The sequence below is a fragment of the Pseudomonas sp. DrBHI1 genome, from assembly GCF_002205115.1.
Classification (GTDB): Bacteria; Pseudomonadota; Gammaproteobacteria; order Pseudomonadales; family Pseudomonadaceae; genus Aquipseudomonas; species Aquipseudomonas mosselii.
On sequence record NZ_NIBE01000059.1, the window covers coordinates 76917 to 122887 of the forward strand.

41 protein-coding genes and 1 other RNA gene are annotated in these 45971 nt (G+C 65.7%); 24 read left to right on the plus strand and 18 right to left on the minus strand.

All coding sequences use genetic code 11. The features are described from left to right. The 4 genes from CC207_RS12390 to CC207_RS12410 form a co-directional block, all read right to left on the minus strand. The coding region (locus tag CC207_RS12390; protein WP_371916447.1) for an LLM class flavin-dependent oxidoreductase at window positions 1-1148 on the minus strand (1148 nt) is incomplete at its 3' end. After that, on the minus strand, window positions 1148-2329 hold the full coding sequence (locus CC207_RS12395) for an SfnB family sulfur acquisition oxidoreductase (protein ID WP_088852186.1): 1182 nt from the start codon (window positions 2327-2329) through the stop codon (window positions 1148-1150). The genes CC207_RS12395 and CC207_RS12390, both read right to left, overlap by 1 nt. Before the next feature lie 136 nt (window positions 2330-2465). Next, the gene (locus tag CC207_RS12400; RefSeq protein WP_062359884.1) at window positions 2466-3707 is read right to left on the minus strand and encodes an SfnB family sulfur acquisition oxidoreductase; all 1242 of its coding nucleotides are present in this window, start codon (window positions 3705-3707) and stop codon (window positions 2466-2468) included. Window positions 3708-4002: 295 nt separating this feature from the next. Continuing rightward, window positions 4003-4983 (minus strand): NADPH:quinone oxidoreductase family protein, encoded by a 981-nt coding sequence (locus CC207_RS12410; protein WP_069015909.1) that lies wholly within the window; start codon window positions 4981-4983, stop codon window positions 4003-4005. A gap of 157 nt (window positions 4984-5140) precedes the next feature. Here CC207_RS12410 and CC207_RS12415 point away from each other — a divergent pair, with 157 nt between their 5' ends. Continuing rightward, window positions 5141-5542, plus strand: coding sequence for a flagellar basal body-associated protein FliL (locus tag CC207_RS12415; protein WP_028688568.1), 402 nt, complete (start codon window positions 5141-5143; stop codon window positions 5540-5542). On the opposite strand, the gene CC207_RS12420 is transcribed toward CC207_RS12415, so the two are convergent. The 4 genes from CC207_RS12420 to CC207_RS12435 all read right to left on the minus strand — a co-directional run bounded on the left by CC207_RS12420 (window position 5543) and on the right by CC207_RS12435 (window position 10876). Further along, the gene (locus tag CC207_RS12420) at window positions 5543-6652 is read right to left on the minus strand and encodes an ABC transporter permease (protein ID WP_062359883.1); all 1110 of its coding nucleotides are present in this window, start codon (window positions 6650-6652) and stop codon (window positions 5543-5545) included. Window position 6653: 1 nt separating this feature from the next. Continuing rightward, window positions 6654-9377, minus strand: coding sequence for a ribosome-associated ATPase/putative transporter RbbA (gene rbbA / locus CC207_RS12425; RefSeq protein ID WP_088852188.1), 2724 nt, complete (start codon window positions 9375-9377; stop codon window positions 6654-6656). Beyond that, on the minus strand, window positions 9374-10333 hold the full coding sequence (locus CC207_RS12430; RefSeq protein ID WP_088852189.1) for an HlyD family secretion protein: 960 nt from the start codon (window positions 10331-10333) through the stop codon (window positions 9374-9376). The genes rbbA and CC207_RS12430 overlap by 4 nt, the downstream gene beginning before the upstream one ends. A 93-nt stretch (window positions 10334-10426) precedes the next feature. Further along, entirely contained in the window at window positions 10427-10876 is a 450-nt protein-coding gene (locus CC207_RS12435; protein ID WP_028688564.1) for an EVE domain-containing protein, read from the minus strand. Window positions 10877-11052: 176 nt separating this feature from the next. Here CC207_RS12435 and CC207_RS27155 point away from each other — a divergent pair, with 176 nt between their 5' ends. After that, window positions 11053-11208, plus strand: coding sequence for a hypothetical protein (locus tag CC207_RS27155; protein ID WP_011536298.1), 156 nt, complete (start codon window positions 11053-11055; stop codon window positions 11206-11208). Window positions 11209-11224: 16 nt separating this feature from the next. On the opposite strand, the gene CC207_RS12440 is transcribed toward CC207_RS27155, so the two are convergent. The 4 genes from CC207_RS12440 to CC207_RS12455 all read right to left on the minus strand — a co-directional run bounded on the left by CC207_RS12440 (window position 11225) and on the right by CC207_RS12455 (window position 12615). Next, entirely contained in the window at window positions 11225-11833 is a 609-nt protein-coding gene (locus tag CC207_RS12440) for a 5-formyltetrahydrofolate cyclo-ligase (RefSeq protein ID WP_088852190.1), read from the minus strand. A gap of 61 nt (window positions 11834-11894) precedes the next feature. Next, window positions 11895-12074, minus strand: a non-coding RNA gene (gene ssrS / locus CC207_RS12445) — 6S RNA. 17 nt (window positions 12075-12091) lie between these two features. Further along, window positions 12092-12409: a cell division protein ZapA gene (locus CC207_RS12450; protein ID WP_028688562.1), complete on the minus strand. Its 318-nt coding sequence runs from the start codon at window positions 12407-12409 to the stop codon at window positions 12092-12094. Continuing rightward, the gene (locus tag CC207_RS12455; RefSeq protein WP_028688561.1) at window positions 12406-12615 is read right to left on the minus strand and encodes a TIGR02449 family protein; all 210 of its coding nucleotides are present in this window, start codon (window positions 12613-12615) and stop codon (window positions 12406-12408) included. Before CC207_RS12455 ends, CC207_RS12450 begins: the two co-directional genes overlap by 4 nt. A 146-nt stretch (window positions 12616-12761) precedes the next feature. On the opposite strand from CC207_RS12455, the gene CC207_RS12460 reads away from it, so the two are divergent. The 10 genes from CC207_RS12460 to gcvP all read left to right on the plus strand — a co-directional run bounded on the left by CC207_RS12460 (window position 12762) and on the right by gcvP (window position 25118). Next, entirely contained in the window at window positions 12762-13316 is a 555-nt protein-coding gene (locus tag CC207_RS12460) for a YecA family protein (RefSeq protein WP_028688560.1), read from the plus strand. A gap of 21 nt (window positions 13317-13337) precedes the next feature. Next, window positions 13338-14672, plus strand: coding sequence for a Xaa-Pro aminopeptidase (pepP, locus tag CC207_RS12465; protein ID WP_088852191.1), 1335 nt, complete (start codon window positions 13338-13340; stop codon window positions 14670-14672). Further along, window positions 14669-15868 carry a 2-octaprenyl-6-methoxyphenyl hydroxylase gene (gene ubiH, locus CC207_RS12470; protein WP_028688558.1) on the plus strand — a complete coding sequence of 400 codons (1200 nt, stop codon included), beginning with the start codon at window positions 14669-14671 and terminating at the stop codon, window positions 15866-15868. The genes pepP and ubiH overlap by 4 nt, the downstream gene beginning before the upstream one ends. Then, a complete protein-coding gene (locus tag CC207_RS12475; protein ID WP_088852192.1) occupies window positions 15865-16347 on the plus strand; it encodes a DUF4442 domain-containing protein in 483 nt (160 codons plus the stop codon). Before ubiH ends, CC207_RS12475 begins: the two co-directional genes overlap by 4 nt. Window positions 16348-16356: 9 nt before the next feature. Continuing rightward, window positions 16357-17574 carry a 2-octaprenyl-3-methyl-6-methoxy-1,4-benzoquinol hydroxylase gene (locus CC207_RS12480; protein ID WP_175406149.1) on the plus strand — a complete coding sequence of 406 codons (1218 nt, stop codon included), beginning with the start codon at window positions 16357-16359 and terminating at the stop codon, window positions 17572-17574. Between the two features lie 151 nt (window positions 17575-17725). After that, entirely contained in the window at window positions 17726-18727 is a 1002-nt protein-coding gene (locus CC207_RS12485) for an extracellular solute-binding protein (RefSeq protein ID WP_028688555.1), read from the plus strand. Window positions 18728-18843: 116 nt separating this feature from the next. Then, window positions 18844-20466, plus strand: coding sequence for an iron ABC transporter permease (locus CC207_RS12490; RefSeq protein WP_088852193.1), 1623 nt, complete (start codon window positions 18844-18846; stop codon window positions 20464-20466). A 124-nt stretch (window positions 20467-20590) separates the two neighbouring features. After that, window positions 20591-21673: a glycine cleavage system aminomethyltransferase GcvT gene (gene gcvT, locus CC207_RS12495; protein WP_028688553.1), complete on the plus strand. Its 1083-nt coding sequence runs from the start codon at window positions 20591-20593 to the stop codon at window positions 21671-21673. 48 nt (window positions 21674-21721) lie between these two features. Further along, entirely contained in the window at window positions 21722-22105 is a 384-nt protein-coding gene (gene gcvH / locus CC207_RS12500) for a glycine cleavage system protein GcvH (protein ID WP_028688552.1), read from the plus strand. Between the two features lie 139 nt (window positions 22106-22244). Beyond that, window positions 22245-25118 (plus strand): aminomethyl-transferring glycine dehydrogenase, encoded by a 2874-nt coding sequence (gene gcvP / locus CC207_RS12505; protein ID WP_088852194.1) that lies wholly within the window; start codon window positions 22245-22247, stop codon window positions 25116-25118. A gap of 93 nt (window positions 25119-25211) precedes the next feature. Here gcvP and CC207_RS12510 read toward each other — a convergent pair whose 3' ends face one another. The 3 genes from CC207_RS12510 to CC207_RS12520 all read right to left on the minus strand — a co-directional run bounded on the left by CC207_RS12510 (window position 25212) and on the right by CC207_RS12520 (window position 27715). Beyond that, complete coding sequence (locus CC207_RS12510) at window positions 25212-25526, minus strand: DUF2388 domain-containing protein (RefSeq protein WP_028688550.1); 315 nt, start codon at window positions 25524-25526, stop codon at window positions 25212-25214. A 92-nt stretch (window positions 25527-25618) separates the two neighbouring features. Further along, window positions 25619-27301, minus strand: a complete 1683-nt coding sequence (locus tag CC207_RS12515; protein WP_028688549.1) for a GspE/PulE family protein — start codon at window positions 27299-27301, stop codon at window positions 25619-25621. A 99-nt stretch (window positions 27302-27400) separates the two neighbouring features. Next, a complete protein-coding gene (locus CC207_RS12520; protein WP_028688548.1) occupies window positions 27401-27715 on the minus strand; it encodes a hypothetical protein in 315 nt (104 codons plus the stop codon). 126 nt (window positions 27716-27841) lie between these two features. Between CC207_RS12520 and CC207_RS12525 the strand changes: the two genes are divergently transcribed. Further along, on the plus strand, window positions 27842-28312 hold the full coding sequence (locus CC207_RS12525; protein WP_028688547.1) for an Lrp/AsnC family transcriptional regulator: 471 nt from the start codon (window positions 27842-27844) through the stop codon (window positions 28310-28312). A gap of 72 nt (window positions 28313-28384) precedes the next feature. Here CC207_RS12525 and CC207_RS12530 read toward each other — a convergent pair whose 3' ends face one another. Next, window positions 28385-29764 carry an inorganic triphosphatase gene (locus CC207_RS12530; RefSeq protein WP_028688546.1) on the minus strand — a complete coding sequence of 460 codons (1380 nt, stop codon included), beginning with the start codon at window positions 29762-29764 and terminating at the stop codon, window positions 28385-28387. Window positions 29765-29892: 128 nt separating this feature from the next. Between CC207_RS12530 and argE the strand changes: the two genes are divergently transcribed. Beyond that, window positions 29893-31038 (plus strand): acetylornithine deacetylase, encoded by a 1146-nt coding sequence (gene argE, locus CC207_RS12535; protein WP_069015903.1) that lies wholly within the window; start codon window positions 29893-29895, stop codon window positions 31036-31038. A 109-nt stretch (window positions 31039-31147) separates the two neighbouring features. Then, on the plus strand, window positions 31148-32446 hold the full coding sequence (gene argA, locus CC207_RS12540) for an amino-acid N-acetyltransferase (protein WP_028688544.1): 1299 nt from the start codon (window positions 31148-31150) through the stop codon (window positions 32444-32446). Between the two features lie 117 nt (window positions 32447-32563). On the opposite strand, the gene CC207_RS12545 is transcribed toward argA, so the two are convergent. After that, window positions 32564-33940: a glutamine synthetase family protein gene (locus CC207_RS12545; protein ID WP_028688543.1), complete on the minus strand. Its 1377-nt coding sequence runs from the start codon at window positions 33938-33940 to the stop codon at window positions 32564-32566. Window positions 33941-34607: 667 nt separating this feature from the next. Here CC207_RS12545 and CC207_RS12550 point away from each other — a divergent pair. The 7 genes from CC207_RS12550 (at window position 34608) to CC207_RS12580 (ending at window position 42905) form a co-directional block, all read left to right on the plus strand. Next, window positions 34608-35966, plus strand: coding sequence for a glutamine synthetase family protein (locus tag CC207_RS12550; RefSeq protein ID WP_028688542.1), 1359 nt, complete (start codon window positions 34608-34610; stop codon window positions 35964-35966). A 48-nt stretch (window positions 35967-36014) separates the two neighbouring features. Further along, window positions 36015-37376: an aspartate aminotransferase family protein gene (locus CC207_RS12555; protein WP_028688541.1), complete on the plus strand. Its 1362-nt coding sequence runs from the start codon at window positions 36015-36017 to the stop codon at window positions 37374-37376. Window positions 37377-37544: 168 nt separating this feature from the next. Further along, window positions 37545-38642 (plus strand): polyamine ABC transporter substrate-binding protein, encoded by a 1098-nt coding sequence (locus tag CC207_RS12560; protein WP_069015902.1) that lies wholly within the window; start codon window positions 37545-37547, stop codon window positions 38640-38642. Window positions 38643-38803: 161 nt separating this feature from the next. Further along, the gene (locus CC207_RS12565; RefSeq protein ID WP_062359858.1) at window positions 38804-39898 is read left to right on the plus strand and encodes a polyamine ABC transporter substrate-binding protein; all 1095 of its coding nucleotides are present in this window, start codon (window positions 38804-38806) and stop codon (window positions 39896-39898) included. 57 nt (window positions 39899-39955) lie between these two features. Then, a complete protein-coding gene (gene potA, locus CC207_RS12570) occupies window positions 39956-41098 on the plus strand; it encodes a polyamine ABC transporter ATP-binding protein (protein ID WP_062359856.1) in 1143 nt (380 codons plus the stop codon). A 35-nt stretch (window positions 41099-41133) separates the two neighbouring features. After that, window positions 41134-42015 (plus strand): ABC transporter permease subunit, encoded by an 882-nt coding sequence (locus CC207_RS12575; protein WP_175406148.1) that lies wholly within the window; start codon window positions 41134-41136, stop codon window positions 42013-42015. Beyond that, window positions 42012-42905, plus strand: coding sequence for an ABC transporter permease subunit (locus tag CC207_RS12580; RefSeq protein ID WP_028688537.1), 894 nt, complete (start codon window positions 42012-42014; stop codon window positions 42903-42905). The genes CC207_RS12575 and CC207_RS12580 overlap by 4 nt, the downstream gene beginning before the upstream one ends. Before the next feature lie 60 nt (window positions 42906-42965). Here the strand turns inward: CC207_RS12580 and CC207_RS12585 are convergent, their stop codons facing one another. Continuing rightward, a complete protein-coding gene (locus CC207_RS12585) occupies window positions 42966-44132 on the minus strand; it encodes an AAA family ATPase (protein ID WP_062359854.1) in 1167 nt (388 codons plus the stop codon). Window positions 44133-44273: 141 nt separating this feature from the next. Between CC207_RS12585 and CC207_RS12590 the strand changes: the two genes are divergently transcribed. Together CC207_RS12590 and CC207_RS27590 are read left to right on the plus strand one after the other, a co-directional pair. Further along, window positions 44274-45362: an efflux RND transporter periplasmic adaptor subunit gene (locus CC207_RS12590; protein ID WP_088852195.1), complete on the plus strand. Its 1089-nt coding sequence runs from the start codon at window positions 44274-44276 to the stop codon at window positions 45360-45362. Beyond that, on the plus strand, window positions 45359-45971 hold a 613-nt coding region (locus tag CC207_RS27590), incomplete at its 3' end, for an efflux RND transporter periplasmic adaptor subunit (protein WP_371916448.1). The genes CC207_RS12590 and CC207_RS27590, both read left to right, overlap by 4 nt.

Here is a 45971-nt window from a genome sequence, read left to right on the forward strand (position 1 = left end):
TCGATCCAGGCGATCAGTTGCTCGGCCACCTGCTCGGCGTCGCCGACCAGGGTCACGTAGCGACCGCCCAGGGCGTGCTGCTCGAGCAGGCGGCGGCGGGTCCAGGCGCTTTCCTGCAACTGGCGGGTGGCGGACTGGATGGCGTTGCCCTTGGCGAAGCCGATGGGCTCGTCCAGTTCGTAGCGCGAGAAGTCGATACCGGTGGAACTGGCAAAGTGCGCGACCCCGGCCTCGGCGCTGGCGTAGCGCAGGTACTCGGCGTGCTTGGCCTGCGCCTGCGCCTCGGTCGGCGCGACGATCACGGTGATGCCCATGAACACCTTGACCGCCTGCGGATCGCGCCCGGCCGCCTTGGCCGCGGCGCGCATCTTGTCGACCTGGGCGCGGGTGGCGGCCTTGTCCTGGCCGCTGATGAACACGCACTCGGCATGGTTGCCGGCGAAGGCCAGCCCGCGCGGCGAGCTGCCGGCCTGGAACAGCACCGGCGTGCGCTGCGGCGAGGGTTCGCACAGGTGGTAGCCCTCGACCTTGTAGAACTCGCCGTGGTGCTCGACCTTGCGCACCCTGTCAGGGCGGGCATAGACCCGCTGCTCGCGGTCGGCGACCACGGCATCGTCGGCCCAGCTGCCTTCGAGCAGCTTGTACAGCACCTGCAGGTACTCGTCGGCCTGATCGTAGCGGCGGTCGTGCTCGGGTTGCTGCTCCAGGCCCATGGCCCGGGCGGCGCTGTCGAGGTAGCCGGTGACGATGTTCCAGCCGACCCGGCCATTGCTCAGGTGGTCGAGGGTGGAAAGGCGTCGGGCGAACAGGTAGGGCGCCTCGTAGGTCAGGTTGGCGGTGAGGCCGAAGCCCAGGTGCCTGGTCACCGCCGCCATGGCCGAGACCAGCAACAGCGGGTCGTTGACCGGCAGCTGGATCGACTCCTTGAGCGTCACGTCCAGCGACTGGCCATAGACATCGTAGGTGCCGACGATATCGGCAATGAACAGCCCGTCGAACAGTCCCCGCTCCAGCAGGCGAGCCAGGTCGGTCCAGTAGTCGAGGGTCTTGTACTGGGTCGAAGTGTCCCGTGGGTGGGTCCACAAACCGTGATTGATGTGCCCGATGCAGTTCATGTTGAAGGCATTGAGCAGGATCTGCTTCGCCATCAGATGGTCCCCCGGCGCGGCGGCTTCTCGTCGTTGAGGTAGTAGTTGCCGATGGCGTGGTACTTCCAGCGCACCGGGTCATGCAGGGTGTGCACCCGGGCGTTGCGCCAGTGGCGGTCGAGGTTGTGCTCGGCCAGGGTGGCCTGGCTGCCGGCCAGCTCGAACAGCGTGGTGCCGGCGGCCAGGGAGATCTCGGTGCTGATCGCCCGGGCCTCGGCCACGGCGATGGAGGCGGCGGCCAGGGTCTCGGCGTTGCTGTCGGCCTGGGCGATGTCGAGGATTTCGCCGGCGCGCTCGAGCAGCGCCTCGGTGGCGTGAAGGCGGATCGCCAGGTGGCCGAAGCTCTTCAGGGTCAGCGGGTCGTCGCTGGCCTTGTCGAGGCCGGAGTCGATCCATGGTCGGCTGCGGGTGCGCACGAAGTGCAGGGCATCCTCGTAGGCGGCGCGGGCGATGCCGGTGTCGATGGCGGCATGGAGGATCTGCGCCAGCGGGCCGACCGTGGTCGGGCGTTCGAAGGCGCTCTGGAACGGCACCACGTCCTCGGCGCGGACCGCCACGTGGTTGAACACCACCGAGCCGCTGCCGGTGGTGCGCTGGCCGAAGCCGCTCCAGTCGTCGATCACCTCGATGCCCTGGCTGTCGGCGGGCACGAAGGCCAGGTGCGACACATCCTGGTCGTCGATCACCAGGGTCGGGATGCGCTGGGCGTAGATCGCGCCGGTGCAGTAGAACTTGCGGCCGTCGATACGGAAATGGTCGCCATCGCGGCTCAGGCGGGTGGTGCGCTCGTGGGCGTTCTTGGTGCCGAGCTCGGCCAGGGCGTTGCCGAAACGCCGGCCGGCGAGCACTTCGGCGTAGAGACGTCGCTGTTGTTCGGGGCTGCCATTCACCCGCAGCACTTCCAGGGCGTAGAAGTGGTTCTGCGGGATCTGCCCGAGCGAGGCGTCGGCCTGGGCGATGCGGGCGATGACCTTGGCCAGGGTGACATTGGACACCCCGGCGCCGCCGAAGGCCTTGGGCACGCTGATGCCCCAAAGGCCGGACTGCACGAAGCGTTCGAGTTCGGTATGGGGCAGGCGGCGCTCGCGGTCGCGCAGGGCGCTGTCCTGGCGCAGGTGTTGGGCGAGTTCGTCGGCGACGGCCAGGGCCTGGGCGTCGGTGGTGATGATGGATGCAGTCATTTTGCTCTCCGGGCACTTGGAGCCGCTGTGCGGCTCTTTCGCCGGCAAGCCGGCTCCCACAGTGAGCGTTCACTGACGTCCTAGTGGGAGCCGGCTTGCCGGCGAAAGGGCTGCACCGCAGCCCCTGGGCCTTGAATCAGATCCAGGAATGGCGGGCAGGCAGGGTGCCGTTGAGGTGGTAGGCGCCGACGGCGTGGTACTTCCAGCGCACCGGGTCGTGCAGGGTGTGGACCCGGGCGTTGCGCCAATGCCGGTCGAGGTTGAACTCGGCCAGGCTGGCGCGGCTGCCGGCCAGCTCGAACAGCTTCTCGCTGGCCTGCAGCGAGATCTCGGTGGTGAGCACCTTTGCTTCGGCCACGGCAATCGAGGCACGGGCCGCGGCGGCGGCATCGATCACGCCGGCGTTCACTTCGTCGAGCACCTTGGCGGCCTTGCGCAGCAGGGCCTCGGCGGCGTGCAGCTCGAGCTTCAGGCGACCGATGTCGGCGATCACATAGGGGTCGTCGCTGTTGCGTTCGACCTTGGCTTCGATCCACGGCCGGGACTTCTCCCGAACGAACTGGATCGTGTCCTCGATGGCCGCTTCGGCGATGCCGGCGTCGATGGCTGCCTGGATCAGCTGCGAGGCGGCGCCCTGGATGCTGGGCTCCTCACGCAGGCGCCAGTTGTCCACCACCAGGTCGGCGTCCACCGGTACCTGGTCGAGCAGCACGGTACCGCTGGCTGTGGTGCGCTGGCCGAAGCCGGACCAGTCGTCGACGATACGCAGCCCCGGACTGCCGCGACGGACGAACGCCAGGCGCTGGCGGCCATCGTCGTCCAGCGCCTTGACCGCCACCCAATGGGCGTACAAGGCACCGGTGGAATAGAACTTCTCGCCGCTGATGCGATAGCCGTCGCCGTCACGGGTGAGGCGCGCCTTGAGCGTCAGGGTGTCCTTGGTCCCGCGCTCGGGGCCGGCATTGCCGATGCGCCAGCCGTCAAGCACCGAGCGGAAGATCACTGCCTGCTGGGCCTGGGTGGCGGTCAGGCGGACCAGTTGCAGGATGCCGAACTGGTTCTGCGGAATCTGCCCCAGCGCCGGGTCGGCGGCACTGATCAGGCGGAACACTTCGGCGATGGTGGCGAAGGACACCTCGGGGCCGCCGAAGGCCTTGGGCACGCTGATGCTGCCCAGGCCGCTGCGGGTGAACTGTTCGATCTCGGCCCAGGGCAGCTTGCGCTGCTGGTCACGCTTGGCGGCCTGCTGGCGGGCCACCTCGGCCAGCTCACGGGCAGCCTGCAGGGCCTCTTCGTCGTTGCGCAACACCGTGGCCGGCAGCAGCAGCGGCGAGCTGTCGAGATCGCTGTGGAATCGGGTAGTTGGTTGGCTGGACATCAGTACCGCTCCTTGGCTGCACTCAATGCCCTGGCGTTATGCACTGGGGTGATTGTGATCCTGACCATTCCTAACCTCACAAAGTTGAAAGCGTCGCCTCAGCTGATGGCGACAGACGTTTGCTGGTCCGGTGGTCCGGTCGATATACCCTATTCGTTTAGAAAAAGTTTATGAACTACCTTTTAGGAATATGAATAGAAGAACTGCAGGGTCGGCCCTGTCGCCGGCAAGCCGGCTCCCATGACCGCGGCGTAAAACTGTGGGAGCCGGCTTGCAGGCGATGAGACCTGAGCGGTCAGCGCGGGATCATCACCACCAGCTTGCCCACCGCCTGGCGCTGCGCCAGGCGTTCGATCGCCGCGCCACCCTCGGCCAGTGCAAAGGTCTGCGACACCAGCGGCTTCAACTTGCCTTCGGCGTGCCAGGCGAACAGCTGGCGGAAATTGGCGGCGTTGTCTTCCGGCTGGCGCTGGGCGAAGGCGCCCCAGAACACACCGAGCACCGCCGCGCCCTTGAGCAGGGCCAGGTTTACCGGCAGTTGCGGGATCGTGCCGCTGGCAAAGCCCACCACCAGCAACCGCCCGTTCCACGCCAGCCCGCGTACGGCCTGGTCGAACAGCGCGCCGCCGACCGGGTCGTAGATCACATCCACGCCCTGGCCGCCGGTCAGGCGCTTGATCTCGTCCTTGAGGCTGGCCTGGCTGTAGTCGATCAGTTCGTCGGCCCCGGCGGCCTGGGCGATCGCCAGTTTCTCGGCGCTGCTGGCCGCGGCGATCACCCGCGCGCCCAGGGCCTTGCCGATCTCCACCGCCGCCAGCCCCACGCCGCCCGAGGCGCCGAGCACCAGCAGGGTTTCGCCGGCCTTGAGCTGGCCGCGTTGGGTCAGCGCGTGCATCGAGGTACCGTAGGTCATGCCGAACGCGGCGGCGGTGGTGAAGTCCATGCCCGCCGGGATCGGCAGCACGTTGTAGAACGGCACCGCCACCTGCTCGGCGAAGGCGCCCCAGCCGGTCAGGGCCATGACCCGGTCGCCGACCTTGAACGCGCCGGCCTTCTCGCCGACCGCGGCCACCACGCCGGCCGCCTCGCCACCCGGGGCGAACGGCAGCGGCGGCTGGAACTGGTACTTGCCCTCGATGATCAGGGTGTCGGGGAAGTTGACCCCTGCGGCGTGCACGTCGAGGAGGATCTCGTTCTTCTTGGGCGTGGGGCTGGCGACCTCTTCCAGGACCAGGTCCCGCGCCGGGCCCAGGGCTTTGCACAACAAGGCTTTCATCAGGGCTATTCCTTTGCGTGTGGTGGCCGATAAGTGTAGGAGGGCCGTCCCGAGGGTCAACGAGCATGGCCGGCCCTGATGAGCCGGCATAAGCCCGGGCTTGGGTTTGGCCGGCGCGCTGGGTAAGCTGGCGCCAACTGTATTGAGGAGCGAATTCGTGAAAGCGTGGATCTTGATGGTGCTGGCCCTGATGCTGCCAGTGGCGGCGATGGCCGAGGAAAAGGAAGGCGAGCCCAAGGTCGCCTACATCAGCCTCAGCCCGCCCTTCGTCGGCAACTACGCCCTCGACGGCGGCCCCAAGCTGCGCGTGTACAAGGCCGATGTCGCCCTGCGCGTGACCGGCGATGCCGCCGCCGCTGCGGTCAAGCACCACGAGCCACTGATCCGCAACCAGCTGGTGGCGCTGTTCACCCAGCAGGGCGTGGACAACATGAGCAACGTCGAGGCCAAGGAAAAACTGCGCCAGGAAGCCCTGAAGCAGGTGCAGCAGGTGATGGAGTCCGAAGAGGGCAAGCCGATCGTCGAGGACCTGCTGTTCAACAACCTGATCGTGCAGTGATCAGGCGGCGAGGCTGCGGCGAAAGCGCGCCAAAGCCACGCCGAAGAATACCAGGCCGATCGCGGCCAGGGCCGCCACATCCGGCCACACCACGCTCAGCCCGGCGTCGCGGAACAGGATCGCCGCGCCGAGGCTGACGAAGTGGGTCGAGGGCGAGCCCTGCATGACCCACTGCAGCCACTGCGGCATGCTGTCCAGCGGCGTGCTGCCCCCCGACAGCAGCAGCATCGGGATGATAACCGGAATCGCCAGCAGGCCGAACTGCGGCGTCGAGCGCGCCAGGGTGGCGAGGAAGATGCCCAGCGCCGTGCTGGCGAACAGGTACAGCGCGGTCACCCCCAAAAACAGCCCCATCGAGCCCGCCAGCGGCACGCCCAGGGCGCCCTTGACCACCACTTCCAGCGAAATCCAGGTACAGGCCACCACCACCAGGGCGTTGCTGGCGATCTTCGCCAGCATGATTTCCAGCGCCGTCAACGGCAGCACCAGCAGGTGGTCGAGGGTGCCGTGCTCGCGTTCGCGCAGCAACGCGGTGCCGGTGAGGATGATGGCCAGGATGGTGATGTTGTTGACGATCTGGATCACCGCCAGGAACCAGCCGCCTTCGAGGTTGGGGTTGAACAGTGCCTTCGGGTTGAGCAGGGCCGGGCTGCTGGTGCTGCGCCCTGCGTATTCAAGCAGCTCGCGTTCGAAGATCCGGCCGATGTAGCCGGCCCCCATGAAGGCCTGGCTCATGGCCGTGGCATCGACGTTGACCTGCAGCTCTGGTGAGCGCCCGGCCAGCAGGTCGGCCTGGAAGTTCACCGGCACATTGATCACGAAGGTGTATTGCCCGCTGTCCATGGCCTGGTCCAGCCGATTTGCCGGTAGTGCTACGGCGGGCTGGAATTCGGGCGGCTGCAGCGACTCGGCGAGCTTGCGCGAGACGGCGCTGTGATCTTCATCGACCACCGCGACACTGGCGTTGTGCACGCCGATCACGGAGCCGGCGGCGGGCATGTAGATCGCCACGCTGAAGGCGTACAGCAGGAACAGCAGCAACACGCTGTCGTGGCGCAGGCTGGTGAGTTCCTTCAGGCCCAGGCGCAGGGTGTGGGAGAGGCGGCTCATCTCAGGCCTCCTGTTTTTTCAGCATGGCCAGGCTCAGCCCGGTGAAGGCGGCGAAGAAGCCCAGCAGTGCCAGGCACTGCGGCCACAGCTCGCGCAGGCCCAAGGCCTTGGTGAAGGTGCCGACGGCGATGTCGAGGAAGTAGCCGGCCGGGAACAACTGGCCCATCAGCGCCGCCGCGCCGTCCAGCGACGAGCGTGGCACGATCAGGCCGGAGAACTGGATGGTAGGCAGGCTGGTGATGATCATGGTGCCGAGGATCGCCGCGATCTGCGTGCGGGTGAATGCCGAGATCAGCAGGCCCAGGCTGGTGGTCGCCAGCAGGTAGGCCAGGCCGCCGCAGGCCAGGGCCAGCGGGCTGCCCTTGAGCGGCACGCCGAACAGCCAGCGGTTCATCGCCACCAGCAGCGCCAGGTTGACCAGGCTCACCACAAGGTAGGGCGCCTGCTTGCCGAGCAGGAACTCCAAGCGCGTCAGCGGGGTGGCGTAGAAGTTGGTGATCGAACCCAGTTCCTTTTCCCGCACGATGCCCAGTGCGGTGAGCATGGCCGGGATGAAGGCCAGGATCAGCGCCATGACGCCGGGGCCGATGGCGTTCACGCTGACCACGTCCTGGTTGTAGCGAAAGCGTGTCTCCAGGCGTACCGGCTGCTGGCGCGCCACCGGGTGCGGGCCGAGGGCGGCCAGCTGCTCCAGGTTGGCCTGGTGCACGGCCTCGACGTAGTTGCGGCTGGTCTCGGCGCGGAACGGCATGCCGCCATCGAGCCACGCGGCCACCACCGGCTGGCGCCCGGCATGCAGGTCGCGACCAAAGCCCGGCGGGATCTCCAGGGCCAGCTTGATCTCCGAGCGTTGCAGGCGCTGGTGCAACTGGCGGGCATCGCGGATCGGCGCCTGTTCGGCGAAATAGCGCGAGCCCCGGAAGGCCTCGAGGTAGGCGCGGCTCTGCGGGCTCTGGTCCTGGTCGTACACGGCGAAGGCGAGGTTCTCCACATCCAGCGAAATGCCATAGCCGAAGATCACCATCATGAACAACGCCCCTGCCAGGGCGAAGGCCAGACGCACCTTGTCGCGCAGCAGCTCTTTGCCTTCGCGGCTGGCTACGGCCAGCAGGCGACGCAGACTGAAGGCCTGGCGCAGGGCGGGCGCTGGGGCAGCGGCCTGATCCAGCGTGGTGTCGGCTTGTGTCTGGGGGGGCGCCTCCTGGGCCTGTTCGAGACAACGCACGAACGCGTCTTCCAGGGTGTCGCCACCGAACCTGACTTGCAGGGCCCGCGGGGTGTCGCAGGCCAGCACCCGGCCGGCGTGCATCAGCGAGATGCGGTCGCAGCGCAGGGCTTCGTTCATGAAATGGGTGGACAGGAAGATGGTCACGCCCTGCTCGCGGGACAACTCCACCAGCAGGCGCCAGAAGTCGTCGCGGGCCGCCGGGTCGACACCCGAGGTCGGCTCGTCGAGGATCAGCACTTCCGGGCGGTGCAATACCGCCACGGCCAGCGACAGGCGCTGGCGCAGGCCCAGGGGCAGGGCGCCGGACGGCTGGTCGGCGATGGCGCCTAAGTCGAAGCGTTCGATGAGCTCGGCGATGCGCGGCGCGCTGTCGGCCTTGGCCAGGTCGAACAGGCGAGCGTGCAGTTCGAGGTTCTGCCGGGCGCTCAACTCGCCATACAGCGAATAGCTCTGGGACATGAAGCCGACCCGCTTGCGCGTGGCCAGGTCGCCAGCATCCACCGGGCGGCCAAGCAGACTGGCGCGGCCCTCGCTGGCCGGCATCAGGCCGGTGAGCACCTTCATGGTGGTGGTCTTGCCGCAGCCGTTGGAGCCGAGGAAACCGAAGATCTCGCCGCGGCCGATGGCGAAGCTGACCTTGTTCACCGCGGTGAAGTCGCCGAAACGCAGGGTCAGGTCGTGGGCCTCGATGGCAATCGGCCCGCCGTCGGCCTGGCGTGGCGGGATGCGCAAGGGCTCGGGCTGTGGTCGTCCGGCGCCCTGGAAGTGGGTGAAGGCGTCGTCCAGCTTGCCGCTGGGCGTAATCGCCGCCAGTTCGCGGCTGAGGCCGGCGGCCAGCAGGCGGCCAGCGTCGAGCATCAGGCAATGCTCGAACTGCTCGGCCTCCTCCATGTAGGCGGTGGCCACCAGCAGGGTCAGTTGCGGGCGTTGGGCGCGCACCTGCTCGACCAGCTCCCAGAAGCGCCGCCGTGACAGTGGATCGACGCCGGTGGTCGGCTCGTCGAGGATAAGCAGGTCCGGTTCGTGGATCAGCGCGCAGCACAACCCCAGTTTCTGCTTCATGCCGCCCGAGAGCTTGCCGGCCGGGCGTTCGGCGAAGCGCTCCAGGTCGGTGGCGCGCAGCAGGCTGGTCATGCGCTGCTCGCATTCGGCGCGGCCCAGGCCGAACAGAGTGGCGAAGAAACGGATGTTTTCGCGGATCGACAACTCCGGGTACAGGTTGTTGCCCAGGCCCTGGGGCATGAAGGCGACCTTGGGATACAGCGCGGTGCGGTGGCGGCGTTGGCGGATCGAGCCGCCGAGTACCTGCAACTCGCCCTGTTGCAGGCGCTTGACCCCGGCGATCAGCCCGAGCAGGGTCGACTTGCCGGCGCCATCCGGGCCGATCAGGCCGCAGCGGGTCCCGGCCGGCAGGCTGAACGCGAGGCTGTGCAGGGCCTGCAGCTCGCCATAGCGGTGGCTGACCCCTTCGGCCCGCAGGGCGATCGCCGCGTTCATTGCAGGTTGGCCGGCCAGCCCACGTCGGCGGTGCGCACGTACCCGGCGCCGGGCATGCCCGGCTTGGCCTGGGGCACGGCGCTCGGTTCGGTCAGGCGCAGCTTGACCCGGAACACCAGTTTTTGCCGCTCATCGCGGGTCTCGACCTGCTTCGGGGTGAACTGCGCCTTGGCCGCGACGAACGCCACCTTGGCCGGCAGGGCCTTGTCCGGCAGGGCGTCGAGCACGATCCGCGCCTGGTCGCCGACGGTCAACCGGCCGGTGGTGGCGGCGGGCAGGTAGAGGTTCATGTACTGGTCGCTGGGGTCGATCAGCATCAGCACCCGGCCGCCTGCGCCGAGTACTTCGCCGGGCTCTGCCAGGCGCAGTTGGATGATGCCGTCGATGGGCGCGCGCAGGCTGCTGTCGTCGATTTCGCTGGTGAGCTGGGCGACCTGGGCCTCGGCGGCGCCGATGGCGGCCTTGATCGCCGCCAGCTGGGCCCGGGCCGCGACCACGGCCGCGGTGGCGGTGTCGTAGCGGGCCTGCTGCTGGTCGAGCAACTGCTGGCTGGCGAACTTGCGCTGGTAGATCTCGCGAATCCGCTTAAGCTCCTGGCTGGCCAGCAACAGCTCGCTCTGGCGCAACTGCACGCTGGCTTGTGCAGCGGCGTAGTTCTCCCGGGCGCGCAGCACTTCGGCCTCGGCCTGGCTGCGCTGGGCTTCCATCGTGCGGGTGTCGATGCGCGCCAGCAACTGGCCGCGGGTGACCTTGTCGCCTTCGTCGACCAGCACCTCGGCCAGGCGTCCGGGGATCTTGCTGGCGATCTGCACCTCGGTGGACTCGAGGCGCCCGTTGCCCATGCTCAGGCCTTCGGGCAGGCGGTCGTGAAGGGACTTCCAGTAGCCCAGCCCGCCTGCCGCCAGCAACAGCAATACCAAGGCGGAGGCGAAGATTCTGGGGGCTTTTCGATTCATCGGTCTGCATCCTGCGGCTGGCACGCCTTATCCTGGCGCGACGCGCTTCCTTGCGCGTTGATATTGGTCAAACCCCTGACAATAGCCGCACAATCAGCTCAGTGCGAGAATCGCGGCCCATTGCTCGGCGCTCACCGGCATCACCGACAGGCGGCTGCCTTTGTGCACCAGGGGCAGTTCCTCGAGCGCCGCCTGCTGCTTGAGCAGGCCCAGGCCGAGTACCTGGCGGAACGTCCGCACATGCTCGACATCCACTGCGCTCCATGGGTTTTTCTCGGCGCTGGCCTTGGCGTCGTGGTAGTGGCTGCGCGGATCCAGGGCGGTCGGGTCCGGGTAGGCGGCGGTGCTGATTCGGGCGATACCGGCGATACCCGGTTGCGGGCAACTGGAGTGGTAGAAGAAGAACTCGTCGCCTACGCTCATGGCCCGCAGGAAGTTGCGCGCCTGGTAGTTGCGCACCCCGTCCCAGCGGGCGCTGCCCAGGCGTGCCAGGGCTTCGATGGAAAGCTCGTCGGGCTCGGATTTCATCAGCCAGTAGGCCATGGAGGCTGCTCCTGAAAAAGTTTGAAATAACTCGTTGCATGAAACCGACAGTCGGTTGGCGTCAACGTTTGCCTGGCGGCTCATGTTGTCGGAAAATGCGCCGATTTTAAGCTATACGCTCCGGCAGCCATCAAGAAAGCCGCCGAGCCTGGACAGTTGTTCTTGGGGGGCAATCAATGAAACAACGTAAACCGGACCTGCTCTGGATCTTGGCGTTCATCTTCGGGCTGGGCGTGGTCACCACCGGTTACGCGCAAGGTTTGTGGGAACGCAAGCTGGATGCCGCCTATCAGCAGGCGCCTGTCGATCCGGCGCAGCAACAGCACCGCTGATTCCCCTTCGCGCGCCTCACTTGGGCGCCAGGTACCAGCCACGGTCCGAGACCGTGCCTTGCAACGGTACATCCCAGCTCGCCTGGTTGAGTCGCTCCACTTTCTGGCATTCGTGCGCCAGCCCCAGCAGCAGTGGTTTTTTCCACGCCTTGCGCCGGCCCTGGTAGGCCAGGCTGCGGTCATAGAAGCCTCCGCCCATGCCCAGGCGTCCCCCCACCTCGTCGAAACCGACCAGCGGCAGCAGGATCAGGTCCAGCGCCCAGATCGGCCGTTGCCGCTTGCGTTCGATCACCGGCTCCAGGATGCGAAACCGGTTCGGGCGCAGTGCCTCGCCGGCCTCGAAGCGCTGGAACACCATGCGCGTGCGCGGCCAGGCGTGCAGCACCGGCAGGTAGACGCGCTTGCCGCGCTTGTGCGCCTCGCGCAGCAGCAGGCGCGAGTCGATCTCGCCGTCGTTGGGCAGGTACAGGGCGATATGCCGGGCGCGGCGGAACAGCGGATCCTGCGCCAGTTGGCGATACAGGCCTTCGGCGGCCTGGCGTTGCTGGGCGGGTGTGAGGGCGCGGCGAGCGTTGCGCAGGAGACGGCGAAGCTGGGGGCGGGTAAGCGGCGCGGTGTCGGTCATGGCACGGGCGATCCCAGAAGAAACGAAAAGCCCGCCGTTGGAGGCGGGCAGTTCTGAATGCAGGCTCCCCGACAAGACCGCTATCGGTGTAGCCCTTGAACCCGAAAGTTCAAGGTGGAGATTGCAGGGGGCGTTAAGGCTTTCCGTCGGGCGGACATGCACACCTGCCCCAGCGTGCAACCCCCGTGGTTGTGCGTATCGGCTCAGGGACATAACCGACTGGCGCATCCCCCAGGGAGTGGCGCCAGTATACCAATCTCAGTCGTTTTTGCTAACCGGATCGTCGGACAGGGCCTGGTCGACCCGCTCCAGCAGGTCGCGCACCTGCTCGCGGGTGGTGCCACCGCTGGTCACTTCGGGGCGTTCCTGGCGGTGCAGCAGCTCGTGGGTGATATTCAGCGCGGCCATCACGGCGATGCGGTCGGCACCGATCACCTTGCCGCTGCTGCGGATCTCGCGCATCTTGCCGTCCAGGTAACGGGCGGCGCCGACCAGGTTGTTGCGCTCCTCGGGCGGGCAGATGATCGAGTATTCCTTGTCGAGGATCTGGACGGTGACGCTATTGCTTGAACTCATGAGTCTTGCTCCAGGGCCTTGAGGCGCAGGATCATCGATTCGATCTTGCGTTTGGCGATCTCGTTCTTTTCGATCAGGTGGGCGCGCTCCTCGCGCCAGGTTCGTTCCTGAGCTACTAAGAGTGCATTTTGCCGCTTTAGTTGCTCGACCCGTTCGATCAGCAACTCGAACCGGCCCATCAGCGCTTGCAGGTCGTTCTCTTGCATGGATTGCACTCGATTCCTTGACTCGCCTGACGATCATGCCTGCCCCAAGGGCGCGACGGCCAGTGCCGATGGTCTTGGCGCGCCTGCCGGTGCTAGGATACAAGGTCTCCATTCTAGTCATTGCGCCGTCTGGCGCCTAGCTGCCCATGCCCAATACCCAATCGCCCTACATCGCCTTCGCCATGTTGCTTTCGAGCAATGGCCACCCTGTCACTCCCGCCGAGCTGCATGGCCTGCTGATCGGCCGCAGCTGCGCCGGCGCCGGCTTCGATGCCGATGCCTGGCTGGCCGACGCCGCCCAACTGCTCGAGACCGAGCCCGGTGACTCGGTGCGCAACGCCCTGGTCGGCCTGCAAGAGATGGTCAAGGCCGAGCTGACCGGCGAGGACGTCGCCATCGTCCTGCTGCTGCCTTCCGACGACGCCGCGCTGGCCGACCGTGCCACCGCGCTGGGGCAGTGGTGCCAGGGCTTCATCACCGGTTTCGGCCTGAACGCCGGCGGCAAGGACCTGTCCACCGATGCCAAGGAAGTGCTCCAGGACCTGGTGGCCATTTCCCAGGTCCAGGAAGCGCTGGAAGAGTCCGAGGACGGCGAGAGCGACTACATGGAAGTCATGGAGTACCTGCGCGTCGCCCCGCTGCTGCTGTACACGGAGCTGGCCAAGCCGCAAGCGCCCGCGCCAAAGCCATCGCTGCACTGATCTGAACGGGGTCGTTTGCCCATGAGCCACATACCCAAGGCGGAGTACGCCCGTCGGCGCAAGGCGCTGATGGCGCAGATGGTCCCCAACAGTATCGCCATCCTGCCGGCGGCCGCGGTTGCCATCCGCAACCGCGATGTCGAGCATGTCTACCGCCAGGACAGCGATTTCCAGTACCTGAGCGGCTTTCCTGAACCCGAGGCGGTGATCGCCCTGATTCCGGGACGCGAGCATGGCGAGTACGTATTGTTCTGCCGCGAGCGCAATCCCGAACGCGAGCAATGGGACGGCCTGCGCGCCGGCCAGGAAGGCGCGGTGCGCGATTTCGGCGCCGACGACGCCTTCCCCATCATCGATATCGACGAGATCCTGCCGGGCCTGATCGAAGGGCGCGAGCGGGTCTACAGCAACATGGGCAGCAACCCCGAGTTCGACCGCCGGCTGATGGAGTGGATCAACGTGATCCGTTCCAAGGCCCGCCTCGGCGCCCAGCCGCCGAACGAGTTCGTTGCCCTGGATCATCTGCTGCACGACATGCGCCTGTATAAATCGGCGGCGGAAGTGAAGGTCATGCGCGAGGCCGCGGCGATTTCCGCCCGGGCCCACGTACGCGCCATGCAGGCCTGCCGCCCCGGACTGCACGAGTACAGCCTGGAAGCCGAACTGGACTACGAGTTCCGCAAGGGCGGGGCGAAGATGCCGGCCTACGGCTCGATCGTCGCCGCCGGGCGCAATGGCTGCATCCTGCACTACCAGCAGAACGACGCGCCGCTCAAGGACGGCGACCTGGTCCTGATCGACGCCGGTTGCGAGATCGATTGCTACGCCAGCGACATCACCCGCACCTTCCCGGTCAGCGGGCGGTTCTCGCCGGAACAGAAAGCCATCTATGAGCTGGTGCTCGCGGCCCAGGCCGCGGCGTTCGCCGAGATCGCCCCGGGCAAGCACTGGAACCACGCCCACGAGGCGACCGTGCGGGTGATTACCGAAGGGTTGGTGGCGCTGGGGCTGCTCAAGGGCGAGGTGCAGGCATTGATCGACAGCGAGGCCTACCGCGCCTTCTACATGCACCGCGCCGGACACTGGCTGGGCATGGATGTGCACGACGTGGGCGAATACAAGGTCGGTGGCCAGTGGCGCGTGCTCGAGCCGGGCATGGCGCTGACCGTCGAGCCTGGCATTTACATCGCTGCCGACAACCAGGCGGTGGCGAAGAAATGGCGCGGCATCGGGGTAAGGATCGAGGACGACGTGGTGGTGACCAGACAAGGCTGTGAAATCCTGACTTCAGGCGTGCCACGCACGGTCGCCGAGATCGAGGCGCTGATGCGAGACGCCCGCAAGGACGCCGCATGAACCGAGTCAACCTGGCGATCATCGGTGGCGGCCTGGTCGGCGCGAGCCTGGCCCTGACGCTGCAGGGCGCGGCCAAGGCCCGTGGCTGGAAGATCCTGCTGATCGAGCCGTTCGCGCCCGGCGACAGTTTCCAGCCCAGCTATGACGCACGTTCCTCGGCGCTGTCCTACGGCACCCGGCAGATCTACGAGCGCCTGGGGTTGTGGCAGACCATCAGCCGCCGCGCCGAGCCGATCCGACAGATCCAGGTGTCCGACCGCGGCCGCTTCGGCGCCACCCGCCTGGACGCCCTGGAAGAAGGCGTGCCGGCTCTCGGCTACGTGGTGGAGAACGCCTGGCTTGGCCAGTGCCTGTGGCAGGCCATCGACGACGAAGTGATCAGCTGGCGTTGCCCGGCGCAGGTGCAGGCGATGCAGGCTATTGCCGGCGGCTATCGCTTGCAGCTGGATGACGACACGTCGCTGGAATGCGACCTGGCAGTGCTGGCCGACGGTGGTCGTTCGGGCCTGCGCGAGCAACTGGGCATCCATGTGCGCAACACGCCCTATGACCAGAGCGCGCTGATCGCCAACATCACCCCGGGCGAAGCCCACGCCGGCCAGGCGTTCGAGCGCTTCACCGAACAAGGGCCGATGGCCTTGCTGCCGCTGGCGGACAACCGCTGCGCGCTGGTCTGGACCCGCCAGGGGATGGACGCCAGGCGGTTGGCCGAGCTCGACGAGCGCAGCTTCCTGCGCGAGCTGCAGGAGGCCTTCGGTTACCGCCTCGGCGCCTTGCGCCAGGTCGGTGCCCGCCATCTCTATCCGCTGTCGCTGGTCGAGGCCGAGGAGCAGGTACGCCCGCACCTGGTGGTGCTGGGCAACGCCGCCCACAGCCTGCACCCGATCGCCGGCCAGGGCTTCAACCTGTCGCTGCGCGACGTGCAGTCGCTGGCGGACGCCCTGCTGGCCGGCCCGGCGTTGCCGGGCGACCTGGCCACGCTGCAGGCATACCACCAGCGCCAGCGCCTCGACCAGGCCCTGACCATCGGCTTCTCCGACCAGGTCACCCGCCTGTTCGGCAGCAGCCAGCCATTGCTGGCTGCCGGGCGCAACCTCGGCCTGCTCGGCCTGGACCTGCTGCCGCCGGCGAAAAGCTGGTTCGCCCGCCAGGCCATGGGCCTGGGCACGCGCCCCGACCCGCGAGGTCGCCCATGAGCGCGGCGCGCAGGCTCGCACGGCGGGCGCGGATGCTGCGCTGGCTGCTGAACTTCTACCCGCCCTACCTGGGCGCCGGCATCCATATCCAGCAAATCAGCCCGGACATGCGCAGCGTCAAGGTGCGCATGAAGCTGACGCGGTGGAATCGCAACTACGTCGGCACCCAGTTCGGCGGCAGCCTGTACGCGATGGTCGACCCGTTCTACATGCTGCTGCTGATCGAGCAGCTGGGGCGTGACTACATCGTCTGGGACAAGGCCGCCAGCATCGATTTCATCTCGCCGGGCAAGGGCCCGGTGTATGCCGAGTTCCACGTCGACGACGCGCTGCTGGACGAGATCCGCCAGCAGACCGCCAGCGGCAAGAAGTACCTGCCCCGGCTGCAGGTGGAGATCCGTGACGGTGCCGGCGAGCTGGTGGCGCGGGTCGACAAAACCCTATACGTGCGGCTCAAGCCGCAAGCGAGGCAGGCGTAAGGCATGGAAATGCGCGCAGATCTGTTGATTGTCGGTGCCGGTATGGTCGGCAGTGCCCTGGCCTTGGCCTTGCGCCACAGTGGCCTGGAGGTGCTCCTGCTCGACGGCGGGCCGATGACGGTCAAGCCGTTTGACGGCGAGGCACCTTTCGAGCCGCGGGTCAGCGCCCTGTCGGCGGCCAGCCAGCGCATTCTCGAGCGCCTCGGGGCCTGGGACGGCATCGCCCGTCGCCGTGTCTCGCCGTATTCGGACATGCACGTCTGGGACGGTAGCGGCACTGGCGAGATCCATTTCTCCGCGGCCAGCGTGCATGCCGAGGTGCTGGGTCACATCGTCGAGAACCGCGTGGTCCAGGACGGCCTGCTGGAGCGCCTGCACGACAGCGATGTCGGGCTGCTGGCCAACGCCCGCCTGGAGCAGCTGCGCCGCTCCGGCGATGAGTGGCTGCTGACCCTGGCCGATGGCCGCAAGCTGCGCGCGCCGCTGGTGATCGCAGCCGATGGCGCCAACTCGGCGGTACGCCGCCTGGCCGGCTGCGCGACCCGTGAATGGGATTACCTGCACCACGCCATCGTCACCAGCGTGCGCTGCAGCGAGGCGCACCGGGCCACGGCCTGGCAGCGTTTCACCGACGAAGGCCCGCTGGCATTCCTGCCGCTCAGCCGCGATGGTCGCCAGGACTGGTGCTCGATCGTCTGGTCGACCACCCCGGAGCAGGCCGAGCAGGCCATGGCGATGGACGACGCGAGCTTCCGCCAGGCACTGGAACGGGCGTTCGAGGGGCGTCTGGGCGATGTGCTGGAGGCGGATCCGCGGGTCTGCGTGCCGCTGCGCCAGCGCCATGCCAAGCGCTACGTGGAGGAGGGGCTGGCGCTGATCGGCGATGCCGCCCACACCATTCACCCGTTGGCCGGGCAGGGGGTCAACCTGGGCTTTCTCGATGCCGCGGTGCTGGCCGAGGAACTGGTCCGCGCCTGCGAGCGTGGCGAGCGCCTGGCCGATGTGAAGGTGCTGAGCCGTTTCGAGCGGCGACGCATGCCGCACAACCTGGCGTTGATGGCGGCGATGGAAGGCTTCGAGCGGTTGTTCCAGGCCAATCCGCTGCCCTTGCGCTGGCTGCGCAACAGCGGCTTGAAGCTGGTTGAGCAGATGCCCGAGGCCAAGGCGCTGTTCGTGCGCCAGGCGCTGGGGTTGTCCGGAGATCTCCCGGCGCTGGCCAGGGCCTGATATCGCTGGGCCGCTGACATTGTGGGAGCCGGCTTGCCGGCGAAAGGACTGCGCAGCGGCCCTTTGCAACATCCGGTAACGGCTAAGCAGATGAGCAGGAAAATGGGATTCACTACCATTTACACCTCTCAACCCAGCGAGGAGTCCCCCGATGTTGCCCCGCAAGCCCCTAATGGCCGCCCTGGCCCTCACTCTCTTCGGCGGCACCGCCCAGGCGGCCGATGAAGTGGTGGTGTACTCCTCGCGCATCGACGAGCTGATCAAACCGGTGTTCGACGCCTATACCGCCAAGACCGGCGTCAAGATCAAGTTCATCACCGACAAGGAAGCTCCGTTGATGCAGCGCATCAAGGCCGAGGGCGAGAACGGCGTGGCCGACCTGCTGCTCACCGTCGATGCCGGCAACCTCTGGCAGGCCGAACAGATGGGCATCCTGCAGCCGATCAAGTCGGCGGTCATCGACCAGAATATCCCGCCGCAGTACCGTGCCTCGTCCCATGACTGGACTGGCCTGAGCCTGCGCGCGCGGACCATCGCCTACTCCACCGACCGGGTCAAACCGGCGGAGCTGACCACCTACGAGGCTCTGGCCGACAAGCACTGGGAGGGCCGCCTGTGCCTGCGCACGGCGAAGAAGGTCTACAACCAGTCGCTGACCGCCACGCTGATCGAAAACCACGGCGAGGCCGAGACCGAGAAGCTGATCAAGGGCTGGGTCAACAACCTGTCCACCGATGTGTTCTCCGACGACACCGCGGTGCTCCAGGCCATTGCCGCCGGCCAGTGCGACGTGGGCATCGTCAACACCTACTACTACGGGCGCCTGCACAAGGAGAAACCCGACCTGCCGGTGAAGCTGTTCTGGCCCAACCAGGCTGATCGCGGCGTGCACGTCAACCTGTCGGGCATCGGCCTGACCAAGCACGCACCGCATCCGGAAGCGGCGAAGAAACTGGTGGAGTGGATGACCGGCGAAGAGGCGCAGAAGCTGTTCGCCGACATCAACCAGGAGTTCCCGGCCAATTCGAAGGTCAAGCCTTCTGCGGAAGTCGCGGCCTGGGGCAGCTTCAAGGCCGACAGCATTCCGGTGGAAGTCGCCGGCAAGCGCCAGGCCGAAGCCATTCGTTTGATGGACCGGGCTGGCTGGAACTGAGCCTGTCGCCTTATCCTTGAGAACCAATCGCGGGGCAAGCCCGCTCCCACGAACCATGCAGACGTGGGGGCGGGCTTGCCCCGCGATGCTATCGCCCAGTCATCGAGACCTTCGATTTGCCTCACACCCCCCAACGCCGCTGGTACCTGCCGGTCTCCCTGACCGCCGCCCTGGTCCTGCTCCCGCTGAGTGTCTTGCTGCTGTCCTGGCAATCGGTCGATATGCAGATCTGGTCGCACCTGCTCGACACCCAGATGGGCCGCCTACTGTGTAACACCCTCACGCTGGTGGTCGGCGTTGGCGCCGGCGTGACCGTGCTGGGGGTGAGCCTGGCCTGGCTGACCAGCCTCTGTGAATTCCCCGGTCGGCGCTGGCTGGACTGGGCGTTGATGCTGCCGTTCGCGATTCCGGCCTATGTCCTGGCGTTCGTCTTCGTCGGTCTGCTGGACTTCGCAGGCCCCGTGCAGACGGCGCTGCGCGAGGTGTTCGGGCCCATGCGCCTGCCGCGGGTACGTTCCACCGGCGGGGTGATCACAGTATTGGTGCTGGTGTTCTATCCCTACGTTTACCTGCTGGCGCGCACCGCGTTCCTGGCCCAGGGCAAGGGCCTGATGGAGGCCGCGCGGGTGCTCGGGCTGTCGCCGTTGCAGGCGTTCTGGCGGGTGGCCCTGCCCATGGCGCGCCCGGCCATCGGCGCCGGCATCGCCCTGGCACTGATGGAGACCCTGGCCGACTTCGGCGCGGTGGCGGTGTTCAACTTCGACACCTTCACCACCGCCATCTACAAGACCTGGTACGGCTTCTTCAGCCTGTCCAGCGCGGCGCAGCTGGCCAGCCTGCTGCTGCTGGCGGTGATGCTGGTGCTGTATGGCGAGCGCCGTGCCCGGGGCGCCAGCCGCAGTGGCAACGAGCGACCACGGGGTCAGGCGCTGTATCACTTGCGGGGCATCAAGGCCCTGGCCGCCAGCGGCTGGTGCCTGTTGGTGTTCGCCTGCGCCTTCGTCATCCCGATGCTGCAGTTGCTGGCGTGGTTCTGGCAGCGGGGCCGGCATGATCTGGACGAGCGCTACCTCGGCCTGGTCATGCACACCCTGTATCTCGGCGCCATGGCGGCGCTGATCACGGTCAGCGTGGCCATGCTGATGGCCTTCGCCCGGCGCCAGGCACCGACCACGGCCATCCGCGCCGGGGTCGGCCTGGCCAATCTCGGCTATGCCTTGCCGGGTTCGGTGCTGGCGGTTTCGATCATGCTGGCGTTCAGCTACCTGGACAACCAGCTGGTGGTGCCGCTGTCGCAATGGTTGGGCGGGGCGGGCAAGCCATTGTTGCTGGGCAGCCTGTCGGCCCTGCTGCTGGCCTACCTGGTGCGGTTCATCGCCGTGGCCTATGGCCCGCTGGAAAGCAGCCTGGAGCGGATCCGCCCGTCGTTGCCGGAGGCGTCACGCAGCCTCGGGGTCGCCGGGCCGGGATTGTTTTTCAAGGTGTATCTGCCGCTGCTGGTGCCCGGTGCGCTCAGCGCCGCCCTGCTGGTGTTCGTCGACGTGTTGAAGGAGATGCCGGCGACCTTGCTGATGCGCCCGTTCGGCTGGGACACCCTGGCCGTGAGGGTGTTCGAGATGACCAGCGAGGGCGAATGGGCACGGGCCTCGCTGCCGGCCCTGACTCTGGTGCTGGTCGGTCTGCTGCCGGTAATCGGCCTGATCCGTCGCTCGGCCCATCGTCCGGGACACCCGCGCTGAGGGTGTCACGCCGCTTCCTTGCGGCTACAATGCGCGGCATTCGCAGCGACGGGTCCTACAAGAACAGGTGATGCCTGAACATCGCCGACCGCCGCCGCCTCGCCACGCCCGGAAGGAGAAACCCATGGGACAGCGTACGCCTCTGTATGACCTGCACCTGGCGCTCGGCGCCAAGACGGTCGATTTCGGCGGATGGGACATGCCCCTGCATTACGGCTCGCAAGTCGAGGAGCACCACCAGGTGCGCAGCGACTGCGGGGTCTTCGATGTCTCCCATATGACCGTCATCGATATCGAAGGTTGCGCCGCCACGCCCTGGCTGCAACACCTGCTGGCCAATGACGTGACGCGTCTGGAAAGCCCCGGCAAGGCCCTCTACAGCCCTTTGCTCAACGCCGATGGCGGGGTGATCGACGACCTGATCGCCTACCGCACCGAGGACGGCTATCGCCTGGTGGCCAACGCCGCCACCCGCGACAAGGTACTGGCCTGGCTGCAAGCGCAGAGCGAAGGATTCAAGGTTGGCTTCAAAGTTCGCCCCGAACTGGCCATCCTCGCTATCCAGGGCCCCCATGCCCGGGAAAAGGTCGCCGCCCTGCTCAGCGCCTCGCGTGCCGCGCTGATTCGCGAACTGCGCCCCTTCGAAGGCCTCGCCGACGGTGACTGGTTCATCGCCCGCACCGGTTACACCGGCGAGGACGGCCTGGAGATCATCCTTCCCGGCGAGCAGGCCCCGGCGTTCTTTAACGACCTGGTCGGCGCCGGTATCGCCCCGAGCGGCCTGGGCGCGCGTGACACCCTGCGCCTGGAGGCCGGCATGAACCTGTACGGCCAGGACATCGACGAAGCCCATACCCCGCTGACCTCCAACCTGGGCTGGAGCGTCGCCTGGGAGCCGGCAAGCCGCGAGTTCATCGGCCGTGCCGGCCTGCTGGCGGAAATCGAGCAGGGCGTGAAGGAAAAACTGGTCGGCCTGGTGCTCGAGGAGCGCGGAGTACTGCGTGCCCACCAGGTGGTCCGTGTATCCGGGATTGGCGAAGGAGAGATCACCAGTGGTAGTTTCTCGCCTACGCTGAGCAAATCCATTGCCTTGGCCCGCGTGCCCATGGCCACCGGCGACCGTGCCGAAGTGGAGATCCGCGGCAAGTGGTACCCGGTGCGGGTGGTCAAGCCGACCTTCGTGCGCCATGGCAAGATCCTGATCTGAACACTCAAATGGCGGGCCGACCGCTGACCCAATCGAGGAAGACAAGACATGAGCAATATCCCCGCCGACCTGCGTTTTGCCGAAAGCCATGAATGGGCCCGCCTGGAAGCCGATGGCACAGTGACCGTGGGTATCAGCGACCACGCCCAGGAAGCCCTGGGTGACGTGGTGTTCGTCGAGCTGGCCGAAGTCGGCAAGGTGTTCGCTGCTGGCGACGCCGCTGGCGTGGTCGAGTCGGTCAAGGCTGCGTCGGACATCTACGCACCGGTAAGCGGCGAGGTGATCGCGGTCAACGAAGAACTGGCCGATAGCCCGGAGCTGCTCAACGAAGAACCCTACGAGTCGTGGATCTTCAAGCTCAAGCCAAGCAACCCGGCTGAGCTGGGCAAGCTGCTGGATGCCGCTGGTTACGCAGCCCTGATCGGCGAGTGACAGGACTGGCCTCATCGTGGGGGAGGGCTTGCCCCGCGATGAGGCCTGCACGGCCAATGCAATAATCCCCGCACATCCGGCAATCCTTCCTAGACTTGTAAGTCTCCCATGAGAACTGGTCCAGGAAGAGATCGTCGCCATGTCCCAGTCGCCATCCCTGCATCAACTGCAAGAGCCCAACCCCTTCCTGCGCCGCCACCTGGGGCCCGATGCCCAGGAGCAGCAGGCCATGCTCGATGCCCTCGGCGTCGCCAGCCGCAGCGAGCTGATCGAGCAGACGGTGCCGCCGGGCATCCGCTTCAACCGCCCGCTGGACCTGCCGCCGGCTCTCGATGAGCAGGCCGCGCTGGCCAGGCTGGCGGGCCATGCCGCGCAGAACCAGCTGTGGACAAGCCTGATCGGCATGGGCTATCACGCGACCATCACCCCCACCGTCATCCTGCGCAACGTGCTGGAGAATCCCGGCTGGTACACCGCCTACACGCCCTATCAGCCGGAGATCGCCCAGGGGCGCCTGGAGGCGCTGCTGAACTACCAGCAGATGGTCATCGACCTCACCGGCCTGGCCCTGGCCAATGCCTCGTTGCTCGACGAGGCCACCGCCGCCGCCGAGGCCATGGCCATGGCCAGGCGCGTGGCGCGCAGCAAGAGCAACGCCTTCTTCGCCGACGAGCACTGCCACCCGCAGACCCTGTCGGTGCTCAAGACCCGGGCCGAGGGCTTCGGTTTCGAGTTGATCATCGATTCTGTGGATAACCTGGCCAAGCACAAGGTGTTCGGGGCGTTGCTGCAGTACCCGGACACCCATGGCGAGGTGCGCGACCTGCGCCCGCTGATCGACCAGTTGCACGCCCAGCAGGCCCTGGCCTGCGTCGCCGCCGATATCCTCAGCCTGGTGGTGCTCACGCCGCCGGGCGAACTGGGAGCCGACGTGGTGCTCGGCTCGACCCAGCGCTTTGGCGTGCCGATGGGCTACGGTGGGCCGCACGCGGCCTATTTTGCCTGCCGCGACGACTACAAGCGGGCCATGCCCGGGCGCATCATCGGGGTGTCCCGCGATGCCCGCGGCAATACCGCGCTGCGCATGGCCCTGCAGACTCGCGAGCAGCACATTCGCCGGGAGAAGGCCAATTCCAATATCTGCACAGCCCAGGTGCTGCTGGCCAACATCGCCGGCTTCTACGCCGTCTACCACGGCCCCGAGGGCCTGCAGCGCATCGCCCAGCGGGTACACCGGCTGACCTTCATCCTTGCCGCCGGTCTCGAGGCCAAGGGCATCAAGCGCCTCAACCAGCACTTTTTCGACACCCTGACCCTGGATGTCGGCGGTGCCCAGGCGGCGATCATCGAGAGCGCCGAGGCCGCCCGCATCAACCTGCGCATCCTCGGACGCGGGCACCTGGGCGTGAACCTGGACGAAACCTGTAACGAAGCCACGGTGCTCAAGCTGCTGGATATCTTCCTCGGCGTCGACCATGGCCTGGACATCGCCACGCTCGACCAGCAGGCGCTGCCCGAGGGCATCCCTGGGGCGCTGATGCGCCGTACGCCAATCCTCGGGCATCCGGTGTTCAACCTGCACCACAGCGAAACCGAGATGCTGCGCTACCTCAAGCAGCTGGAGAACAAGGACCTGGCGCTGAACCAGTCGATGATTCCGCTGGGCTCGTGCACCATGAAGCTCAATGCCAGCAGCGAGATGATCCCCATCACCTGGCCGGAGTTCGCCCTGCCGCATCCCTTCGCCCCGGCCGCCCAGGTGCAAGGCTACAAGGCGATGATCGACGAGCTGGAAAGCTGGTTGTGCGCGATCACCGGCTTTGACGCCATCTGCATGCAGCCCAACTCCGGTGCCCAGGGCGAATATGCCGGGCTCATGGCCATCACCCGTTACCACCGCAGCCGCCACCAGCCCGGGCGCACCTTGTGCCTGATTCCGTCCTCGGCCCATGGCACCAACCCGGCATCGGCGCAGATGGCCGGCATGGAGGTGGTGATCGTGGAGTGCGACGAAGACGGCAACGTCGATCTCGACGACCTCAAGGCCAAGGCCCGGGCCGCCGGCGAGCGGCTGTCATGCCTGATGGTGACCTACCCCTCCACCCACGGCGTGTACGAGGAGGGGATCCGCGAGATCTGCGAGGTGGTGCACCAGCATGGCGGGCAGGTGTACATGGACGGCGCCAACCTCAATGCCCAGGTCGGGCTGGCGCGACCGGCGGACATCGGTGCCGACGTCTCGCACATGAACCTGCACAAGACCTTCTGCATCCCCCATGGCGGTGGTGGCCCGGGCATGGGGCCGATCGGCATTCGCGCCCACCTCAAGCCGTTCGTCGCCAGCCACCCGGTGGTGCCGGTGCCGGGGTTGGAGCCGACCAACAGCGCGGTGAGCGCGGCGCCCTGGGGCAGTGCCAGCATCCTGCCGATCAGCTGGATGTACATCGCCATGATGGGGCCGCAACTGGCCGATGCCAGCGAGGTGGCGATCCTGTCCGCCAACTACCTGGCCAGCCAACTGCGCGATGCCTTCCCGGTGCTCTACCGTGGGCGCAACCAGCGGGTGGCCCATGAGTGCATCTTCGACCTGCGGCCACTCAAGGCGCTGACCGGCATCACCGAGGAAGATGTGGCCAAGCGCCTGATGGACTACGGCTTCCATGCGCCGACCATGTCGTTCCCAGTGCCGGGCACGCTGATGGTCGAGCCCACCGAGAGCGAGTCGAAAGCCGAACTGGACCGTTTCGTCGAGGCGATGCTGGCGATCAGGGCCGAGATTGCCCAAGTTCAGGAGGGCAACTGGCCGGCCGAGGACAATCCGCTCAAGCATGCGCCGCACACCCTGGCCGACGTGCTCGCGCCCTGGGACCGGCCGTACAGCATCGAGCAGGGCATCGCCCCCAGCGCTCACGCGCGTCAGCACAAGTACTGGCCGGCGGTGAACCGGGTCGACAACGTGTATGGAGACAGGAACCTGTTCTGTGCGTGCGTGCCGGTGGAGGCGTATCGCTAGCGTCTGGCGTGGGAGGGGAAACTGTCTTGCATTGGGGCCGCTGTGCGGCCCATCGCCGGCTTGCCTGCGATGGGCTGCAAAGCAGCCCGGGACTTACTCGGCCACGGCGTTCTTGGCCAGGATCGCGTTGGCCAGTTCCATGTCGCTGGCCTGGACGCCCGGGTTGTCCGCGCGTACCTGGCGAATCGCGGCTTCCAGGAACGGACCGCGGATGGCGCCCTCACTGGCGACGAAGCTGCCGGCGTCGTCCTGGGCGGCGACGATCAGTTTGTGGTCCTTGAAGGTCAGGTAGGTCGAGGCAGTGGTGGCACCGGAGGAGATGATGTTGCGCCAGAACGTGTCGGCCATGGCCGAGCCGAGGGGCAGCGAACAGAGGACGGTGGCTGCGATGGCTGTTTTGAAACGCATGATGAATCACCTCGGTCGATGAGGGCTGTCGGAATGCCGGTTTGATCCGTTTTACCGCGGCCAAGTTCCCGACCACACGGGAGATTTCTTACTTATCCACAGACCCGTAGCACCTCCTCGATGGAGGTCAGCCGTTGCTCGGCCAGGCGGCTTCCGCTGCGGCGCAGGTCGTGCAGGCCATCAGCGATCGCCTGCTGGCGCAGCACTTCCAGGTCGGCGCCTGGGGTGATGCGCTGGCGTAGCGCGCTGTCGACCCGTAGCAGCTCGAACAGCCCGGTGCGGCCATGAAAGCCGCTGCCCCGACAGGTCTGGCAGGCGGGGCGATCGGTGTGTTCCATGCCTTGGCAGGCAGGACACAAGGTGCGCACCAGCCGTTGGGCCATGACCCCCAGCAACGTGGCCCTGATCAGGTAGTCGGCCACCTTCAGCTCCTGCAGGCGGGTGATTGCCGCGCAGGCATCGTCGGTGTGCAAGGTGGACAGTACCAGGTGGCCGGTCAGCGCCGCCTGTACCGCCACTTGGGCGGTTTCCTGGTCGCGGATCTCGCCGATCATGATGATGTCCGGATCCTGCCGCAGCAGAGCGCGCACGCCATCGGCGAAGCCCAGGCCCAGGCCGGGTTGCACCTGTAGCTGGTTGATCGCCGGCTCCAGGCGCTCGATGGGGTCCTCGATGCTGCACAGGTTGACCTGGGGCGTGGCCAGGTGGCGCAGGCTGGCGTAGAGGGTGCTGGTCTTGCCCGAGCCAGTGGGGCCGGTTACCAGCAGGATGCCCTGGCGCCGTTGCAGCAGGGTTTTCCACTGGGCCAGCAAGGGCGCCTCCAGGCCGAGGTGCTCGAGGGTTTCATGGCGTAGCTGCGGATCGAACAGACGCAGCACCAGCTTCTCGCCGAATGGCGTGGGCAGCGTGGACAGGCGCAGCTCGATCTGCACGCCATCCGGCAGGCGGCTTTTCAGGCGACCGTCCTGGGGCCGACGCTTCTCCGCCACGTTCATCCGACCCAGGTGCTTCAGGCGGCTGACCATGGCCAGTGCGACGCCCGCCGGGAAGGCGTAGACAGGGTACAGCAGGCCATCGATGCGCAGGCGCAGGTGGCCCAGTTCGCGGCGCGGTTCCAGGTGGATATCACTGGCACGCTGCTCGATGGCGTACTGCAGCACCCAGTCGACAATGCGCACCACATGCTGATCCTCGGCGCCCGCTTGGGCCTGGCTGGCACCCAGCTCCAGCAGCTGCTCCAGTTCGCCGAGCCCGGGCGCCGGGGGCTGCTGGGCATTGCGCAGTGAACGCGCCAGGCCGAAGAAGGTGGGCGTCAGTTGGCGGATCTGCCGGGGGCTGGCCAGCACACGTTGCACGCGCTTGCCAAGGCCGTGGCACAGGTCGGCCTCCCAGTCACGTCGATAGGGTTGGGCGCTGGCCACGGTCACGCTGCTGTCGTCCAGCGCCACGGCGAGGATGCCGTGACGTTCGGCGAAGGCCGCTGACATCAGGCTGGCAACCTGTGCCAGGTCGACCTGCAGCGGGTCGATGTGCAGGAATGGCTGGCCCACCTGATCGGCCAACCAGTGGCAGAGCGCATGCAGGTCCAGGTGCTGGCCAGGGTGTAACGGATCTGCCAGGGCCAGCGCGGCGATCAGCTCCAGGGGATGCTCGTCAGGGTGTTGCCTGGCCCGCTCGAGCGCCTTGAGCGCATCGCAGGCGGCGATCCGCTGTTCGGCGAGCAAGGCGTCGAGCAGCCGGTTCAGGTCCAGGTCTTGGCTAGCGTTGGCAAACATGGCGAGATCCCTGCCAGGTGATCCATGACGCTGGCAAGGCTAGTCAGAGGACGCAATGGTGGGGTGAATAAAGGGTTTCGGAATCTTGCCAGGGGGCGTTCAGGCCGAGGCGGCCTGCGCCAGGCGTGGCCGGCACTCCAGGCTGACATCGGCCACGCAGACCAGGTTGCGCAGCTTCTGCGCGATGACTTCGGCGCGGTGCCAGCTCAGGCCGCCGATGCCGATTTCCATGTCCAGCAGGTCATCGCACTGGTTGACCTGGACGCTATGTGGTGTGAGGAACTGCAGGGCGAACAGGTTGAGCACCCGGCACAGGCTGTCCGGTTCCGCCTCGGCCTGCAGGCGATAGTGGACGGTGCTGTGGGCGGTGTTGGCGGCCCAGGCATCGATCCTGGGCTGTTCGGCTGAGTGCATGGCGTTTCTCCACGAAAGTGAAGAAATTCTTGCACGTTGGCGGTGGTATTTTTTCGCTATGATTTGAGCGTTTTCTATCTATTGAGAATAGTTTAATTCGCAAAGTTGAATTTTGGAGAATTGATAATGCATGGTGGATTGGATGCCTATGATCGGCGCATCCTCGAGCTGCTGCAGGAGGACGCGTCGCTGTCCAGCGCGCAGATCGCCGAGCGCGTGGGCTTGTCGCAGTCGCCATGCTGGCGGCGCATCCAGCGCTTGAGGGAGGAGGGCGTGATCCGCGCGCAGGTGACCCTGCTGGATCGCAAGAAGGTGGGGCTGAACACGCAGATCTTTGCCGAGGTGAAACTCAATGCGCATGGGCGCTCGAACTTCGCCGAGTTCACCGAGGCGATCCGCGGGTTTCCCGAAGTGCTGGAATGCTACGTGCTGATGGGGGCGGTGGACTTCCTGCTGCGCATCGTTACCTCGGATATCGAGGCTTATGAGCGGTTCTTCTTCGAGAAGCTGTCGAACGTGCCGGGTATCCAGGAAGTGAACTCGATCGTGGCGTTGTCGGAGATCAAGTCGACCACGAGCTTGCCATTGAGACCCTGACGAGTCGATTGCGGGGCAAGTCGCAACGGCGCACCGCCGCTCCCACGAAGTGCAGGAGCGGGCAGCGCGGACTCAGGCCTTGAGCAGGTGTTTCCAGGCGCGGTTCTGCTCAATGGCGCGGGCCTGCTCGATACGGGCTTCGAGCAGTTCTTCCTTGCCTTCTTCCACCAGGGGTTGCTCGGCCAGTTCGTGCAGCTTGTTCAGCTCGCCGTAGAGGCGGTCCTGTTGCGGCAGGTCCAGCACCTGGCGGGCGTGGTGCAGCCAGCTCTGCACGCATTCGATGCGTGGCAGCTGTTCGGCCAGGTCTTCCGGGCGCTGCACGTACAGCGGCAGCTTCAGGGCGCGAGACTCCTCACCCAGCAGGTGCTGCAGCCAGCTGGCCAGCTGCGCCTTGCCCTGGCGCTCGCCACGGCCCTTGCGCTCGGCGGTCCAGGCGCGGGCGCTCAGCCAACGTGCGGTCTCCAGGGAGAACTGGCCCCAGCGCGGGTCTTCCAGTTCTTCGGCGAACTGCTCGGGGGCGGCGCGGCGAATGTCCTCGTCATCGTTGCCGGCCAGCACCAGCGGGCGCCAGTCTTCCAGCAGCGCGTCGAGGCTGGCGCGCAGGGCACGGGTGGTCGGGCGCGGCGCGGCCTGGCCGAGGCTTGCGGTGAGGGCGCGCAGTTCGGCCAGGCAGCGAACCCAGTCCTGCAGCAGGCGCCAGTGGCCATTGTGGCGATACTGCTCGGCCAGGCGCTGGCTGCTGCCCAGCAGTTGCCAGGCGAGGGCGGCGTAGGCGTCGTCCAGCGGCATCTCGGCCTGCAGTTCGGTCACCGGCAGGCCCAACTCGTAGCTGTCCGGATCGAGCAGGCGGTAGCCGCGCTCGGCCTTGCTGATGTCGCAGGGCATCAGTGGCAGGCTGGCGGCCAGCTCGGCGGCCAGCTCCAACAGCGCCTCAGGGGGACCTTCACGCAGTTCCAGCTCCAGCTCGCAGATTTCTTCCTTGCGCTTGCCGGCGATCACGAAACCTTGGTCCAGCGCGGCCTCGATCACCACCTTCGCCTTGCCACGGCCCCAGGCGATCTCGGCGTACTCGCGGGTGAAGTCGGTGGTGAACAGCGGCTTGATGGTCTTCTTGTCCAGCTCGGCCAGTTGCTCGGGCCAGCAGGTGGCGTCGAGCTTCTTCAGGTCGAGCTTGACCTTGTCCAGGTGCCACTCGTGCTCGTTGCGCTCGGACAGGCCGGCGACGCTCTGACCACGGCACTTGAGGGTCTGGATGATGACCTCGCCATCACGGCGAAGGCGCAGGGCGACACGGGCGGCGGACAGGTCGCGCTCGGGGGTGTCGAAGTACTGGTTGAGCAATTCGCGGGTCTGCCAGCCGGACTTGTTGCGCTTCTTCAGCAGGGGGTGCTCGCGCAGGGCGGCAAGGGTCTCGCGGCTGGCGCGGAGTTTGAGTTCGGTTTCTTTGTGCATCGCGGGCTCGGAAGGAGGGGCATCGTTGCTGGGCAGTCTACAGTACTTGCTCCACGAGGATGCTGTGGATTGCCAGGTGACGGGTCGCCATTGTTATGATGCCTTTCACGCCGTCGAGGAGTCCGCGCATGCCGTTGCCGTCGCTGAAAGACCAGTTCGCCGCCCTGATCGCCGCGCCCTCGGTCAGTTGCACCCAGCCTGCGCTGGACCAGTCCAACCGCGCGGTCATCGACCTGCTGGCCGGCTGGCTGGGCGACCTGGGCTTCACCTGCGAGATCCAGCAGGTCAGCCCCGGCAAGTTCAACCTCCTGGCCAGCCGCGGCACCGGCCCGGGCGGCCTGGTGCTGGCCGGACACAGCGATACCGTGCCCTACGACCCGCAGCTGTGGCGCAGCGATCCGCTCAAGCTGACCGAGGTCGATGGTCGCTGGGTCGGGCTGGGCAGCTGCGACATGAAAGGCTTCTTCGCCCTGGTCATCGACGCGGTCATCCCGCTGCTTGAGCACGATTTCAAGCAACCGCTGCTGATCCTCGCCACCTGCGACGAGGAAAGCTCGATGTCCGGCGCCCGCGCTCTGGCCGAGGCCGGCCAGCCGCTCGGACGGGCGGCGGTGATCGGCGAGCCCACCGGGCTCAAGCCGATCAGGATGCACAAGGGCATCCTCATGGACCGTATCGACATCCTCGGGCGCAGTGGCCATTCGTCGGATCCGAGCTTGGGCCGCAGCGCCATGGAAGCCATGCACGCGGTGATGGGCGAGCTGATGGGCCTGCGTCGTACCTGGCAGGAGCAGTACCGCAACCCGCAGTTCACGGTGCCGACGCCGACTCTGAACTTCGGCTGCATCCATGGTGGCGACAACCCCAACCGCATCTGTGGCCAGTGCGCCCTGGAGTTCGACCTGCGCCCGCTGCCGGGCATGGATGTCGAGCAGCTGCGCGCGGCGATTCGCGGCAAGATCGCGCCTTTGGCCGAACGCCACGACGTGCGTATCGACTATGCGCCGCTGTTCCCCGAAGTACCGCCATTCGAGCAGGACGCCGACAGTGAACTGGTGCGCCTGGCCGAACGCCTGACCGGTCACCGCGCCGAAGCGGTGGCCTTTGGCACCGAAGCGCCTTATCTTCAGCAGCTCGGTTGCCAGACCATCGTGCTCGGCCCGGGTGACATCGCCTGCGCCCACCAGCCCGGCGAATACCTGGAAATGTCACGAATCGAGCCTACTGTGCGTCTACTCCGTGACCTGATCCGGCACTATTGCCTGAGCCATTGATCTTTCCCTGACCAGAGGAGACCGCGCGTGACCGCAAGCCTGTTCCGACGATGACTTTCGAACGTTGTGCGCCTTTTCGTTCTCCGTTCACTTATCCACAGGCCCTGTCATGCCCGATTACGTCAACTGGCTGCGTCATGCGTCTCCCTACATCAACGCCCACCGCGACTGCACCTTCGTGGTCATGCTTCCCGGTGATGGCGTCGAACACCCGAACTTCGGCAACATTGTCCACGACCTGGTGCTGCTGCACAGCCTTGGTGTGCGGCTGGTGCTGGTCCACGGCTCGCGCCCGCAAATCGAAAGCCGCCTGGCCGCCCGCGGCTTGACCCCGCACTATCATCACGGCATGCGTATCACCGATGCGGCAACGCTCGACTGCGTGATCGATGCGGTGGGCGCCTTGCGCCTGGCCATCGAGGCGCGCCTGTCGATGGATATGGCGGCCTCTCCGATGCAGGGCTCGCGCCTGCGGGTGGCCTCCGGCAACCTGGTCACGGCGCGGCCGATCGGCGTGCTCGAAGGGGTCGACTACCACCACACCGGCGAAGTGCGCCGGGTTGACCGCAAAGGCATCAACCGCCTGCTCGATGAGCGCTCCATCGTGCTGCTGTCGCCGCTGGGCTATTCGCCGACCGGCGAGATCTTCAACCTCGCCTGCGAGGACGTGGCCACCCGTGCCGCAATCGAACTGGGCGCCGACAAACTGCTGCTGTTCGGCGCTGAACCTGGCCTGCTGGATGCGCATGGCCAACTGGTGCGTGAGCTGCGGCCACAGCAGATCGCGCCGCACCTGCAACGCCTGGGCAGCGACTACCAGGCCGAGTTGCTGGATGCCGCCGCCGAGGCCTGCAAGGGGGGCGTGGCGCGCAGCCATATCGTCAGCTATGCCGAGGACGGTGCGTTGCTGACCGAGCTGTTCACCCGTGGCGGTGGCGGGACGCTGGTGTCTCAGGAGCAGTTCGAAGTGGTGCGCGAGGCGACCATCGAGGATGTCGGCGGCCTGCTGGAGCTGATCAGCCCGCTGGAAGAGCAGGGCATCCTGGTGCGTCGCTCGCGCGAGGTGCTGGAGCGGGAGATCGAGCAGTTCAGCGTGGTCGAGCGCGAGGGCATGATCATCGCCTGCGCGGCGTTGTACCCGATTGCCGATTCCGAAGCCGGGGAGCTGGCGTGCCTGGCGGTGAACCCGGAGTACCGGCATGGCGGGCGTGGCGACGAACTGCTCGAGCGCATTGAGGAGCGGGCGCGGGCGCTGGGGCTGAACACCCTGTTCGTGTTGACGACCCGCACCGCGCACTGGTTCCGTGAGCGTGGCTTTGCACCCAGTGGCGTGGAACGGCTGCCGGCGGCGCGGGCTTCGCTGTACAACTACCAGCGCAATTCGAAGATCTTCGAGAAGCCGCTCTGATGCCATCGCGGGTCAAGCCCGCTCCCACGGTGTACACGGGCTGGCACACGTGGGAGCGGGCTTGACCCGCGATGCGATGGCAAAGAAAAACGCCGCCCTTGTGGGCGGCGTTTTCGTTTACACGGTATGCAGGTACCAGTTGTACTCGAGGTCGGAGATCGAATGCTCGAACTCCTCCAGCTCGCTCTCCTTGCACGCGACGAAGATGTCGATGTACTTCGGATCGATGTACTTGTTGAGGATCTCGCTGTCGTCCAGCTCGCGCAGGGCATCGCGCAGGTTGTTCGGCAGGCTCTGCTCCAGCTGCTCGTACGAGTTGCCTTCGATCGGCTCGCCCGGTTCGATCTTGTTGGTCAGACCGTGGTGCACGCCGGCCAACACGGCCGCCATCATCAGGTACGGGTTGGCGTCGGCGCCGGCCACCCGGTGCTCGATGCGCACGGCGTCCGGCGAGCCGGTCGGCACGCGCAGGGCCACGGTGCGGTTGTCCAGGCCCCAGCTCGGCGCGTTCGGCACGTAGAACTGCGCGCCGAAACGGCGGTACGAGTTGACGTTCGGGCAGAGGAACGCCATCGAGGCAGGCAGGGTCTCGAGCACACCGCCGACAGCGTGACGTAGCGCGGCGTTCTGCTCGGGATCCTCGCTGGTGAAGATGTTGTTGCCATCCTTGTCCAGCACGGAGATGTGTACATGCAGGCCGTTGCCTGCCTGGCCCGGGTAGGGCTTGGCCATGAATGTGGTGTCCATTTCATGGTCGTAGGCGATGTTCTTGATCAGGCGCTTGAGCAGCACCGCGTAGTCACAGGCCTTGAGCGGGTCGGGGACGTGGTGCAGGTTGACTTCGAACTGCGCCGGGGCGCTTTCCTTGACGATGGCGTCGGCCGGGATGCCTTGCTCCTTCGCGCCTTCGAGGATGTCCTGCAGGCAGTCGGCGTATTCGTCGAGGTCGTCGATCAGGTAGACCTGGGTCGACTGCGGGCGCTTGCCCGAGATCGGCGAGCGCGGCGGCTGCGGACGGCCGTTCACGTTCTCCTGGTCGATCAGGTAGAACTCCAGCTCGAACGCGGCGCAGATGGTCAGGCCCATCTCGGTGAACTTGCTCACCACCTGGCGCAGTACTTCGCGCGGGTCGGCGAAGAAGGGCTCGCCTTCGAGCTCGTGCATGGTCATCAGCAGTTGCGCGGTCGGGCGCTTCTGCCAGGGTTCGTTGGAGAGGGTGCCGGGGATGGGGTAGCAGATACGGTCGGCGTCGCCGATGTCCAGGCCAAGGCCTGTGCTTTCGACGGTTGAACCGTTGATATCCAGGGCGAAGAGGGAGGCAGGCAGGTTGATGCCTTTCTCGTAAACCTTGTGGAGGCTGGTGCGCTCGATGCGCTTGCCACGCACCACACCATTCATATCTGCAATCAGAAGGTCAACGTAGAGAACCTCAGGATGTTCCTTAAGGAACGCGTTCGCTTCGTTAAGCTGAACGGCACGCGGGGGTACCGACATGATGCAACACCTTTGTTGTTAAAAATATCAATCAAGGGGGGCTTGCAACCTCAGTCAATCGGAAAGACCAGGTGAAGTCAAGCCAACCCCATGATGCCCTTAAATGGCACATCTACGGCAGATTTGCTGCATATCGGGGCGTGCCATTATCCGCTATTTTTGCCCTGAAGGGTTATCCCGAGCGGGGCGTGTTTTATTTTTTACGGAGAGGTTGTGTAAAAAAATGAACGAGGATAAGCTCGGTCACAACCCAGAACACAATAATACGAGGGTCACATGGTCCGCTTGCCGAGACCTGTCAGCGCCGCATGCACGGTGCGTTCAGGTACATCTCCCGGTTGCCGTCCGGTCATCGCACGCCTGTATCAAAGGGGCGCCGCGCTGGCCGCAATAATTGACGGTTCGCAAAAAAAAACCATACCTCGTAACGCTTTACCGCAACACCTCCTTTCCTTCTGCCCTTCGCTTTCTGTCCGGGCGCGCCGTCATGGCGTGCCTCCACTGTCGTCCTGCGCGAGGGTTTTTGCTTTAGCCATGCACAGCATCCAGAATCAAGGCGCGGGCCTTTCCAGGCCCCTCGGCGCCCTGCGCGCCGACTTTGCCCGACGCCTGGCGTCAGTGGCCGCCGGTTGCCTTCAATCGCGCCACATTACCTCCTGAGGTATTTATGAGTCACAACCTCGACCAGCTCACCGATTGGTTGAAAGAGCACAAGATCACCGAAGTGGAATGCCTGATCAGCGATCTGACCGGCATCACCCGCGGCAAGATCTCGCCCACCAACAAGTTCATCGCCGAGAAAGGCATGCGCCTGCCTGAAAGCGTGCTGCTGCAGACCGTGACCGGCGACTACGTCGACGACGACATCTATTACGAACTGCTCGACCCGGCCGACATCGACATGATCTGCCGCCCCGACGAGAACGCGGTGTTTCTCGTACCGTGGGCCATCGAGCCGACCGCCCAGGTGATCCACGACACCTACGACAAGAAGGGCAACCCGGTCGAACTGTCGCCGCGCAACGTATTGAAGAAGGTCCTGAAACTCTACGCCGACAAGGGCTGGCAGCCGATCGTCGCGCCCGAGATGGAGTTCTACCTCACCAAGCGTAGCGAAGACCCGGACTTTCCGCTGCAACCGCCGGTGGGTCGTTCCGGCCGTCCGGAAACCGGGCGGCAGTCGTTCTCCATCGAGGCGGCCAACGAATTCGACCCATTGTTCGAGGATGTCTACGACTGGTGCGAATTGCAGCAGCTGGACCTCGACACGCTGATTCACGAGGACGGCACCGCGCAGATGGAAATCAACTTCCGTCACGGCGATGCCCTGCACCTGGCCGACCAGATCCTGGTGTTCAAGCGCACCATGCGCGAGGCCGCGCTCAAGCACAACGTGGCCGCCACCTTCATGGCCAAGCCAATGACCGGTGAGCCGGGCAGCGCGATGCACCTGCACCAGAGCGTGGTCGACGTGGCCACCGGCAAGAACATCTTCTCCAACGCTGACGGCAGCATGAGCGAGCTGTTCCTGCACCACATCGGCGGCTTGCAGAAGTTCATCCCCGAGGCGCTGCCGCTGTTCGCCCCCAACGTTAACTCGTTCCGCCGCTTCCTGCCCGACACCTCGGCGCCGGTGAACGTCGAGTGGGGCGAAGAGAACCGTACCGTTGGCCTGCGCGTACCCGATGCCGGCCCGCAGAACCGCCGGGTCGAGAATCGCCTGCCGGGCGCCGACGCCAATCCCTACCTGGCCATCGCCGCGAGCCTGCTGTGCGGCTACATCGGCATGGTCGAAGGCATCGAGGCCAGCGCGCCGGTGCAGGGCCGTGGTTACGAGCGGCGCAACCTGCGCCTGCCGCTGACCATCGAGGACGCCCTCGAGCGCATGGAGAACAGCCGCGCGCTGGTGCAGTACCTGGGCAAGAAATTCATCACCGGCTACGTCGCCACCAAGCGCGCCGAGCATGAGAACTTCAAGCGCGTCATCAGCTCCTGGGAGCGTGAGTTCCTGCTGTTTGCTGTGTGATCAACCCTGAGGCCGCCTGCGGGCGGCCACCGGAAAATGGAGAGGCACATGAGCGTCAACAACCCGCAAACCCGTGAATGGCAAACCCTGAGCGGCGAGCACCACCTTGCACCTTTCAGTGACTACAAGCAGCTGAAGGAGAAGGGGCCGCGCATCATCACCAAGGCGCAGGGCGTGCATTTGTGGGACAGCGAGGGGCACAAGATCCTCGACGGCATGGCCGGCCTGTGGTGCGTGGCGGTCGGCTATGGTCGTGAAGAGCTGGTGCAGGCGGCAGAAAAGCAGATGCGCGAGCTGCCGTACTACAACCTGTTCTTCCAGACCGCTCACCCGCCGGCGCTGGAGTTGGCCAAGGCGATCACCGACGTGGCGCCCAAGGGCATGACCCATGTGTTCTTCACCGGCTCCGGCTCCGAGGGCAACGACACCGTGCTGCGCATGGTCCGTCACTACTGGGCGCTGAAGGGCAAGCCGCACAAGCAGACCATCATCGGCCGCATCAACGGCTACCACGGTTCCACCTTTGCGGGTGCGTGCCTGGGCGGCATGAGCGGCATGCACGAGCAGGGTGGCCTGCCGATTCCGGGCATCGTGCATATCCCGCAGCCGTACTGGTTCGGCGAGGGTGGCGACATGACGCCGGATGAGTTCGGCGTGTGGGCGGCCGAACAGCTGGAGAAGAAGATTCTCGAAGTCGGCGAGGACAATGTCGCCGCCTTCATCGCCGAGCCGATCCAGGGCGCCGGTGGGGTGATCATTCCGCCTGAGACCTACTGGCCGAAGATCAAGGAGATCCTCGCCAAGTACGACATCCTGTTCGTTGCCGACGAAGTGATCTGCGGTTTTGGTCGCACCGGCGAGTGGTTCGGCTCCGACTACTACGACCTTGCGCCTGACCTGATGACCATCGCCAAGGGCCTGACCTCCGGTTACATCCCCATGGGCGGTGTGATCGTGCGTGACAAAGTGGCCAAGGTGATCAGCGAAGGTGGCGATTTCAACCACGGCTTCACCTACTCAGGCCACCCGGTGGCGGCGGCGGTGGGTCTGGAAAACCTGCGCATCCTGCGTGACGAGAAGATTGTCGAGCGTGCCCGCAACGAAACGGCACCGTATTTGCAAAAACGACTGCGTGAGCTGCAGGACCATCCGCTGGTGGGCGAGGTACGCGGCCTGGGCCTGCTCGGCGCGATCGAGCTGGTCAAGGACAAGGCCACCCGCAGCCGTTACGAGGGCAAGGGCGTTGGCATGATCTGCCGCACCCACTGCTTCGAGAACGGCCTGGTGATGCGCGCGGTGGGCGACACCATGATCATCGCGCCGCCGCTGGTGATCAGTCGCGAAGAGATCGACGAACTGGTGGAAAAGGCGCGCAAGTGCCTGGACCTGACCTACGAAGCGGTCAAATGACAGTCTGCTAGGCTGGCGAGGTGACATTAAGTCGTTACAAGGCCCTGCTTCTGTTGAAACAGCGCCTTGTAACTTGCCAGACTAACGGCTGTTTAGTCGCCCAGCGCGCGTCCCGTGGTACCTGGCTGCTGAACAGATGGCTTGATAATAAATTCTGGAGCATTACGCATGAAGAAATTGGGCAAGACGCTGCTGGCCACCGCCCTGATGGGTGCCATGGCCACCGCTGTTCAGGCTGACGACAAGGTGCTGCACGTCTACAACTGGTCGGACTACATCGCCCCGGACACCGTGGCCAACTTCGAGAAGCAGACCGGCATCAAGGTGGTCTACGACGTCTTCGACAGCAACGAGACCCTTGAAGCCAAGCTGCTGGCGGGCAAGTCGGGCTATGACATCGTCGTACCGTCCAACAACTTCCTGGCCAAGCAGATCAAGGCGGGCGTCTACCAGGAACTGGACCGCTCCAAGCTGCCCAACTGGAAGAACCTCGACCCGGCGCTGCTCAAGGCCGTGGGTGATGCCAGCGACCCGGGTAACAAGTTCGCCTTCCCGTACATGTGGGGCTCCATCGGCATCGGCTACAACCCGGAGAAGGTCAAGGCCGCGCTGGGCGTGGACAAGATCGACTCGTGGGACGCCGTGTTCAAGCCTGAGAACATCGCCAAGCTCAAGAGCTGCGGCGTGAGCTTCCTCGATGCCCCGACCGAGATGATCCCGGCCGCGCTGCACTACCTGGGCCTGCCCAGCGACAGCACCAAGAAGGAAGACCTGAAGGCCGCGGAAGACCTGTTCCTGAAGATCCGTCCTTCGATCACCTACTTCCACTCTTCCAAGTACATCTCGGACCTGGCCAACGGCAACATCTGCGTGGCCGTGGGTTACTCGGGTGACCTGGAGCAGTCCAAGGCCCGTGCCCACGAGGCCGGCGACAAGGTCAAGCTGAGCTACACCATTCCGAAGGAAGGTGCCGGCACCTTCTATGACATGGTCGCCATTCCGAAAGACGCCGAGAACGTCGAGGCCGCCTACAAGTTCATGGACTTCCTGCTGCAACCGGAAGTGATGGCCGGCATCACCAATGCCGTGCGCTTCCCGAACGGCAACAAGGCAGCCACCCCGCTGGTGGACAAAGAGATCACCAGCGATCCGGCGATCTACCCGTCCGATGAAGTGAAGGCCAAGCTGTACGCCATCAAGGCGCCGGAAAAGACCGCCCAGCGCGAGATCACCCGCAGCTGGACCAAGATCAAGTCGGGCAAGTAAGCCCGATGCAAGGCCCTCTGGGCCGGGGTTTCCCGGCCTGGAGGCAGGTTAAGGCAAATAAGTTTGCGGCATCCACGCCGTGAAGGTAAGTTGCGCGCCGGTTTTGCGTGTGCGGCCGAGGTTTACTGCCCGCAAAGGCACTGATTGTGAGGACCACCCACTTGTCTATTTCTGTTTTTCGCAAGGCCTTGATGGCCGGAGCGGGTCTGACGCTGGCTTGCAGCGTCCAAGCGGCGCCCACGGTGCACATCTACAACTGGTCCGACTACGTTGGCCCCAATACCCTCGCCGATTTCCAGAAGGAAACCGGCATCACCCCGAAATACGACGTCTTCGACAGCAACGAAACGCTGGAAGGCAAACTGCTGGCCGGGCGCACCGGCTATGACGTGGTCGTGCCGTCCAACCATTTCCTCGGCAAGCAGATCAAGGCGGGCGCTTTCCAGAAGCTCGACCGTGACCTGCTGCCCAACTACGTGAACCTCGACCCGGCGCTGATGAAGCGTCTGGAGAAGAACGACCCGGGCAACCAGTACGCCGTCCCTTACCTGTGGGGCACCAATGGCATCGGCTACAACGTCGAGAAGGTCAAGGCGGTACTGGGCACCGACAAGATCGACTCCTGGGCGGTGCTGTTCGAACCCGAGAACATGAAGAAGCTCAGCCAGTGCGGCGTGGCCTTCCTCGACTCGGCCGACGAGATGCTCCCGGCGGTGCTCAACTACATGGGCCTGGACCCGAACAGCAGCAACCCCAAGGACTACCAGAAGGCGGAAGAGAAACTGCTGGCCGTGCGCCCGTACGTGACCTACTTCCACTCATCGAAGTACATCACCGATCTCGCCAACGGCGACATCTGCGTGGCCGCCGGCTTCTCCGGCGACATTTTCCAGGCCAAGGCCCGCGCTGAAGAAGCGAAGAAGGGCGTGAAACTGGCCTACGCCATTCCCAAGGAAGGCGGCAACCTCTGGTTCGATGTGCTGGCGATTCCCAAGGACGCCAGCAACGTCAAGGAGGCCCACGCCTTCATCAACTATTTGCTGAAACCTGAGGTGATCGCCCAGGTCAGTGATTACGTCGGTTACGCCAACCCGAACCCCAAGGCTGGCGACCTGATGGACCAGGCCGTGAGGACTGACGCCGCGGTTTACCCACCGCAGGAAGTGCTGGACAAGATGTTCGTCAACGCTGAGTTGCCACCCAAGGTGCAACGTTTGATGACCCGCAGCTGGACCAAGGTCAAGTCGGGCAAGTAACAATCCAGGCCCGCCAGCGCAGCGGCGGGCACATAAATCTTGTTGGGAGTTTCACTCATGGCAGTTGCCTCCGGTGCCTATAAGAAAGCCCTCGAGGGTGGCCAGCAACCCAAGCAGGTGCTGGTCAAGATCGACCGGGTCACAAAAAAATTCGACGAAACGGTAGCCGTGGACGATGTGTCCCTGGAAATCCGCAAGGGTGAGATCTTCGCCCTGCTGGGCGGCTCCGGGTCCGGCAAATCGACCTTGCTGCGCATGCTGGCCGGCTTCGAGCGTCCGACCGAAGGGCGGATCTTCCTCGATGGCGTCGACATCACCGACATGCCGCCCTACGAGCGGCCGATCAACATGATGTTCCAGTCCTACGCGCTGTTCCCGCACATGACCGTGGCGCAGAACATCGCCTTCGGCCTGCAGCAGGACAAGATGCCCAAGGCCGAGATCGAAGCCCGCGTGGCCGAGATGCTCAAGCTGGTGCACATGACCCAGTACGCCAAGCGCAAGCCGCACCAGCTGTCCGGTGGCCAGCGTCAGCGCGTGGCCCTGGCCCGCTCGCTGGCCAAGCGCCCGAAACTGTTGCTGCTCGACGAGCCGATGGGCGCGCTGGACAAGAAACTGCGTTCGCAGATGCAGCTGGAACTGGTGGAGATCATCGAGCGCGTGGGCGTGACCTGCGTGATGGTGACCCACGACCAGGAAGAGGCCATGACCATGGCCCAGCGCATCGCCATCATGCACCTGGGCTGGATCGCCCAGATCGGCAGCCCGATCGACGTCTATGAAACCCCGACCAGCCGCCTGGTTTGCGAGTTCATCGGCAACGTCAATCTGTTCGAGGGCGAGGTGGTCGACGACGCCGAAGGCCACGCGATCATTGCCAGCCCGGAACTGGAGCGCAAGATCTACGTCGGCCACGGTGTCACCACCTCGGTCGAGGACAAGCACATCACCTACGCCCTGCGTCCGGAGAAGCTGCTGGTCACCACCGAGCAGCCGACCTGCGAGCATAACTGGTCGCGCGGCAAGGTCCACGACATCGCGTACCTCGGCGGCCACTCGGTGTTCTACGTCGAGCTGCCCGGCGGCAAGATCGTCCAGTCGTTCGTCGCCAACGCCGAGCGCCAGGGCACCCGCCCGACCTGGGATGACGAAGTCTACGTGTGGTGGGAAGACGACAGCGGCGTGGTACTGCGCTCATGAAACCACGAAAGCTCAAACGAGCCCTCCAGCGCTTGATCCCCGAAGGACGGCACATGGTGATCGGCGTGCCGTTCATCTGGCTGTTCCTGTTCTTCATGCTGCCGTTCTTCATCGTATTGAAGATCAGCTTTGCCGAAGCCGACGTGGCGATTCCGCCGTACACCGAGATCTATACCTATCTGGAAGGCAAGGTCCAGCTGGTGCTGAACCTGGCCAACTACGGCCTGCTGACCGAGGATGAACTGTACATCGCGGCCTACCTCGGCTCGTTGAAAGTGGCCTTCTTCAGCACCTTGCTGTGCCTGCTGATCGGCTACCCGATGGCCTATGCCATCTCCAAGGCGAACAAGGAATCGCAGACGGTCCTGCTGCTGCTGATCATGATGCCGACCTGGACCGCGATCCTGATCCGCGTCTATGCCTGGATGGGCATCCTCAGCAACAACGGGTTGCTCAACAGCTTCCTGTTGTGGCTGGGCCTGATCGACCAGCCGCTGCAGATTCTCAACACCAACCTGGCGGTGTATATCGGCGTGGTCTATTCGTACCTGCCGTTCATGATCCTGCCGTTGTACGCCAACCTGGTGAAGCATGACCAGAGCCTGCTCGAAGCCGCATCGGACCTGGGTTCGAGCACCTTCAACAGCTTCTGGAAAATCACCGTGCCGCTGTCGAAGAACGGCATCATCGCCGGCTGCATGCTGGTGTTCATCCCTGTGGTCGGTGAGTTCGTCATCCCGGAACTGCTGGGCGGTCCGGAAACCCTGATGATCGGTAAAGTGCTGTGGCAGGAGTTCTTCAACAACCGCGACTGGCCGGTGGCATCCGCCCTGGCGGTGGTGATGCTGGCGATCCTGATCGTGCCGATCCTGCTGTTCAACCGTAGCCAGGCCAAAGAGATGGAGGGCCGCGCATGAAACGCTTCAGTTTCTCCAAGCTGATGCTGGTGCTCGGCTTGCTGTTCATCTACCTGCCGATGCTGATCCTGGTGATTTACTCGTTCAACGCCTCGAAACTGGTGACGGTGTGGGGCGGCTGGTCGGTGAAGTGGTACGTCGGCCTGCTCGACAACACCCAGCTGATGGGTTCGGTGATGCGCTCGCTGGAGATCGCCTGCTACACGGCGGTCGCCGCCGTGGCGCTGGGCACCCTGGCGGCCTTCGTGCTGACCCGGGTCACCCGCTTCAAGGGCCGCACCCTGTTCGGTGGCCTGGTCACCGCGCCGCTGGTGATGCCCGAGGTGATCACCGGTCTGTCGCTGCTGCTGCTGTTCGTGGCCATGGCGCAGATGATCGGCTGGCCCCAGGAGCGGGGCATCGTCACCATCTGGATCGCCCACACCACGTTCTGCGCCGCCTATGTGGCGGTGGTGGTGTCGGCGCGCCTGCGCGAGCTGGACCTGTCCATCGAAGAGGCGGCCATGGACCTGGGCGCCAAGCCGTGGAAGGTGTTCTTCCTGATCACCATCCCGATGATCGCGCCGTCGCTGGCGGCGGGCGGCATGATGTCGTTCGCCCTGTCGCTGGATGACCTGGTGCTGGCCAGCTTCGTCTCCGGCCCGGGCTCGACCACCCTGCCGATGGAAGTGTTCTCGGCCGTGCGCCTGGGCGTGAAGCCGGAGATCAACGCCGTGGCCAGCCTGATCCTGCTGTCGGTGTCGCTGGTGACCTTCCTGGTCTGGTACTTCAGCCGCCAGGCCGAAGAGCGTCGCCGCCGGGCGATCCAGCAGGCCATCGAAGAGGGCGCCGCGGCGAACGTCTCGCAGCCGCAGGTGCGTCGTCCGGCCCAGGCCACCGCGCAGGCCTGAGCCAACGCATCGCGGGGCAAGTCGCATCGGCGCACCGATGCGACTTGCCCCGCGATCGTTTCAGCCCTGGTCCGGCCAGTTCCAGGCCGGTTCATCCAGCATGCCTTGTCCGACGATACCGGTCTGCCCCAAGTTTTTCTCCAGGTGGATCGAATTGCAGTCGGCATCCTCCTCCAGCGCCGCCACCAGCCGGGGCGCGTGCGATACCACCCATACCTGACATTGCTGGGCCGCGCGGCGGATCAGGCGTGCCAGTGCCGGCAGCAGGTCCGGGTGCAGGCTGGTCTCCGGCTCGTTGAGCACCATCATGCTCGGCGGGCGCGGCGTGAGCAGGGCCGCCACCAGCAACAGGTAGCGCAGGGTCCCGTCGGACAGCTCCGCGGCGCTCAGCGGCCGCAGCAGTCCGGCCTGGTGCAAGCGCAGGCCGAACAGACCGCCGGGCTGGGCATCGACCGCGAGCCGGGCGCCGGGAAAGGCGTCGCCCACGGCGTCCTGCAGGGCTTGCAGGTCGCCGATCTCGTCGATGGTCTGCAGGGCGGCGGCGAGGTCACGGCCGTCGTGATGCAGCACCGGCGTGCGCGTGCCCAGCCGTGATTGCCGGGCAGGGGCCTCGGCATCGGTACGGAAATGGTCATAGAAGCGCCAGCTGCGGATCTGCTCGCGCAGATGCGGCACCTCGGGGGAGCCCTGGAGGCTGCCGACCTGGTCGAACAGGCTGTCGAACTCGGTCATGTGCTGGTGCAGCACCTGCCATTGGCGCCCATCGCGGGCCTTGACCATCCCTGCATTGCGCTGCACCAGCAGGCTGGCGGGGCGGCACAGGGGGCCTGCCCAGATCGTCTCCTGCTTGATCTGCGGGTCCAGGGCGAACTTTGACCGGCTGGGTTCGGGCAGGCCGAGGCTGATCGCGTAGCCGAAGTCTTCGCCAGCGAAGCCCATCTTCAGGCGCCTGGCCTGCTGGCGTGGCCCGCCTTGCACCGGCACCTCGCCGTTGAGCATGCGCCGGGAGAGTTTCTCGGGGCCGGCCCAGAAGGTCGACTCCAGCCCGCCCTCGGCTGCCAGCGCGTTGACCACGCCGCCGCGGGCGGTCTCGGCCAGCAGGCGCAAGGCTTTGTACAGGTTGGACTTGCCGCTGCCGTTGGCACCGGTGATCACGTTGAGCTGCCCGAGCGGCATCACCAGCTGGTTGATCGAGCGGTAGTTGGCAATGGCCAGGGTGGTCAGCATCAGCATTGTCCTTGAGCGTCTGGCCCACAGTATCGCCGATAGCGCTGTGCTTTGTTGAACCGACATCGGTGTCGTTTGTCCATCCCTGATCTACGCTTTCAAACGCATCCCTCACTCCCTTTGTCGAAGCAAGGAGCCTGCATGACGGTAACGCGTCCGCTGATGGTCGTTTGCCTGGGGCTGCTGTTCATGCTGACGGGCTGTGGTAAAGAGGAGGCCGCGCCGGTGTTGCCCCGGGTCGCGGTGCAACAGGTGCAGCCCACCGACTTCGCCGCCCGGGTCACCTTGACCGGAGACGTGCAGGCGCGGGTGCAGACCGACCTGTCGTTCCGCGTGGGCGGCAAGATCATCGCCCGCGGCGTCGATGTCGGCGACCACGTCAAGGCCAACCAGGTGCTGGCGCGCCTGGATCCGAAGGACCTGCAGAACAACGTCGACTCGGCCAAGGCCGAGGTGTTCGCCGAGCAGGCGCGGGTTACCCAGGCCAGCGCCGCGTTCGTGCGTCAGCAGAAGCTCCTGCCCAAGGGCTACACCAGCCAGAGCGAGTACGATTCCGCCGAAGCCGCGCTGCGCAGCAGCCAGAGCGCGCTCAAGGCCGCCCAGGCGCAGTTGGCCAACGCCAACGAACAGTTGAGCTACACGGCGCTGGTGTCCGAAGCCGACGGGGTGATCACCGCGCGCCAGGCCGAAGTCGGCCAGGTGGTGCAGGCGACCATGCCGATCTTCAGCCTGGCGGTCGATGGCGACCGTGACGCGGTGTTCAATGTCTACGAATCGTTGCTGGTGAAGTCCCCCAGCGACGAGGGCGTTGTCGTCAGCCTCTTGGACAACCCGGCGATCAAGGCCGAGGGCCGGGTCCGCGAGATTACCCCGACGGTCTCCGCCGAGAGCGGCACGGTGCAGGTCAAGGTCGCGTTGCGCAACGTGCCGGCCGGCATGCAGCTGGGCTCACCGGTCACGGCCACTGGTAACACCCAGGGCCGGCCGAGCATCGAATTGCCGTGGTCGGCGCTGACCAAGGCGCTGAAGGAGCCGGCGGTGTGGGTGGTGGGCGAGGGCGACAAGGTCGAATTGCGCAAGGTCCAGGTCGCGCGCTACCTCACCGGCAAGGTGGTGATCGCCGACGGTATCAAGGGCGGCGAGACCGTGGTGGTAGGCGGTGGGCAGCTGCTGCATCCGGGCATGCAGGTCGAGAAGGTCAGCGCCAAGGACGGAGGGGCCGCGCCATGAAACGTCAGTTGCTGATACTGTCGGCCAGCCTGATGCTGGGCGCCTGCGGTGGCGATGAGGCGCCACCTGAGGCGATCCGTCCGGTGCTCTCGACACTGGTCGAGCCGCAGGTACAGTCGCAGCTGGGCCGCTTTGCCGGCGCCATCCAGGCCCGCTATGAAAGCACTTTGGGTTTTCGGGTGTCCGGACGCATCGCCCGGCGCTGGCTGGATGTCGGCGCCCGGGTAAGCCCAGGCGACACCCTGGCGACCCTCGATCCGACCGACCAGCAAAACCAGCTGCGCGCCGCCGAAGGCGACCTGGCCAAGGTCCAGGCGCAATGGATCAACGCCCAGGCCAATGCCCGCCGCCAGCAGCAGCTGTACGACCGTGGCGTCGGCGCCCAGGCCCAGCTGGATATCGCCCAGACTGACCTGAAAACCACCGGCGCCGCGCTGGAGCAGGCACGCTCGGCGGTCAGCCAGGCCCGCGACCAGCTCGGCTACAGCACCCTGCGCAGTGATCATGCGGCGGTGGTCACCGCCTGGCAGGCCGAGGCGGGGCAGACCGTCAGCGCCGGTCAGGCGGTTGTCACCCTGGCCCGCCCGGACGTCAAGGAGGCGGTGATCG

Excerpts from the sequence above, each read along its gene's own strand:
- CC207_RS12530 (WP_028688546.1), bottom strand. The coding sequence starts at position 29,764 with ATGCACAAAGAAACCGAACTCAAACTCCGCGCCAGCCGCGAGACCCTT.
- rbbA (WP_088852188.1), bottom strand. The coding sequence starts at position 9,377 with ATGAACGCGGCGATCGCCCTGCGGGCCGAAGGGGTCAGCCACCGCTAT.
- CC207_RS12430 (WP_088852189.1), bottom strand. The coding sequence starts at position 10,333 with ATGAATCGAAAAGCCCCCAGAATCTTCGCCTCCGCCTTGGTATTGCTG.
- CC207_RS12485 (WP_028688555.1), top strand. The coding sequence starts at position 17,726 with ATGTTGCCCCGCAAGCCCCTAATGGCCGCCCTGGCCCTCACTCTCTTC.
- pepP (WP_088852191.1), top strand. The coding sequence starts at position 13,338 with ATGAGCCACATACCCAAGGCGGAGTACGCCCGTCGGCGCAAGGCGCTG.
- CC207_RS12400 (WP_062359884.1), bottom strand. The coding sequence starts at position 3,707 with ATGTCCAGCCAACCAACTACCCGATTCCACAGCGATCTCGACAGCTCG.
- CC207_RS12450 (WP_028688562.1), bottom strand. The coding sequence starts at position 12,409 with ATGAGTTCAAGCAATAGCGTCACCGTCCAGATCCTCGACAAGGAATAC.
- CC207_RS12455 (WP_028688561.1), bottom strand. The coding sequence starts at position 12,615 with ATGCAAGAGAACGACCTGCAAGCGCTGATGGGCCGGTTCGAGTTGCTG.
- potA (WP_062359856.1), top strand. The coding sequence starts at position 39,956 with ATGGCAGTTGCCTCCGGTGCCTATAAGAAAGCCCTCGAGGGTGGCCAG.
- CC207_RS12460 (WP_028688560.1), top strand. The coding sequence starts at position 12,762 with ATGCCCAATACCCAATCGCCCTACATCGCCTTCGCCATGTTGCTTTCG.
- CC207_RS12475 (WP_088852192.1), top strand. The coding sequence starts at position 15,865 with ATGAGCGCGGCGCGCAGGCTCGCACGGCGGGCGCGGATGCTGCGCTGG.
- CC207_RS12525 (WP_028688547.1), top strand. The coding sequence starts at position 27,842 with ATGCATGGTGGATTGGATGCCTATGATCGGCGCATCCTCGAGCTGCTG.
- CC207_RS12580 (WP_028688537.1), top strand. The coding sequence starts at position 42,012 with ATGAAACGCTTCAGTTTCTCCAAGCTGATGCTGGTGCTCGGCTTGCTG.
- CC207_RS12545 (WP_028688543.1), bottom strand. The coding sequence starts at position 33,940 with ATGTCGGTACCCCCGCGTGCCGTTCAGCTTAACGAAGCGAACGCGTTC.
- CC207_RS12550 (WP_028688542.1), top strand. The coding sequence starts at position 34,608 with ATGAGTCACAACCTCGACCAGCTCACCGATTGGTTGAAAGAGCACAAG.
- gcvH (WP_028688552.1), top strand. The coding sequence starts at position 21,722 with ATGAGCAATATCCCCGCCGACCTGCGTTTTGCCGAAAGCCATGAATGG.
- CC207_RS12520 (WP_028688548.1), bottom strand. The coding sequence starts at position 27,715 with ATGCACTCAGCCGAACAGCCCAGGATCGATGCCTGGGCCGCCAACACC.
- CC207_RS12555 (WP_028688541.1), top strand. The coding sequence starts at position 36,015 with ATGAGCGTCAACAACCCGCAAACCCGTGAATGGCAAACCCTGAGCGGC.
- gcvP (WP_088852194.1), top strand. The coding sequence starts at position 22,245 with ATGTCCCAGTCGCCATCCCTGCATCAACTGCAAGAGCCCAACCCCTTC.
- CC207_RS12410 (WP_069015909.1), bottom strand. The coding sequence starts at position 4,983 with ATGAAAGCCTTGTTGTGCAAAGCCCTGGGCCCGGCGCGGGACCTGGTC.
- CC207_RS12435 (WP_028688564.1), bottom strand. The coding sequence starts at position 10,876 with ATGGCCTACTGGCTGATGAAATCCGAGCCCGACGAGCTTTCCATCGAA.
- argA (WP_028688544.1), top strand. The coding sequence starts at position 31,148 with ATGCCCGATTACGTCAACTGGCTGCGTCATGCGTCTCCCTACATCAAC.
- CC207_RS12395 (WP_088852186.1), bottom strand. The coding sequence starts at position 2,329 with ATGACTGCATCCATCATCACCACCGACGCCCAGGCCCTGGCCGTCGCC.
- CC207_RS12560 (WP_069015902.1), top strand. The coding sequence starts at position 37,545 with ATGAAGAAATTGGGCAAGACGCTGCTGGCCACCGCCCTGATGGGTGCC.
- CC207_RS12590 (WP_088852195.1), top strand. The coding sequence starts at position 44,274 with ATGACGGTAACGCGTCCGCTGATGGTCGTTTGCCTGGGGCTGCTGTTC.
- CC207_RS12510 (WP_028688550.1), bottom strand. The coding sequence starts at position 25,526 with ATGCGTTTCAAAACAGCCATCGCAGCCACCGTCCTCTGTTCGCTGCCC.
- CC207_RS12420 (WP_062359883.1), bottom strand. The coding sequence starts at position 6,652 with ATGAGCCGCCTCTCCCACACCCTGCGCCTGGGCCTGAAGGAACTCACC.
- gcvT (WP_028688553.1), top strand. The coding sequence starts at position 20,591 with ATGGGACAGCGTACGCCTCTGTATGACCTGCACCTGGCGCTCGGCGCC.
- CC207_RS27155 (WP_011536298.1), top strand. The coding sequence starts at position 11,053 with ATGAAACAACGTAAACCGGACCTGCTCTGGATCTTGGCGTTCATCTTC.
- CC207_RS12480 (WP_175406149.1), top strand. The coding sequence starts at position 16,357 with ATGCGCGCAGATCTGTTGATTGTCGGTGCCGGTATGGTCGGCAGTGCC.
- ubiH (WP_028688558.1), top strand. The coding sequence starts at position 14,669 with ATGAACCGAGTCAACCTGGCGATCATCGGTGGCGGCCTGGTCGGCGCG.
- CC207_RS12515 (WP_028688549.1), bottom strand. The coding sequence starts at position 27,301 with ATGTTTGCCAACGCTAGCCAAGACCTGGACCTGAACCGGCTGCTCGAC.
- CC207_RS12440 (WP_088852190.1), bottom strand. The coding sequence starts at position 11,833 with ATGACCGACACCGCGCCGCTTACCCGCCCCCAGCTTCGCCGTCTCCTG.
- CC207_RS12585 (WP_062359854.1), bottom strand. The coding sequence starts at position 44,132 with ATGCTGACCACCCTGGCCATTGCCAACTACCGCTCGATCAACCAGCTG.
- argE (WP_069015903.1), top strand. The coding sequence starts at position 29,893 with ATGCCGTTGCCGTCGCTGAAAGACCAGTTCGCCGCCCTGATCGCCGCG.